The sequence below is a fragment of the Endozoicomonas sp. OPT23 genome, from assembly GCF_009653635.1.
Taxonomy (GTDB): Bacteria; Pseudomonadota; Gammaproteobacteria; order Pseudomonadales; family Endozoicomonadaceae; genus Endozoicomonas_A.
The window spans coordinates 278,022-335,692 of the sequence record NZ_PPFD01000007.1 but is presented as its reverse complement, the minus strand read 5'-3'; the positions used below and the strand labels follow the sequence as shown (position 1 = coordinate 335,692).

The 57,671-nt window shown below is 48.3% G+C and carries 42 protein-coding genes; 33 read left to right on the top strand and 9 right to left on the bottom strand.

Annotated features, from left to right (window positions below; translation table 11 throughout):
* Positions 1–92 precede the first annotated feature (92 nt).
* From EOPP23_RS18355 to rpoS, 28 genes are all read left to right on the top strand, one after another.
* Positions 93–866, top strand: coding sequence for an isoprenyl transferase (locus tag EOPP23_RS18355; protein WP_153767449.1), 774 nt, complete (start codon positions 93–95; stop codon positions 864–866).
* Entirely contained in the window at positions 860–1,660 is an 801-nt protein-coding gene (locus EOPP23_RS18350) for a phosphatidate cytidylyltransferase (RefSeq protein WP_370514818.1), read from the top strand. The genes EOPP23_RS18355 and EOPP23_RS18350 overlap by 7 nt, the downstream gene beginning before the upstream one ends.
* Positions 1,661–1,662: 2 nt before the next feature.
* A complete protein-coding gene (gene ispC, locus EOPP23_RS18345; protein WP_153767448.1) occupies positions 1,663–2,850 on the top strand; it encodes a 1-deoxy-D-xylulose-5-phosphate reductoisomerase in 1,188 nt (395 codons plus the stop codon).
* A gap of 94 nt (positions 2,851–2,944) precedes the next feature.
* On the top strand, positions 2,945–4,321 hold the full coding sequence (gene rseP, locus EOPP23_RS18340) for a sigma E protease regulator RseP (RefSeq protein WP_153767447.1): 1,377 nt from the start codon (positions 2,945–2,947) through the stop codon (positions 4,319–4,321).
* Between the two features lie 47 nt (positions 4,322–4,368).
* A complete protein-coding gene (gene bamA, locus EOPP23_RS18335) occupies positions 4,369–6,681 on the top strand; it encodes an outer membrane protein assembly factor BamA (protein WP_153767446.1) in 2,313 nt (770 codons plus the stop codon).
* 191 nt (positions 6,682–6,872) lie between these two features.
* On the top strand, positions 6,873–7,370 hold the full coding sequence (locus EOPP23_RS18330) for an OmpH family outer membrane protein (protein WP_194842672.1): 498 nt from the start codon (positions 6,873–6,875) through the stop codon (positions 7,368–7,370).
* 3 nt (positions 7,371–7,373) lie between these two features.
* Positions 7,374–8,402 (top strand): UDP-3-O-(3-hydroxymyristoyl)glucosamine N-acyltransferase, encoded by a 1,029-nt coding sequence (gene lpxD / locus EOPP23_RS18325; protein WP_153767444.1) that lies wholly within the window; start codon positions 7,374–7,376, stop codon positions 8,400–8,402.
* Positions 8,403–8,601: 199 nt separating this feature from the next.
* The gene (gene fabZ, locus EOPP23_RS18320) at positions 8,602–9,042 is read left to right on the top strand and encodes a 3-hydroxyacyl-ACP dehydratase FabZ (RefSeq protein ID WP_153767443.1); all 441 of its coding nucleotides are present in this window, start codon (positions 8,602–8,604) and stop codon (positions 9,040–9,042) included.
* Positions 9,043–9,044: 2 nt separating this feature from the next.
* Positions 9,045–9,860, top strand: coding sequence for an acyl-ACP--UDP-N-acetylglucosamine O-acyltransferase (gene lpxA / locus EOPP23_RS18315; RefSeq protein ID WP_153767442.1), 816 nt, complete (start codon positions 9,045–9,047; stop codon positions 9,858–9,860).
* Complete coding sequence (gene lpxB / locus EOPP23_RS18310; protein WP_153767441.1) at positions 9,860–11,020, top strand: lipid-A-disaccharide synthase; 1,161 nt, start codon at positions 9,860–9,862, stop codon at positions 11,018–11,020. The genes lpxA and lpxB overlap by 1 nt, the downstream gene beginning before the upstream one ends.
* Positions 11,007–11,618, top strand: coding sequence for a ribonuclease HII (gene rnhB / locus EOPP23_RS18305; protein WP_153767440.1), 612 nt, complete (start codon positions 11,007–11,009; stop codon positions 11,616–11,618). Before lpxB ends, rnhB begins: the two co-directional genes overlap by 14 nt.
* 90 nt (positions 11,619–11,708) lie before the next feature.
* On the top strand, positions 11,709–15,218 hold the full coding sequence (gene dnaE, locus EOPP23_RS18300) for a DNA polymerase III subunit alpha (RefSeq protein WP_153767439.1): 3,510 nt from the start codon (positions 11,709–11,711) through the stop codon (positions 15,216–15,218).
* Positions 15,219–15,459: 241 nt separating this feature from the next.
* Positions 15,460–16,410 (top strand): acetyl-CoA carboxylase carboxyltransferase subunit alpha, encoded by a 951-nt coding sequence (locus EOPP23_RS18295; protein WP_153767585.1) that lies wholly within the window; start codon positions 15,460–15,462, stop codon positions 16,408–16,410.
* A 39-nt stretch (positions 16,411–16,449) separates the two neighbouring features.
* On the top strand, positions 16,450–17,811 hold the full coding sequence (gene tilS, locus EOPP23_RS18290; RefSeq protein WP_153767438.1) for a tRNA lysidine(34) synthetase TilS: 1,362 nt from the start codon (positions 16,450–16,452) through the stop codon (positions 17,809–17,811).
* 160 nt (positions 17,812–17,971) lie between these two features.
* Positions 17,972–18,985 carry a YjgN family protein gene (locus EOPP23_RS18285; RefSeq protein WP_153767437.1) on the top strand — a complete coding sequence of 338 codons (1,014 nt, stop codon included), beginning with the start codon at positions 17,972–17,974 and terminating at the stop codon, positions 18,983–18,985.
* A complete protein-coding gene (locus EOPP23_RS18280) occupies positions 18,985–20,004 on the top strand; it encodes a M48 family metallopeptidase (protein WP_153767436.1) in 1,020 nt (339 codons plus the stop codon). Before EOPP23_RS18285 ends, EOPP23_RS18280 begins: the two co-directional genes overlap by 1 nt.
* Before the next feature lie 214 nt (positions 20,005–20,218).
* Entirely contained in the window at positions 20,219–21,850 is a 1,632-nt protein-coding gene (locus tag EOPP23_RS18275) for a CTP synthase (protein WP_153767435.1), read from the top strand.
* Between the two features lie 111 nt (positions 21,851–21,961).
* The gene (gene kdsA / locus EOPP23_RS18270; protein WP_153767434.1) at positions 21,962–22,816 is read left to right on the top strand and encodes a 3-deoxy-8-phosphooctulonate synthase; all 855 of its coding nucleotides are present in this window, start codon (positions 21,962–21,964) and stop codon (positions 22,814–22,816) included.
* A 504-nt stretch (positions 22,817–23,320) separates the two neighbouring features.
* The gene (gene eno / locus EOPP23_RS18265) at positions 23,321–24,613 is read left to right on the top strand and encodes a phosphopyruvate hydratase (protein WP_153767433.1); all 1,293 of its coding nucleotides are present in this window, start codon (positions 23,321–23,323) and stop codon (positions 24,611–24,613) included.
* A 207-nt stretch (positions 24,614–24,820) separates the two neighbouring features.
* On the top strand, positions 24,821–25,093 hold the full coding sequence (locus EOPP23_RS18260) for a septum formation initiator family protein (RefSeq protein ID WP_153767432.1): 273 nt from the start codon (positions 24,821–24,823) through the stop codon (positions 25,091–25,093).
* 72 nt (positions 25,094–25,165) lie between these two features.
* On the top strand, positions 25,166–25,900 hold the full coding sequence (gene ispD / locus EOPP23_RS18255; RefSeq protein WP_370514817.1) for a 2-C-methyl-D-erythritol 4-phosphate cytidylyltransferase: 735 nt from the start codon (positions 25,166–25,168) through the stop codon (positions 25,898–25,900).
* Positions 25,900–26,385 (top strand): 2-C-methyl-D-erythritol 2,4-cyclodiphosphate synthase, encoded by a 486-nt coding sequence (ispF, locus tag EOPP23_RS18250; RefSeq protein ID WP_153767430.1) that lies wholly within the window; start codon positions 25,900–25,902, stop codon positions 26,383–26,385. The genes ispD and ispF overlap by 1 nt, the downstream gene beginning before the upstream one ends.
* Before the next feature lie 62 nt (positions 26,386–26,447).
* The gene (gene truD / locus EOPP23_RS18245; protein WP_153767429.1) at positions 26,448–27,575 is read left to right on the top strand and encodes a tRNA pseudouridine(13) synthase TruD; all 1,128 of its coding nucleotides are present in this window, start codon (positions 26,448–26,450) and stop codon (positions 27,573–27,575) included.
* Complete coding sequence (gene surE / locus EOPP23_RS18240; protein ID WP_153767428.1) at positions 27,556–28,293, top strand: 5'/3'-nucleotidase SurE; 738 nt, start codon at positions 27,556–27,558, stop codon at positions 28,291–28,293. Before truD ends, surE begins: the two co-directional genes overlap by 20 nt.
* 9 nt (positions 28,294–28,302) lie before the next feature.
* Positions 28,303–28,962: a protein-L-isoaspartate(D-aspartate) O-methyltransferase gene (locus tag EOPP23_RS18235; protein WP_153767584.1), complete on the top strand. Its 660-nt coding sequence runs from the start codon at positions 28,303–28,305 to the stop codon at positions 28,960–28,962.
* 58 nt (positions 28,963–29,020) lie between these two features.
* Positions 29,021–29,953, top strand: coding sequence for a DUF368 domain-containing protein (locus EOPP23_RS18230; RefSeq protein WP_228550777.1), 933 nt, complete (start codon positions 29,021–29,023; stop codon positions 29,951–29,953).
* A gap of 136 nt (positions 29,954–30,089) precedes the next feature.
* Positions 30,090–30,875 carry a peptidoglycan DD-metalloendopeptidase family protein gene (locus tag EOPP23_RS18225; RefSeq protein WP_228550776.1) on the top strand — a complete coding sequence of 262 codons (786 nt, stop codon included), beginning with the start codon at positions 30,090–30,092 and terminating at the stop codon, positions 30,873–30,875.
* 101 nt (positions 30,876–30,976) lie between these two features.
* The gene (gene rpoS, locus EOPP23_RS18220; protein ID WP_153767427.1) at positions 30,977–31,993 is read left to right on the top strand and encodes an RNA polymerase sigma factor RpoS; all 1,017 of its coding nucleotides are present in this window, start codon (positions 30,977–30,979) and stop codon (positions 31,991–31,993) included.
* 125 nt (positions 31,994–32,118) lie between these two features.
* Here the strand turns inward: rpoS and fdxA are convergent, their stop codons facing one another.
* The 5 genes from fdxA to EOPP23_RS18195 all read right to left on the bottom strand — a co-directional run bounded on the left by fdxA (position 32,119) and on the right by EOPP23_RS18195 (position 38,315).
* Entirely contained in the window at positions 32,119–32,442 is a 324-nt protein-coding gene (gene fdxA, locus EOPP23_RS18215) for a ferredoxin FdxA (protein WP_153767426.1), read from the bottom strand.
* A gap of 182 nt (positions 32,443–32,624) precedes the next feature.
* Positions 32,625–35,240, bottom strand: coding sequence for a DNA mismatch repair protein MutS (mutS, locus tag EOPP23_RS18210; protein WP_153767425.1), 2,616 nt, complete (start codon positions 35,238–35,240; stop codon positions 32,625–32,627).
* A 154-nt stretch (positions 35,241–35,394) separates the two neighbouring features.
* The gene (locus tag EOPP23_RS18205; protein ID WP_153767424.1) at positions 35,395–35,736 is read right to left on the bottom strand and encodes a hypothetical protein; all 342 of its coding nucleotides are present in this window, start codon (positions 35,734–35,736) and stop codon (positions 35,395–35,397) included.
* 37 nt (positions 35,737–35,773) lie between these two features.
* The gene (locus tag EOPP23_RS18200; protein ID WP_153767423.1) at positions 35,774–36,559 is read right to left on the bottom strand and encodes a DUF1223 domain-containing protein; all 786 of its coding nucleotides are present in this window, start codon (positions 36,557–36,559) and stop codon (positions 35,774–35,776) included.
* 103 nt (positions 36,560–36,662) lie between these two features.
* Positions 36,663–38,315 (bottom strand): alpha/beta fold hydrolase, encoded by a 1,653-nt coding sequence (locus EOPP23_RS18195; RefSeq protein ID WP_228550775.1) that lies wholly within the window; start codon positions 38,313–38,315, stop codon positions 36,663–36,665.
* A gap of 269 nt (positions 38,316–38,584) precedes the next feature.
* Here EOPP23_RS18195 and EOPP23_RS18190 point away from each other — a divergent pair, with 269 nt between their 5' ends.
* From EOPP23_RS18190 to EOPP23_RS18180, 3 genes are all read left to right on the top strand, one after another.
* Positions 38,585–39,079 (top strand): CinA family protein, encoded by a 495-nt coding sequence (locus EOPP23_RS18190; protein ID WP_153767422.1) that lies wholly within the window; start codon positions 38,585–38,587, stop codon positions 39,077–39,079.
* 89 nt (positions 39,080–39,168) lie between these two features.
* Positions 39,169–40,206 carry a recombinase RecA gene (gene recA / locus EOPP23_RS18185; protein WP_153767421.1) on the top strand — a complete coding sequence of 346 codons (1,038 nt, stop codon included), beginning with the start codon at positions 39,169–39,171 and terminating at the stop codon, positions 40,204–40,206.
* Positions 40,207–40,279: 73 nt separating this feature from the next.
* Positions 40,280–40,747, top strand: coding sequence for a regulatory protein RecX (locus EOPP23_RS18180; protein ID WP_194842671.1), 468 nt, complete (start codon positions 40,280–40,282; stop codon positions 40,745–40,747).
* A gap of 39 nt (positions 40,748–40,786) precedes the next feature.
* On the opposite strand, the gene EOPP23_RS18175 is transcribed toward EOPP23_RS18180, so the two are convergent.
* The 3 genes from EOPP23_RS18175 to EOPP23_RS18165 form a co-directional block, all read right to left on the bottom strand.
* Entirely contained in the window at positions 40,787–41,686 is a 900-nt protein-coding gene (locus EOPP23_RS18175) for a sterol desaturase family protein (protein WP_153767419.1), read from the bottom strand.
* A 17-nt stretch (positions 41,687–41,703) separates the two neighbouring features.
* Positions 41,704–42,249, bottom strand: a complete 546-nt coding sequence (locus EOPP23_RS18170; protein WP_194842670.1) for a hypothetical protein — start codon at positions 42,247–42,249, stop codon at positions 41,704–41,706.
* A gap of 68 nt (positions 42,250–42,317) precedes the next feature.
* On the bottom strand, positions 42,318–42,917 hold the full coding sequence (locus EOPP23_RS18165; RefSeq protein WP_153767417.1) for a TetR/AcrR family transcriptional regulator: 600 nt from the start codon (positions 42,915–42,917) through the stop codon (positions 42,318–42,320).
* Positions 42,918–43,488: 571 nt separating this feature from the next.
* Between EOPP23_RS18165 and EOPP23_RS18160 the strand changes: the two genes are divergently transcribed.
* Both EOPP23_RS18160 and EOPP23_RS18155 read left to right on the top strand, forming a co-directional pair.
* A complete protein-coding gene (locus EOPP23_RS18160) occupies positions 43,489–50,382 on the top strand; it encodes a hypothetical protein (RefSeq protein ID WP_153767416.1) in 6,894 nt (2,297 codons plus the stop codon).
* Between the two features lie 380 nt (positions 50,383–50,762).
* Complete coding sequence (locus EOPP23_RS18155) at positions 50,763–51,161, top strand: VOC family protein (protein ID WP_153767415.1); 399 nt, start codon at positions 50,763–50,765, stop codon at positions 51,159–51,161.
* 84 nt (positions 51,162–51,245) lie between these two features.
* On the opposite strand, the gene EOPP23_RS18150 is transcribed toward EOPP23_RS18155, so the two are convergent.
* Positions 51,246–57,671, bottom strand: a 6,426-nt coding sequence (locus tag EOPP23_RS18150; RefSeq protein ID WP_194842669.1) for a hypothetical protein, incomplete at its 5' end; no start/stop codon positions are given.

Genomic DNA, 57,671 nt, shown 5'->3' with positions numbered 1-57,671 from the left:
ATCCCTTCTTTGAAACTTGCAATTTAGCGCAAGCTCCTGCACTGTTTATCGGTTATAAAATTTCATACAGATCAACAAGATAGTGAATGGTCATGAGTTCGCAAGTGGATATCGGCAGCCTGAAAGGAATACCGGCAGAGAAGTTGCCCCGCCATGTGGCCATAATTCTCGATGGTAATAATCGTTGGGCAAAAAAACGGTTGTTGCCAGGTTTGGCTGGACACAGGGCAGGTGTTAAAGCCGTACGTGAAGTGATTCAGGCGTGTGGTGATTTTGGTGTTGGAGTGCTGACACTGTTTGCTTTCAGCAGTGAAAACTGGAACCGCCCAAAACTCGAAGTTGATGGTTTGATGGAGTTGTTTCTGCGCACTCTGCGTAAGGAAACCAAAAGCCTGAAAAAGAACGGTATTCGACTTAAGATTATTGGTGATAAAGGTCGTTTTTCGCCAAGCATTCAGCAACATATAGCTGAAGCAGAAGCATTGACTGCCAATGAAGCGAAAGTAACCCTCGTTATTGCTGCCAACTACGGTGGTATGTGGGATATCGCTGAGGCGACGAAAACGCTCGCTAGAAAAGTAGAAAAAGGCGAGTTGCAGGCTGATCAGATTAACGAGCATATGATTGCTGGTCATTTGAGTACTTCTGAACTGCCTGCGCCTGATTTGTTGATTCGCACCAGTGGCGAGCAGCGAATCAGTAATTTCCTGCTGTGGCAATGTGCCTACAGTGAATTTTATTTTACCCAGACTTTGTGGCCGGATTTCGATCGCAAAGAGCTGGAGAGAGCCCTGCTGGCTTATGTCAGTCGACAGAGAAGGTTTGGTAAAACCAGCGAGCAGGTGGAGGCCCAAGGGCAGTGTTAAAAGAACGAATTATTACCGCACTTATTCTCGCCCCTGTTGCGTTGGGCTGTGTCCTTTTTCTTCCTCCGATAGCCTTCTCAGTGGTCATTGCTTTGGTCATTATGTTGGGTGGCTGGGAGTGGGCTAATCTGGCCGGTTTCAAAGAGGGTTGGCAGCGTTACACTTTTGCTGCTGTCATAGGTATAGCCTGTCTTCTGGCCAGTGTCATTCCTGAGGTTTGGGTGTTGGCAGTAGCGGTGATCTGGTGGCTGTTAGCCTTCTTTATGGTCAAGCAGTACCCGGAGTCTGCGCGCTATTGTGAAAGCCGCTGGTTACGCCTGGTTATGGGTGTTTTTACACTCGTTCCAGCCTGGACTGCGCTGGTTGAACTGAAGCAGGTCAGCCCTGATGGTTTAAGTATTATCATGGTGTTACTGCTGATTTGGGCTGCCGATGTAGGGGCTTATTTTGCGGGTAAAAGTCTTGGACGCCATAAGCTGGCAGTAAATGTCAGCCCAAAGAAAACCATCGAAGGTCTGGTCGGTGGTTTACTGGCCTCACTCTGTGTCGCAGCGGTGATTGGTCTTTATTATGATTTTACGTTCGCTCGCGGTTTGGGTTTTCTGCTGCTGACTATTGTGGTGGTTCTGGTTTCTGTGCTCGGTGACCTGTTTGAAAGCCTGTTGAAGCGTGAACGAGGCATTAAGGACAGCAGTAATCTGCTACCCGGCCATGGAGGAATACTGGATCGAATTGACAGTCTGACGGCTGCCATTCCTGTGTTTGCTCTGGCCCTGGTGGTCAGTGGGAGTTAAACATGCAGCAGGTGTGCGTACTGGGATCTACAGGTTCCATCGGTCTGAGTACTCTTGATGTCATAGCTCGAAACAGTGAGCGTTATCGTGTCCGGTCACTGGCAGCGGGGCGTAATCACGAGCGAATGCTTGAGCAGGTTAAACAGTTTAAACCTGATTATGCCGTTATGGCTGATCCGAAAGCGGCTGAGCAGCTCAGGCTGTCAGTTAAGTCTGAGGGTTTGGCTACAGAAGTGCTTTCCGGTAGTCAGGCTGTTGCTCAGGTAGCTGCTGACTCCGACATTGATGTTGTTATGGCTGCTATTGTTGGTGCGGCGGGCCTGTTGCCGACGCTGGCTGCAGTGAAGGCGGGTAAGAAGGTTCTGCTGGCTAATAAAGAAGCGCTGGTTATGACCGGTGCTCTCTTTATGGATTCTGTCAAAGAGTCTGGTGCTCAGTTGTTGCCGATCGATAGTGAACATAATGCTATTTTTCAGTGCATGCCCCATGGTTATCAGAATGGTCTTGCCCAGGTTGGTGTGCGCAGAATCTTATTGACGGCATCCGGTGGCCCTTTTCGTGAGGCTCCGGTAGATACCTTTGCCTCAGTAACGCCTGAGCAGGCTTGTGCTCATCCCAACTGGAGTATGGGGCGCAAAATTTCTGTCGATTCTGCCACCATGATGAACAAGGGGCTGGAATTTATTGAAGCCTGTTGGTTGTTTGGTGCCAAGCCGTCTCAGGTGGAAGTGGTGATTCACCCGCAGAGTATTATCCACTCTCTGGTCGACTACAACGATGGTTCGGTACTGGCGCAGATGGGTAACCCTGATATGCGTACACCTATTGCCCATGCTCTGGCATGGCCCGAGCGTATTCATTCCGGTGTGGCGCCTTTGTCCCTGGCAGATGTGGGGCGACTTGATTTTCAAAAGCCGTGCATGGATCGTTTCCGTTGTCTGAAGCTGGCGCAGGATGCGGCCGAAACAGGGGGTACAGCTGCGGCGATGTTGAATGCGGCGAACGAGCAGGCAGTCGAGGCGTTTTTAAACAAAAGTCTGAGATTTGATCGCATTCCTGACGTGATCGATGCTACTCTGCAAACATTGCAAATCAATGGTGCCGGAGATGTTGAGCAGGTACTGGATGCAGATCGCAGGGCCAGAGTTCAAGCTCAAAACGAGATTGATCGCTGGCAGCGAAGTGCCTGACTGTAATACCAATAACAGATGAGTGTGATCAGGTCTGTAGGCTGGTTTCCAGCAAACCAGCGCCTGATCGCAGCGGAAGGAAATTAATCTCAAGATGATTCTTGGAAGCCTGCAGACCATACTGGCCTTTGTAATTACTCTCGGTATTCTGGTCAGTATTCACGAGTTTGGACATTTCTGGGTTGCACGACGTTGTGGCATAAAAGTACTCAGATTCTCCGTGGGTTTTGGTACCCCGCTCTGGCGAAAAACGGATCGCCATGGTACTGAGTTTGTTGTGGCTGCCATTCCTCTGGGCGGTTATGTCAAAATGCTGGACGAACGTGAAGCGCCGGTATCTGATGATCAAAAACACCTCTCCTTTAACAGCAAACCGGTTTTGTCTCGTATTGCGGTGGTTGCTGCAGGTCCCATTGCTAACTTCCTTCTTGCGATTGCTGCGCTCTGGCTGATGTATGTCATTGGTGTCAAAACGGTATTGCCGCAGGTTGGTGAGGTCGTGCCTGAAAGTCCTGCTGCAATCGCAGGCCTTCAGCCTGGTGATGAAATTCTGGCAATTTCCAGTGAAGAAACACTGAATTGGCAACAGGTTAATATGGAGCTGTTGTCGTATATTGGCGAAAACCGCTCCCTGGATTTCGTCGTCAGAGAGGGTGTGCTGGGGCAGAAGCCTGCAGGTAGCGAATATGTGCGCCCGGTTAGAATTGAGAACTGGTTGGTCGGCCAGGAGTCCATAGATCCTATTAAATCTTTGGGTATTGTTCCTTACTCGCCTTCTATTCCTGCGGTTATTGGTCAGGTTGCACCGTCCGGTGCGGCTGAGAAAGCAGGCTTGCAGGTAGGTGATAAAGTTGTTGCCATGAAAGGTCAGATCGTCGAAGACTGGCTGGCCTGGGTGAAACTGATTCGAGTCAGTGCCGGGCAGCGACTTTCTGTTACGGTAGAGCGAGATGGTAGTCGGATTGATCTGCAACTGACGCCCGGTACAAAAGACGTAGGCGGGCAGACGGTTGGTTATATTGGCGCAGGCGTTCAGTCTATAGGCTGGCCGGAAGACCTAGTCAGAACCATTCAATATAATCCAGCTTCCGCTGTTTACCAGGCCACAAAGACTACAGCAGCTCTTACCGGCATGACGCTGGAGTCGTTATGGAAAATGGTTGCGGGTCTGGTTTCAGTGAAAAACTTGAGCGGACCTATAACCATTGCTAAAGTGGCTGGCGCGTCCTTAGAATCGGGACTTGAGAATTTTCTCTATTTTCTGGCTATGTTGAGTGTCAGTCTCGGGGTTTTGAACCTGTTACCCATACCTGTACTTGATGGTGGGCATCTGTTGTTCTATCTGATCGAGTGGGTAAGAGGCAAACCTGTGTCGGAAAAGGCTCAGATGATTGGGCTGAAAATTGGGGTGACGCTGGTAGTGAGTGTAATGATACTGGCTCTTTATAATGATCTGAGTCGACTGTTTTGATGCAAGCAACCAGAGTTAAAAACAACCACGGACAAAGAACGGATTCCATGAAGCGATCACTGTTGTCTCTGCTGATTGGCTCGATGGCCTATGCATCAGGCGCTAACGCATTTGTTGTGTCTGATATCCGGATTGATGGCCTGCAAAGGGTATCAGCCGGAACGGTATTCAATTCATTACCTATCGAAGTCGGAGATGATGTTGAATCCGTGCAGGTGTCCAACGCCGCCAAAGCCCTGTTCAGAACGGGCTATTTTAAAGATATTCAAATGGGTCAGGACGGTGATGTTCTGATCGTTTCAGTGGTGGAAAGGCCTTCCATCAGTGAGATTGTTATTAAAGGTAATAAGGCCATTAAGTCCGAAGACCTGAAAAAAGGTCTGGGGCAATCCGGTCTGTCTGAAGGTGAGATTTTCCAGCAGGCGACTCTGGAAGCGATTCGACTTGAGCTGGAGCGTCAGTACGTTTCACAGGGTCGTTACGGTGCCAGTATTACCGCTGATGTTGAAGCTCAGCCCCGTAACCGGGTCAAGCTGACCATTAATGTCAAGGAAGGCAAGGTTGCTACCATTCAGCACATCAATGTTGTTGGTAACACCGTCTTTCCTCAGGAAGATGTTATTGATCTGTTTGAGTTGAAGAAGTCTGGCTGGTTCAGTCTCTTTGGTTCCAGCGACAAATATTCCCGTGAAAAACTGTCCGGCGACCTTGAAAGGCTGCGTTCCTACTATCTTGATCGTGGCTATATCAATTTCAATATTCGTTCTACGCAGGTATCTATTAGTCCTGACAAGCAGAGCGTTTATATCACCGTCAACGTTGATGAGGGTGATAAGTACACAATCAACGACGTTAAGTTGTCCGGTAATATTATCATTCCGGAAGAAGAAGCCGAGCTTCTGCTTCTCGCTAAAAAAGATCAGATCTTCTCTCGTCGTGTGATTACGACAACAGAGGAAATTCTGAGTCGTCGTCTGGGTAATGCTGGTTATACCTTTGCCAACGTAACCGGTATTCCTACTCCGGATCATGAAAACAAGACCGTTTCCCTGACCTTCTTTGTTGACCCAGGTAAGCGTGCTTACGTTCGCAGAATTAACTTCTCTGGCAATACCAAGACAGAAGATGAAGTACTGCGTCGTGAAATGCGTCAGATGGAAGGCGCTTCTGCTAATACCCAGAAGATTGAGCAGTCCAAGGTGCGTCTTGAGCGACTGGGCTACTTCAAGGACGTGACCGTTGAAACACCACCGGTCCCAGGTACCAGTGATCAGATTGATGTCAACTACACCGTTGAAGAGCAGCCTTCCGGTAGCATTACTGCCAGTCTTGGTTTCTCTCAGTCCGATGGTTTGCTGTTGGGTGGATCCATCAGTCAGAGTAACTTCCTCGGTACCGGTAACAAAGTAACCGTAGGTCTGAACAAGAGTGATGTGAGTCAGCTCTATAACTTCAGTTTCACTGATCCTTACTTTACGGTTGATGGCGTAAGTCGTGGTTATAGCCTGTTTTATCGTTCTTATGACTACGATGATACAGATATTTCCAACTATGCGACGGATACCGCCGGTGCGGATGTTCGTTTTGGCTATCCGTTGTCTGAAACCGAGTCCATCAGCTTCAGTGTTGGTATCGATAACACCAAGATCACCACAGGTACATCAACACCTGATTACATCACCAGTTATCTGAACCAGGAAGGAAAGACCTTTACTAACGTCAAGACAACCCTTGGTTGGTCTGAATCTGAATTGAATAGAGGTCTGTTGCCGACTCGCGGTTATTCTCAGAGCGCTTCTGCGCAGGTAACCATCCCGGGTTCTGATCTGGCGTTCTATAAGCTGGTTTATCGTGGACAATATTTCCAGCCATTGACAAGTGACTTTACGGCTCGTTTTGCGACGCGTGTCGGTTATTTGGGAACCTATGGAAAAACTGAAGATGTGCCGTTTTTCGAGCATTTCTATTCCGGTGGTTTTGGTTCCGTGCGTGGCTTTAAAGACAACTCTCTAGGCCCTAAAGCTAAAGAGAAAAATGGTACAAACTTTAACTCTATTGGTGGTGACTTTGTCTTTGAGGGAACTGCAGAAATTCTGTTCCCATTGCCTTTTGTTAAAGATCAGCGTTCTCTGAGAACCAGTGCTTTCTTTGACTTTGGTAATGTTTACGATACTCAGTGTGCAGCAGGTGTTATTGACTGTAACAAACCAGATTTTGGTGAACTTCGTTACAGTGCGGGTATTGGCTTGACCTGGATTACGCCGCTGGGACCATTAACGTTCAGTCTTGCGAAAGCGCTGAATGCCAAGTCTCAGGATGAAACACAAGTATTCCAGTTTTCTCTGGGTGCTCCTTTCTAAGTAAGACAGCTCTGAGCTAAAAATACGGCTACCGATGGTCAATCGGTGGCCGTATTTTCAATGTAAAAAGATGCGAATAAGTATCTTTTCATTATAATGACCTTCATTCTTAATCATTTTGTCGCTATAGCTGCCTATTTTCTGCGATAAAAATGGCTAAACTGGATAATTCAAAAATCAGGAGAATTCTTTTGAAATCCTTACGACTGGCGTTTGTTGCCCTGATGTTCCTGGCTCCTTTGGCTCAGGCTCAAAAAGTAGCAGTGATTGATTCTGAAATGGCTGTTCTGCAGTCTGATGCTGCCAAAAAGTATGCTCAGGATGCCGAGAAGCTGTTCGCTCCGCGCATCACACAGCTGCAGTCACTGCAGGCTGACCTGAAAGCAATGGAACAGAAGCTTCAGAAAGATGGTCCAACACTGACTGAGTCTCAGCGTGATTCCCGTCAGCTGGAAATGAAGCGTAAGGTTGAAGACTTGCGATTGCAGGATCGTCAGCTGCGTGAAGATAAAGGTCGTTCCGATCAGGCTGAATTGGGCAAACTGCGTCCTAAGCTGGAAAAAGCGATTGAAGAAGTTTCTAAAGAGCAGAACTATGATCTGGTTCTGGAGCGTGGTGCGGCACGTTTTGTAAAGCCTGAATTTGATATCACCCGTAAGGTTATCGAACGCATCAACAAGATGAAGTAAGTAATGACGCAGTGTTTTTCTTTTACCCTTGCGGATCTGGCTGCACAGCTTGATGCAGAGCTTAAAGGCGATGGTGCTCTGGTGATTGAAGGGTTGAACACTCTTCAGGATGCCAGTGCAGGTGAACTCGCCTTTCTGGCAAATCCTGCTTACGCTCGTTACCTGGACACGACAGGGGCTTCCGCAGTTATCATGTCGGCTTCTCAGGCAGAAAGCTGGCAAGGCAATGCTCTGGTGCTCGATAACCCATATCTGGGCTATGCCAGACTGTCTCATTTGTTTGATACTGATAAGACTCCGGCTGCAGGTGTTCATCCTTCAGCTGTGGTCAGCTCTGACGCAGTCATTCATGATTCTGTTGCTATTGGTGCCAACGTTGTCATTGAAGCAGGCGTTCAGCTTTCTGAACATGTCCGTATTGATGCCGGTGCTGTTATTGGTCATGACACGATTATTGGTAAAGCGACTCGAATTGGTCGCAATGCCACTGTCTGTCATGGTGTCAGTATCGGTGAACGGGTGATTATTCATCCGGGAGCCATTATTGGTGCTGACGGCTTTGGTAATGCTCATGCGGAAGGACGTTGGCATAAGATCGCCCAGATTGGTGGTGTGATCATTGGTAATGATGTGGAAATCGGCTCCTGCACCTGTATTGACCGTGGCGCTCTCGGTGACACGGTTATTCATGACGGTGCCCGCCTCGATAACCTGATTCAGATCGCCCACAATGTTGTGATCGGTCGGAATACCGCTATCGCTGCAAATGTCGGGATTTCCGGCAGTACCCGGATCGGTGCTAACTGCACTATTGCGGGTGCTGCGGGTCTGGCAGGGCATCTGACGATTTGTGATGGTGTTCATCTGGGTGGCATGGCGATGGTCACCAAATCCATTAGCCAGCCCGGTGCTTATGCTTCCGGTACAGGTTTAATGGATGCGGGTGAGTGGCGTAAGAATGCTGTTCGTTTCCGTAAGCTGGATGATATGTCCAGAAAAATCAGACAGTTAGAAAAGAAGCAGGGCAACTAAAGAGATTTTGCTATTGTCGGGCTCGAAATGAGTAAGCGGGGATGTTGAACCTGTCAGCTCTTTTTGAGTCTCAGCCATGAGCTTTTTAATGTTAACGAATAGGGCTGGTTTTCCAGTCCTTTTTTGTCACAGGCTTCGGTCAAGGATGTCATGTTGAAGTCGAAATTGTTCTCAACCCAACTGAGTGAGTACCAAATTCATGGTCACCATTGAAGAAATAAAGGAAATTCTTCCCCACCGCTATCCGTTTTTACTGGTGGATAAGGTGCTATCAGTGGATCTTGAGAATAACACCATTGAGTGTGTAAAGAATATCTCCGTGAATGAGCCCCAGTTTACCGGGCACTTTCCCGATCACCCCATAATGCCGGGTGTTTTACTGGTTGAAGCTATGGCTCAAGCCGCCGGCATTCTTGGTTTTCAAATGAAATCCCGCGAACAGCTAGATAATACCATCTACTATTTTGCGGCAGCAGATAAAGTACGTTTTCGCCGTCCTGTCGTCCCAGGTGATCAGGTGGTGCTTTCAGCGCAGTTTCTCACTATGAAAAGAAATATCTGGCGGTTCTCCTGCGAGGGTCGGGTTGATGGTAAGATGGCTTGCTCTGCTGTAATAACCTGTGCAAGAAAGGAACTTTAGTCTTGATTGATTCCCGTTCCAGCCAAGACTCAACCGCGGTAACTGATGATTTAATCCATCCTACCGCTGTTATTGATCCGCAAGCCCAGCTGGCTGCGGACGTCAAGGTCGGTCCATACACCATTATCGGTGCTGACGTAGTAATTGAATCCGGGACCGAGATAAAAGGTCACGTTGTGATTCAGGGGCCAACCAGGATAGGCCGGAACAATCGTATTTTTCAGTTTGCCAGTGTTGGTGAAGAGTGCCAGGACTTAAAGTTCCATGGCGAGCCGACGGTACTGGAAATTGGTGATAATAATGTGATTCGTGAAGGGTGCACAATTCATCGTGGCACCATTCAGGATAACAGCCTGACGCGCATCGGCAGCAGCAATTTGTTGATGGCTTATGTGCATGTTGCTCATGACTGTATGATTGGCAGCAACAATATTCTTGCTAACAATGCGACGCTAGCTGGCCATGTAAAAGTAGGTGATGGTGTGATTCTGGGTGGTTTTACCACCGTGCACCAGTTCTGTGTGATTGGTTCCTACAGTATGAGTGCGGCTCATACGGCTATTTTCAAGGATGTGCCTGCTTTTGTTATGGTCAGCGGTAACCCGGCAGAACCACATGGTATGAACTTTGAAGGTATGCGCCGTCGTGGTTACAGTAAAGAGCTGATCAGAAATCTGCGTAACTGTTACAAGACTATTTACCGTCAGGGTCTGAAGACCGCTGAAGCCATTGATCGTCTTGAGTCCATGGAGGAAGGTCCAGAGCTGCAACTACTGATCGACTCCCTGAAAGCATCAACTCGTGGAATCGCCCGTTGATGAGCAAGTCTCTGTCTTTTGCCCTGGTTGCCGGAGAAGCCTCCGGTGACCTGCTAGGGGCGGCCCTGATCAAAGAAATCAAACGACACCATCCGGGTGCCCGCTGTTATGGCATCGGTGGTCCAATGATGATCGCTGAAGGTTTTGAGAGCCTGTTTCCTATGGAGCGGCTCTCTGTGATGGGTCTGGTCGAAGTGCTGGGGCGTTTGAAAGAGCTTCTGGGTATTCGTAAACAGCTTCGTGAAACCTTTATCACTGACAAGCCCGATGTGTTTATTGGTATTGATGCACCGGATTTTAATCTTCCGCTTGAACGTATGTTGAAGTCTGCGCAGATTCCAACGGTTCATTATGTCAGTCCTCAAGTCTGGGCATGGCGTGAAGGTCGGTTGAAGAAAATTCGTCGCTCTGTCGACCATATGTTGGCACTGCTGCCTTTTGAGGCGGAGTATTATCAGGGGCATGGCGTTCCGGTGACCTTTGTAGGTCATCCACTGGCTGATCAGGTCACGATGAGTCCCGATGCGTTGGTCGCCAGAAAAGCGCTTGGCATTGCTGTTGATAAGCCTGTTGTTGCTCTGCTGCCTGGTAGTCGAAAGGCAGAAGTGGCCCGGCTCGGTGCTTTGTTTCTGGAAACAGCAAGACGTTTGAAAGAGCAGAAGCCGGATCTTCAGTTTGTTATTCCTTGTGCCAGTGATAAACGTAAGCAACAGTTGTTGCCTATGTTGGAACAATATCCGGATATTGAAGTCACCGTTGCCGTGGGCGAAGCTTCCAATATGATGGCTGCAGCTGACGCGATTCTGATTGCGTCCGGTACGGCAACACTGGAAGCTGCTCTGCATAAACGACCAATGGTGATCAGTTACAAGATGGCATCGCTTAGTTTTGCCATTCTCAGCAGATTGGTCAAAGTTGAGCATGTTGGCTTGCCCAACCTTCTGGCTTCCGATCCCTGTGTGCCCGAGCTGCTGCAGGATGACGCAACACCGGAAACTTTATCGGATGCCATGATGACCGCTTTGTCTGATGATAGTTGGCGTGAGCATTTGATTGAAGAATTTACCGGTATTCATCAGACCCTTAAGCGTGATGCCAGTGCTCTCGCGTATGAGGCGGTGATGTCGGTGGTAGGGAAATACGACAATGCAACAGTCTGAATTTGATCTGTTTGAAGCTCCGGTCGGTGATCTGGTCTGTGGTGTCGATGAAGTAGGGCGTGGCCCTTTATGCGGTGCTGTTGTAACGGCCGCTGTTATTCTCGATCCAAAACAGCCTATTGAGGGTCTCAACGATTCCAAGAAGCTGTCTGAAAAAAAGCGTGATGCCCTGTTCGATGAGATCAAGGCAAAAGCGCTGAGCTGGTCGATTGGTCGTGCAGAAGTGGAGGAAATTGATGAGCTCAATATTCTTCACGCCACTATGTTAGCAATGACCAGAGCGGTAGAAGGTTTATCGGTTAAACCTGATCTTGCTTTGATTGATGGTAACCGTTGCCCAGATCTGAGTTGCCGTGCAGAAGCGATAGTGAAAGGAGATGGTCGTGTTGCGGAAATAAGCGCAGCTTCCATTCTTGCCAAGGTGACCCGTGATCGTGAGATGGAAGAGATGGAAAAACTCTATCCTGGTTACGGAATTGCCGGGCATAAAGGCTATCCAACGAAAGCACATGTGGAAGCACTGAAAAAACTGGGTGTAACCCCAATTCACCGCCGCTCGTTCAAGCCGGTAAGAGACCTGCTTCCCGAACAGGCTTAAAGCTCTACCAGCCTTAATTCAGTGGGGCTGGTATGCTCTCTATCACTGCTGTTAAACTGAATACTTCCTGATACTGGTCATAACTTCCCCATGCCTGCACGTTTCATACATCTGAGACTTCATACCGAATTTTCCCTGAGCGATGGTCTGGTTCGCATCAAGCCGTTGTTAAAAGAAACAGCTGAAAAGAACTTTCCTGCCATTGCTGTTACTGACCAGTCCAACCTCTGTTCACTGGTGAAGTTTTATAACGGAGCACAGGGCGCTGGTATCAAACCGATCAGTGGTGCTGACCTCTGGGTATCGCACCCGGAAGAGGGGCAGGAGCCAGTCAAGATGGTTCTGCTTTCTATGACCGAGAAAGGTTATAGAAACCTGACCGAGCTGATATCCCGGTCATTTCTGGAGAATCAGGTTCATGGTAAAGCCATCGTTAAGCGGGAATGGATTCGTGAAAAATCCGAAGGTCTGATTGCGCTTTCAGGGGCCAAAGACGGCGATGTGGGGCAGGCGATTCTCAGTGGTAACGGCGAGCAAGCTGAACAGCTATTAACAGAGTGGATGGAAGCTTTTTCCGGTCGTTACTATCTGGAGCTGCATCGTACCTCCAGAGCCGGTGATGAAGAGTGTTTACATGGCTCTGTAGAGCTGGCGCAGAAGTTTAACTGCCCGGTTGTTGCCACCAACGATGTTATGTTCCTGCACCGTGAAGACTTTGAAGCCCATGAAGCCAGAGTTTGTATCGGTGAGAGTGTGACGCTTGACGACCCCCGTCGTAATAAACGCTACAGTGAAGAGCAATACCTGAAGACCGAAGAAGAGATGTTTGAGCTCTTCTCGGATATTCCTGAAGCGCTGGAAAACTCTGTCGAGATTTCCCGCCGCTGTTCTGTTTATGTTCATCTGGGTGAATACTTCCTGCCGGAGTTTCCGGTGCCGGACGGTATGACTATGGATGAGTTCTTTCGAAAGTTCTCCCATGATGGTTTGACTGAACGTCTCCAGACGATTCTCAAACCCGATGATCCGAACTATGCCGAAAGAGAGAAGGAGTACCGTGACCGTCTCGATTTCGAACTCAATATCATTTTGCAGATGGGCTTCCCCGGTTACTTCCTGATCGTAATGGACTTTATTCAGTGGTCCAAGAGTAACGGTATTCCGGTAGGACCGGGTCGTGGTTCCGGTGCAGGTTCTCTGGTGGCTTATGCCCAGAAGATTACCGACCTTGACCCCATCGAGTACGACTTGCTGTTCGAGCGATTCCTGAACCCTGAACGTGTTTCCATGCCCGACTTTGACGTCGACTTTTGTATGGAGGGTCGGGATAAAGTAATCGACTATGTTGCTCGGACTTACGGCCGTGATGCGGTCTCCCAGATTATTACCTTCGGTACCATGGCTGCTAAAGCGGTAGTGCGAGATGTTGCTCGGGTGCAGGGTAAATCCTATGGTCTGGCTGATCGTCTTTCCAAAATGATTCCTTTCGAAATCGGCATGACTCTGACCAAGGCTCATGAGCAGGAGTCAATGATTCGGGAGTTTCTGGATAATGATGAAGACGGCCGGGAAATCTGGGAGATGGCGCTCAAGCTTGAGGGCTGTACTCGTAACGTCGGTAAGCACGCTGGTGGTGTAGTTATCTCGCCGACCAAACTGACTGACTTTGCACCGCTCTATTGTGATGAAGCGGGCGAAGGCATTGTTACCCAGTACGACAAGAACGATGTCGAATCAGCGGGTCTGGTTAAATTCGACTTTCTTGGCCTGCGAACCCTGACCATCATCGACTGGGCGTTGAAGATGATCAACCCCCGTCGTCAGCAGCGGGGCGAAAGTGTACTCGATATTATGGACATCGAGCTGGAAGATAAACACTCATTCGATATGCTGAAGCGGGCGGAGACGACAGCCGTCTTCCAGCTTGAATCCCGAGGTATGAAAGACCTGGTGAAGCGTCTTCAGCCTGACTGTTTTGAAGATATTATCGCACTGGTGGCTTTGTTCCGTCCGGGACCCTTGCAGTCCGGCATGGTGGACAACTTTATCAACCGTAAACACGGTCGAGAAGAGTTGTCCTACCCCGATGCCCAGTACCAGCACGAATGGCTGCAGCCGATTCTTCAGCCCACCTACGGCATTATCCTCTATCAGGAGCAGGTAATGCAGATCGCCCAGGAGCTGGCCGGTTATACCCTGGGTGGGGCGGACATGTTGCGACGAGCCATGGGTAAGAAAAAGCCCGAAGAGATGGCCAAGCAGCGTTCTATCTTTGAGGATGGCGCAAAAAGCAAAGGTGTTGATGGCGAGCTGGCCATGAAGATCTTTGACCTGGTGGAAAAATTCGCCGGTTATGGTTTTAACAAATCCCACTCGGCTGCCTATGCACTGGTTTCCTATCAGACCCTGTGGCTGAAAGCTCATTATCCGGCTGAATTTATGGCGGCGGTAATGAGTTCTGATATGCAGAACACTGATAAGGTCGTGACCTTTATCGAAGAGTGTCGCGAGATGGAGCTGACGGTGTTGCCGCCCAATGTTAACAGTGGCGATTACATGTTCGGTGTTAACGACGACGGTCATATTGTTTACGGCCTTGGTGCTATTAAGGGCGTAGGTGAAGGTCCGATCGAAGCCATTGTTCAGGCGCGTCAATCCGGTGGCCCGTTCAAGGATCTGTTTGATTTTTGTGAACGGGTTGACCCCAAAAGTATTAACAAGCGAGTGCTGGAAGCGCTGATTCGTTCCGGTGCTGTTGATTTACTGGGGCCTGTGCCTGGTCCCAGGAAAACCCTTAATTTCAATCGTGCCGTTCTTGAAGCCAGTCAGCCAGAAGCTATTAAAGCGGCAGATCAGGCGGCCAAGAGTCAGGATTCCGGCCACAGTGACCTGTTTGGCGCATTGGTGCCAGCGGGTGAAGAAAAGGTCTATGACAAGTATCAGTCCGTTGTAGAATGGGCTGATAAACAAAGGCTGGTCGGCGAGAAAGATACTTTGGGCTTGTACCTGACAGGTCATCCGATTGATGAGTACGAAAGTGAAATAAAACACTTTATTCGAAACCGGATTCGTGACCTGCAGCCTGCCCGTGGTGAAACTCAGAATATTGCCGGGCTTGTCGTTGCTATGCGCATTATGAAAAATAAGCGTGGCGACAAGATGTGCTTTGTAACAATGGACGATCGTACTGGTCGGATCGAAGTGTCACTGTTTGCGGATACTTATGAGCAGTGTCAGGATCTGATCAAGATGGATACGGTGATCGTGATCGAAGGAGAGGTCAGTCACGATGATTATTCCGGCAGTTTAAAAGTCCGTGCCAAGCGAGCCATGAGTCTGATTGATGCCCGTAGCTTTTACGCTCGAAAAGTACTGGTGGAATTGTCATCCGAGCAGGTACAGCGTGATTTTACCAACCAGCTAACTGGGTTGCTACAGCAGCATCCGGGCAAGTTGCCAGTACAGATTAACTATACCCGTGATGATGCGGCTGCCAGTATTCAGCTGGGTGAGCAGTGGAGCGTTAGTCCTAGTGATGAATTGGTAACAACGCTTCGTAAGTGGCTGGGTAAGCAATCAGCCCGTGTCGAATATCAATAAATTGTCAGGTTAGTAGGCGTTCGATGGTTTTGGTAACGGACGCTTACGCTTTTTAACTCGACATGTCCTGCGCTTTTACGTATTTTTCTTGTCTATTGTCTTAATCGAATGAGTATGAGTGACTGGCCGGCCAGTAATCAGGCCAGCCCATGCTCTTTCAGGCAGAGCCTTTTATAAAAAAGAGCTTTGCCCAGCACGAATACATCGCATTGCTGATGCAGAATTTTATGAAGTGGACTCTATGAACCCGAACTATCTGGATTTTGAACAGCCGATTGCAGAGCTGGAAGCCAAGATTGAAGAGCTGCGCCTGGTCAGCAGCGATGCAGAACTGAATATTACTGACGAGATTGCCCGTCTTCAGGCCAAGTGTCAGAGCAAAACAGAAGAGATCTTTTCTGATCTTTCTTCCTGGCAGGTAGCGCAGTTGTCTCGTCACCCGCGTCGTCCTTATACGCTGGACTACGTTAAGCATCTGTTTACCGATTTCGATGAGATGCACGGTGACCGTCACTTTGCTGATGATCCTTCCCTTGTCGGTGGTATGGCGCGTTTCAATGGCCGTCCGGTAATGGTCATTGGTCATCAGAAGGGCCGTGAAATCAAGGAAAAGGTTCGCCGTAATTTTGGTATGCCCAAGCCTGAGGGCTATCGTAAGGCCTGTCGTTTAATGGAAACGGCTGAGCGATTCAATATGCCGATCATGACCTTCATTGATACACCGGGCGCTTATCCGGGTATCGGTGCGGAAGAGCGCGGTCAGAGTGAAGCCATCGCCTACAACTTGGCGGTTATGTCCCGTCTGAAGGTGCCGGTAATTTCTACCGTTATCGGTGAAGGTGGTTCCGGTGGTGCGCTGGCGATTGGTGTTTGTGATCAGTTGCTGATGATGAAAAACTCTATCTACTCGGTTATTTCTCCGGAAGGCTGTGCATCCATTCTCTGGAAGAAATCTGAATACGCTTCTACTGCTGCTGAGGCAATGGGTGTAACTGCTTCCCGTCTGAAAGAGTTAGGTCTAGTCGATCGTTTGATTGATGAGCCGCTGGGTGGTGCGCACAGCAACCACGAAGAAGTAGCGAAGAACCTGGGTGTTGCTCTGGAAGAAGAGATGCAGAAGCTGGAAGGTATCGATGCCGATACTCTGGTGGCTAATCGCTACAAGCGTATTCGTGATTACGGTTCCTTCTGATCATTTGCGACAATGTATAACTGATAAAAGAGCTTATTGATGGCAGACGCTTTTTCTACAAGCAGCTTGTCTCCCGACAGCATTCTGCCTTCTCTCGCTCCCCATGCTGACAAGCCACTGCTGGTGGCTTTCAGTGGCGGAGTCGATTCTACTGTTCTCCTTCATCTGCTTGTTTCCCTTCGAGATAGAAACCTTCTAAAAGACTTGTTGGCCGTGCATATTGATCACGGTCTCAGTCAACACGCTGAAGACTGGTCTGATCATTGCAAATCCGTATGTAAACAACTCTCTGTGCCTTTTATTGTCAGGAAAATCTTGATTGAAGGCTCATCAGACATTGAATTACAGGCGCGCAATCAGCGTTATCAGGTCTTTGAAGAGTTGCTGCCGGAAGGTGGCTGCCTGCTGATGGGGCATCATCAAGACGATCAGGCAGAAACCCTGCTGTTTCGGCTGTTCCGTGGCAGTGGTGTTGATGGCCTTGCCGGTATTCCTGTTTCAAGATCACTGGGGCAGGGCGCTTTGCTGAGACCACTGTTGTCTTGCTCCCGGCAGCAGATTGAGGCTTATGCTCAGGAAAACAGTCTTTCGAATATTGAAGATGATTCCAATACGGATCAAACGTTTAGACGTAACTATCTCCGGCATGGTTTGATTCCGGAAATTGAACGGCAGTGGCCGGGTGTTAGCGGTCGTTTGTCTGCGCTCTCGGAAGAACTCTTCGAGGTCAGTGGTTTACTGGCTGACCTGGCAGAAACGGAATATCAGAATGTTTCCGTTGCTCCTCCTGGTGTTGTCTGGGGGCCAAGAGAGCTACTTGTTGTCGATAAACTGCTGAGCTTGTCTCGGCCTGTTGTTAACAGAGTACTCAGATTCTGGTTGGGCAAATACGAGTGCCCGATGCCTGACCGCCAGCATCTGGAGATAATTGTTTCTGAAATAGCCGAAGCCAAACAAGATGCAGAACCTTGCATCAAGCTATCAAGCGTTGAAGTTCGCCGAAGTGGCAACTATCTGGTATTGCTGAAAGCATCTTCTGTTAGCTCACTCTGCCATGAGTTGATCTGGAATCCTCTGACTGACTCCGAGCTGAAGCTTGCTGATGGTAGCTTTCTGGTCATGAATAGCAGTGAGCTGGCTGAAATTTCTGACCTTCAGGTTACAGTCAAGTATCGAGAGCATCTTCCTGATGGTTTGAAGGTGAGAGTTGCTGGAAGAAAAGGCAGTAAGACTGTTAAACGCTGGTTGCAGGACTACAAAGTACCACCCTGGATGCGAAACAGGATTCCCTTTCTTTTTGTTGATGGCAGGATGGTTGCTGCTGCCGGCCTATGGCATTGTGATGAGCTGAGTGAACCAGAGCAAATCGCTGCTCATGTGACCTGGTCGCACGTAGAGTAGTTCTTTCTAACTTCTTGTATACCCTCTAAGAAAATCACTTCACACTTTTAATATTAAAAGCTTATTTCCCTGAACTGTCTGAGATATCTCTTACATACTTCTGTTATGGATGACAATATAGTAGCCCATCGTAGTACATAATTCGGATTAATAATAAAAGATGAATACAGGGCTTATGTCAGGGACTGATCAGCCGGTCTCCCATGATTTTGAATTCTCCGGAAAAGCAGGCGAGTTCTTCCGTATCTGGATCGTTAATGTTCTCCTGACCATAGTGACGCTGGGGATTTATTCGGCCTGGGCCAAGGTCAGAACCCGTCAGTATTTTTATGGTTCAACCCGGGTAGCGGGATCCAGCTTTAGTTACCTTGCCAGCCCTCTGGCTATTTTGCAGGGTCGTTTGATTGGTATTGCATTGCTGGCCGCTTACACCTTGATCAGTCAGTACAACCCGATAGCAGGTGCTGCTCTCAGTTTGCTGGCTATTCCGGTTGTGCCCTGGATTGTTGCCCGTGGACTGGCGTTTAATGCCCGGATGTCGGCCTGGAGAAATGTCCGTTTTCAGTTTGATGGCAGTTACGGGGGCGTTTTCGTTCACTTTATTCTGTTACCCATGTTGATTATGTTGTCACTCGGTTTTGCATTGCCCTGGGTTGTAAAGAAGCAGAAAGAATTTTTGGTCAGTCATTACAGCTTTGGTGGTAAACGCTTTGAACCTGAATTTACAACGGGTGACTTTTATAAAATCTATTTGAAAGCCCTGGGTTTGATGATCATTGCTGGCATTGTTGCCGGCGCTGTTTCCGGCTTTCTGCCTAATCCATTATTCAGCGCTCCCCTGATGATTATTGCTTATCTTCTGGCAGGAACTTATGTAATGACCTGCACCAGTAACCTGATCTATAACCAGAGCCTGCTGGCTTCTTACGGGTTTGAAAGCAATCTGAAAACCGGACGTATGCTGTTTCTCTACATCACTAACCTGATGGCAGTTCTTTGTTCTCTTGGCCTGGCTACACCATGGGTAATGATTAGAATGGCCCGTTACAAGGCAGAGTGCCTGACCATGCATGCCGATGAATCCTTGAGTCAGTTTACTGATCAGGCTCAGCGAGAACAGTCATCCATTGCCGAAGAAGTGGGTGATGTGTTTGATGTGGCAGTGGGTATCTGATGGCTGTCAGGGGGCTCTATTACGCTCAGGGCTCCAGTGAGGCTCAAGCCATGATCATGGACAGTGATGATCATGGCACTATTACTTTGCAGTCAGAGCAGGGTGTCAGTCGATACCCGGCCGGACACTTTGATCAGCTGCAGATATCACCGAGAATAGGCAGTTCGGCCAGAGCGATTCGATTTGCGGATGGTGGTCTGCTGGAAACAAACGACAATGATGGTGTTGATCTATTATTGAGGCAGCATCAGAAGAGTCGCAATAACGGGTTTGTTCACCGGTTGGAATCCAGTTATCGAACGGTCTTTCTGGCTGCTGCTGGTTGCCTGGGTGTGCTCTGGTTACTACTGACCGTAGTCTTGCCTTATTCTGCGCAGAAATTGGCATTGAACCTTCCTGATTCAGTGGCCACTTCGGTAGGGCAGGGAACGATGGAGGTGATGGATGAGCTTTATTTCCAGCATTCTGAACTCTCCGAGTCCGATCAGCAAAGGTTAACCAAGCTGTTTGATGCCATGGCTGTAAATGCTGATGCCGATTACCCGTTTCGATTGCTGTTTCGTAGCAGTGAGCAAATTGGTGCCAATGCCTTTGCCTTGCCTGACGGCACGGTTGTGGTGACGGATGATTTTATTGCGCTGGCAGAAAATGATCAGCAGGTGCAGTCGGTGCTGGCTCATGAAATAGGTCATGTTATTCATCGCCATAGTTTGCGGAGAGTGCTGCAGACTACGGGTCTCTCAATCATTATGATTCTGGTGACGGGGGACGTTGTTTCTACTGCAAATCTGGTTGCCCTGTTACCCGGCATTCTGCTGGAGAGCAGTTACTCCCGAAGCATGGAAACAGAAGCGGATCAATACGCTTTGACTTACATGAAAAGCAATGGTCTGCCGCCTAAACATTTTGCCGATATTATGACCCTGATGATGACGAGTCATGAAGGTAAAGCTGGCGGGCCAGAGTTTTTGTCCAGCCATCCCGACACTCAGGAGCGAATCAAGCCTTTTATTGAGTAGCTTATGTCTTTGCAAACCGCGGTTTTGATGTCCTGATCGCGTGTCTTTAGAGGTTTTTATATCGAGGATTTCTGAAGATTTTTGCCTGATTTAACCCTTAAAAAAGCCTTGTCAGGCAAACTTCTGTTTTACGTTTGCTAACTGTTTTGGTATCCTGATCTCCCATCTTGTGTATTCAATTTTTCATCCCCCACTAAAGAGTCAGCAGATACTAATGACGCGCTATATATTTGTCACGGGCGGTGTTGTTTCCTCGTTGGGCAAAGGCATTGCATCCGCTTCCCTGGCAGCTATTCTTGAGGCCCGCGGTCTCAAGGTCACCATGCTCAAGCTGGATCCATACATCAACGTTGATCCGGGCACCATGAGTCCGTTTCAGCACGGTGAAGTCTTTGTAACCGAAGATGGTGCCGAAACCGATCTGGATCTTGGCCACTACGAACGTTTCGTTCGTACCACCATGAAACAGGGCAACAACTTTACTTCCGGTCGTGTTTATCAGGACGTTCTTCGTAAGGAGCGTCGTGGTGACTATCTGGGCGGTACCGTTCAGGTTATTCCTCATATTACTGACGAGATCAAGCGCCGTGTCATTCAGGGTGCTGGTGATGCTGACATCGCCATGGTTGAAGTCGGTGGTACGGTCGGTGATATCGAATCCCAGCCATTCCTTGAAGCGATTCGTCAGCTAAAAATGGAACTGGGTTCTCATCGAGCGTTGCTGATGCACCTGACACTGGTGCCTTACATCAAGACCGCTGGTGAGACCAAAACCAAGCCGACACAGCACTCTGTTAAAGAGCTGCGCTCCATCGGCCTTCAGCCAGACATTCTGATTTGTCGCAGTGAGCAGTTTATTGATGCGACTGCCCGTCGCAAGATTTCCCTGTTCACGAACGTGGAAGAGCGTGCGGTTATCTCTCTGGAAGATGCGGACACTATTTACCGTATCCCTCAGATGCTGCACGACCAGTGCCTGGATCAGATCGTTGTTGAGAAATTCAATCTGGACTCTCCGGCTGCAGATCTGTCCGAATGGGCTGACGTGGTTGAGCGTGACACCAAGCCTGAGCAGGAAATCACCATTGCCATGGTCGGCAAATACATGGAACTGCTGGACGCCTACAAGTCCCTGATTGAAGCAGTTCGCCATGCCGGCCTGAAGACCCGTACCAAGGTCAAGATTCGTTACGTTGATTCCGAACTGCTGGAGCAAGAAGGTCTGAGCCGTCTCGAAGGTGTCAGCGCTATTCTGGTACCGGGTGGCTTTGGCCATCGTGGTGTGGAAGGCAAGATTGAAGCGGTTCGTTACGCCCGTGAAAACAAGATTCCTTATCTGGGTATCTGTCTCGGTATGCAGGTCGCTGTTATCGAGTACGCTCGTAACGTTACAGGTCTTTCCGGTGCCAACAGCTCTGAATTTGATCAGGGTTCCGAGCATCCGGTTATCGGTCTGATTACCGAATGGCTATCTGCTGACGGTGCGGTTGAAAAGCGTACAGAAAGTTCCGACCTGGGTGGCACCATGCGTCTGGGTGCGCAGCCATGTAACCTGACGGCTGGCACAAAATCTCATGCAGCTTATGGTTCAGATGTTGTTGTTGAGCGTCATCGTCATCGCTATGAAGTGAACAATAACTATCTGGGGCAGCTGGAAAAGAGTGGTCTAACTATTTCCGGTCGTTCCGGTGATAACAGCCTGGTTGAGATGGTAGAGTTTCCTAATCATCCGTGGTTCGTGGCTTGCCAGTTCCATCCGGAATTCACCTCTACCCCTCGTGATGGTCATCCGCTGTTTACCTCATACATTGAGGCAGCTCTGGCCTATAACGACCAGCAGGGTTAAGTTTTAGCCCTACCCGTTGCAGGCTGCTCCTCTAACAGTTCTGCAACACGCTTTCTTTAATACCCCGGCTCTTTGGCCGGGGTAGTTTTTGATACAGCTATTGGAACAAATATGTCTGTGCAGAAAGTTGTAAAAGTTGGTGCTCTCGACGTTGCCAACGATAAACCCTTTGTACTCTTTGGTGGAATGAATGTGCTGGAGTCTCGCGACCTGGCCATGACCATTGCCGAGAAATACGTTCAGGTCACTGAAAAACTGGGTATCCCTTACGTATTCAAAGCGTCTTTTGATAAAGCCAACCGCTCTTCCGTGCACTCCTACCGAGGTCCGGGTATGGAAGAAGGCCTGAAGATCTTCCAGGAATTGAAAGACACTTTCGGTATGCCGATCATTACCGACGTTCATACTGAAGAGCAGTGCCAGCCGGTTGCTGAAGTGGTTGATGTTATTCAGCTGCCTGCGTTCCTGGCTCGCCAGACCAATCTGGTGGTAGCTATGGCTGAAACCGGTGCTGTGATCAACGTTAAGAAGCCTCAGTTTCTGAGCCCGGGTCAGATGGGTAACATCGTTGACAAGTTTGCTGAAGCGGGCAACGAGAAAATTATTCTCTGCGAACGTGGCGCCAACTTTGGTTACGATAACCTGGTCGTTGATATGCTCGGTTTCCGTACCATGAAAGAAGTCAGTGGTAATGCGCCGGTAATCTTTGATGCCACTCACGCACTGCAGTGTCGTGATCCAATGGGGGCAGCCTCCGGTGGTCGTCGTCATCAGGTGACCGAACTGTCTCTGGCGGGTATGTCTACGCGTCTGGCTGGTCTGTTTATCGAAGCGCATCCTGATCCGGATACTGCCCGTTGCGACGGACCTTCTGCGCTGCGTCTGTCTCAGCTGGAAGGATTCTTGACTCAGGTCAAGGCTCTGGATGATCTGGTGAAGTCCATGCCGGAGCTGGATACGCACTGATCGTCAGTCGTTGTATAAAAAACCGCCTCTCAGGCGGTTTTTTTGTTCCCTGTTGATAGAAAACCGGTGTCTGGTGTTACTTTTGTGAAAATCTTGTTAACCCTGTGCTATCTAGGCCTGTAGGCGACTTAAGATGTTAATTTTTGATGCTTCGCTGTTGTCCTTTGGGATAGTTGAAACCCCCGTGGGAGTTGGTATAGTTGCCGCAACGGAAAACGGGTTGCCCGCTTTTTGAGCAGGATTGGGTAATGGTTCTCTACGAAATCTTCAGGAAGTACTATCCTTCCATGGGGGATTTTGAAGCCTTCTTTTAATCGAAGGTTTAAGAGATTTCAGAGAATTATTTCCCAATCAGGCTTAATAAATGAAACTAACGTACAGCACTGAGAGCGTCGGTTTTATTTGCAGGATTACCCCTTGCCCATATTCACGCCATCGTTTGGTTTTAGATGAATATGAGCATGTTTTCACTTCATAGATCCTCTGTGCAGAGAGAAAGCTATCATGGCAAAAATTGTTGAGATCAAAGGTCGCGAAATCATGGACTCCCGCGGTAACCCTACCGTGGAAGCTGACGTGATTCTGGAATCCGGTGCTATGGGTCGTGCAGCTGCACCATCCGGCGCGTCCACAGGTTCCCGTGAAGCTCTGGAACTGCGTGACGGCGACAAGAGCCGTTACCTGGGCAAGGGCGTTCTGAAGGCCGTTGCCAACATCAATGGTCCAATTCGTGAAACCCTGATGGGTCGTGACGCTCTGGACCAGAAAGGTCTGGATCTGGCTATGATTGAGCTGGACGGCACCGACAACAAAGGCAAGCTGGGCGCTAACGCTATTCTGGCTGTTTCCCTGGCTGCTGCTAAAGCGGCTGCTGATGAGAAGCGCATTCCTTTGTTTCAGCACATTGCTGACCTGAACGGTACATCCGGCCAGTACAGTATGCCTGTGCCAATGATGAACATCATCAACGGTGGCGAGCACGCTGACAACAACGTTGATATTCAGGAATTCATGGTTCAGCCTGTTTCTGCCAAGACTTTCTCTGAAGGTCTGCGCATGGGTGCTGAAGTATTCCATGCACTGAAGAAGGTTCTGTCTGCCAAAGGTCTGAACACTGCAGTGGGCGATGAAGGTGGTTTTGCACCTGACCTGGCTTCCAACGCTGATGCTCTGGCTGTTATCAAGGAAGCGGTTGAAGCGGCTGGCTACAAGCTGGGCACCGACATCACTCTGGCGATGGACTGTGCAGCTTCCGAATTCTACGTTGACGGTCAGTACAACATGAAAGGCGAAGGTAAAATCTTCACCTCTAATGAATTCTCTGACTACCTGGCCAAGCTGACCGAAGAATACCCAATCATCTCTATCGAAGATGGTCTGGACGAATCTGACTGGGACGGTTTCAAGTACCAGACAGAAATTCTGGGTGACAAGATTCAGATCGTTGGTGATGACCTGTTCGTAACCAACACCAAGATCCTGAAAGAAGGCATCGAGAAGGGTGTTGCTAACTCAATCCTGATCAAGTTCAACCAGATCGGTTCCCTGACCGAAACTCTGGAAGCGATCAAGATGGCTAAGGACGCTGGTTACACTGCGGTTATCTCTCACCGTTCCGGTGAAACTGAAGATGCAACCATCGCGGACCTGGCTGTAGGTACTGCAGCTGGACAGATCAAGACCGGCTCTCTGTGCCGTTCTGACCGTGTTTCCAAGTACAACCAGCTGCTGCGTATTGAAGAAGCGCTGGGTGCTAAAGCTCCATACCGCGGTCTGGCTGAATTCAAGCACGCTTAATTGCTGCTGATTCAGACTGAATCGTAGAGAAAGGAGAGCTTCGGCTCTCCTTTTTTTATGTGAGAAAAACGCTGCTCACTTAGAGCTGATTTATGCCTGCACTGTTGTTCTACCTTCTTTATATCAATCTCACCTACTTTCCTTTATCAGGCTTTGATAGAATTTCAGGTTTAAACGTAACCTAAATCAAGGGACAGGAATCAGACCATGCGTAAGCTGATGCACCTGTTTTTACTCTTCCTATTTCTTGTTCTTCAGGTCCAGCTCTGGACAGGTAAAGGCAGTATCGCCGAAGCGGTGGCTAGCCAACGACAGATTGAAGAGCAGCAGCGGGAAAATGAACGACTCTACCGTCGAAACCGATTGCTGTCAGTAGAGGTGGTTGAGTTGCAAAACGGACTTATCACTCTTGAAGAGCACGCTCGTCTCGATCTTGGCATGGTCGGTCGTGATGAAACCTTCTATCTGATATACGATTAACCCCGATCCCATACTCTCTGTCTTTCAGACGATTAGAGCCTGACGACTGGATTGAATCAATACGGTGGTAATGTGAGTACAACCGATACCCTTCAAAAAAACAGATTTTGGGCTGTGATACCGGCAGCCGGGGTAGGGAGTCGCATGAATGCCGACATGCCCAAGCAGTATCTGGAAATACACGGCCGAAGTCTGCTCGAACATACGGTTGAACGGTTGCTGGACTTTCCTTTGCTGGAAAAACTGGTGGTGGTGCTCAGTGCTGAAGATGAGTACTACAAGGATATTGAACTGCTTAGAAACGAGCGTGTCATGCTGGTGGAAGGTGGCAAAGAACGTTACGACTCGGTGTTGAACGGTCTGGAACATTTGGTAGCTCTGGCCCATGAAGATGACTGGGTGATGGTGCATGATGTTGCTCGCCCCTGCATTCGACGTTCCGATCTCGACTGGCTGGTAAACCAGCTTCAGGAACATGAAGTGGGTGGTCTGCTGGGAATGCCGGTTCGGGACACCATGAAGCGTACTTCTGCGAAAGGTGAAGTCACGGAAACGGTTGACCGGGATACCTTGTGGCATGCCCTGACTCCGCAAATGTTTCGCCTGAAGCTGCTCCATGATGCACTGACTAAAGCTCTGATCGATGAAATGCCAGTCACGGATGAAGCCAGTGCTATGGAATATGCAGGTCATAAACCGGTGATGGTGGAAGGGCATGGAGACAATATTAAAGTGACCAGAGCCACTGATCTGGCGCTGGCCTCTCTCTATATTCAGCAGCAATTAAAAATTATCGAGACAGCTTAATGAGAATTGGTCATGGTTTTGATGTTCACCGCTTCAGTGATGAAGCCGCTAGTGGCAACCATATAGTATTGGGTGGCGTTAAAATTGCTAACAGCCATTCATTGCTGGCTCACTCTGACGGTGATGTCTTGCTGCATGCCGTGTGTGATGCTCTGCTGGGTGCTGCTGCTCTGGGTGATATCGGTAAACATTTCCCGGATACCGATCCGGCTTATAAAGGCATCGACAGTCGTGAATTGCTGCGCCATGTGGTTGCTCTGTTGCAATCCAAAGGCTACAAGCTGGTGAATCTCGATTCGACCATTGTTGCTCAGGCGCCGAAGATGGCTCCGCATATTGATCAGATGCGTGCGAACCTGGCCAGTGATCTGGGCGTTGACCTCGACGATGTCAACGTGAAGGCCACAACGACTGAGAAGCTAGGGTATGCCGGACGCAAAGAAGGTATAGCGGTGCATGCGGTTGTTCTGATCAGTCGTCTATAAACAGCGGGGCAGCCTGTCATCGCTGTCCTGAATCTTTATATATTCATCGAAGTACTCATTTCATGACTCAAAGTTCTTTCTCCTTTGACTGGGCATATGCCTGGGGTGGTCCGGTTGGAGAATGCCGGTTTAAATCTCAATCTGCGGATTTTATTGTTGAGGAAATTCTACCGTTTGAACCTTCCGGTGAGGGTGAACACGCCTGTCTGCTGATTGAAAAAGAAGGTGAAAACACCGACTGGATTGCTGGCCAGCTGGCACGTTTTGCAGGTGTGAAACGTTCTGCAGTCAGTTATGCCGGTCGTAAAGATCGTCATGGTATTACCAGGCAGTGGTTTACTGCCTGGATGCCAGGAAAAGAGCATCCGGACTGGTCCGCTTTTGGTGGTGAAACCTTTAAGGTTTTACAGGCGACTAAACACGGTAAAAAACTCCGCACTGGAGCTCTTAAAGGCAATCAGTTCATTGTCACACTGAGAGATTTAACGGGTGAGCGGGCTGAAGTTGATGCCAGACTGAAAGAGATTGCCGAAAAAGGTGTGCCCAACTATTACGGTGAACAGCGCTTTGGTCATCAGGGCGTCAATGTTGATCGTGCCATAGGTATGTTTACCGGTGAGCTTCGTGCTCGCAAAAATAAACGCTCTATCTATCTTTCTGCTGCACGTTCCTGGTTGTATAACAGAATATTGTCCGAGCGGGTTCAGGACGGTAGCTGGCTGACTTATCAGCAGGGTGATGTCCCCGGCTTTCAGGACAGTGGTAGTCTGATTCTCAGGGATCACGATGAAGAACTGAGGGCACGAATCGAGTCCGGCGCTGTTTCTCTGACGGTACCTTTATGGGGGAAGGGTGAGCTGCTTTCCGGTGAGGTTGTGCAAGAGCGCGAATCTGCCATTGCTGCAGAGTATCCGGAACTGTGTCAGGGGCTGGAAGCTGAAGGCCTGAAGCAGGAACGCAAAGCGGTGCGATTGATTCCTGCTGACTTCAACAGCCAATGGTTGGATGATTCAACCCTGCAACTGACTTTTACTCTCCCAAAGGGCTGTTTTGCGACGGCTGTCCTGCGTGAGTTGATGCTATGTCGGGAAGAGAGTCGTCAAGAAGAAGGGCGTCAGGAAGAGAGTCTCGATAAGACCGATAACGAAATGGGTGTAGAGGGCATGGCTGTTGAAAATTCTGCTCAGTAATGATGATGGCGTAGCGGCTGAGGGTCTGTCTATTCTGCACAGCCACCTGAAAACAGTCGGTGATTGTGAGGTCTATGCGCCGGATAGAAACAGTTCAGGTCTGAGCTCCTCCATTACTCTTGGCAGACCATTGAGAGTCACCCGCCACAGTAATGGTTTTAACAGCATTGACGGTACCCCGGCTGACTGTGTGCATCTGGCTGTAAATATATTGATGGAGCAAGAGCCTGATATTGTTATAACCGGTATTAATCATGGTGCGAATCTGGGCGATGATGTTCTTTATTCGGGCACGGTGGGTGCGGCTATGGAGGGGCGTTTTATGAACTGCCCGGCTATTGCTGTATCGCTGTGTGGTAACAGTGATGAAGGATTTCATACTGCGGGCAGAGTGGTTCAGGAACTGGTGGAAAAACTGCCTGAAATCAACTTACCCCTCGGAACCGTATTGAATGTAAATGTACCTGACTGTCTCTACATTGATCTGAAAGGCATGGAAGTCACCCGTCTGGGGCATCGAGAACGTGCTGAGAAGCCGGTTCGTCAGACTGATCCGCGAGGCAAGGATGTGTACTGGATTGCCCCGGTTGGTAAGGAGCGGGATGCGGGTGAAGGAACAGACTTTCATGCTATTGCCCGTAATGTGGTGTCTATTACACCGCTCCAGTACGATCAAACCAACCACAGTACACTGGATGAACTCAGAGGGTGGCTTTGAGTGAGAGATATGGATCTTGATGGTATAGGGATGACCTCAAGGCGGACGCGAGACCGACTGGTTAACCGTCTCAGGGATCAGGGCATTCGCTCTGATCCGGTTCTTGGTGCCATTCAGAATGTGCCAAGGCATTTGTTTCTTGAAGAGGCTCTTTCTCATCGAGCCTATGAAGATACGGCTCTGCCGATTGGTTTTAACCAGACGTTGTCGCAGCCTTATATAGTCGCGCGAATGACCGAAGCGTTGCTGGCTGCAGGTCATCTAAAAAAAGTACTGGAGATAGGAACAGGGTCGGGTTATCAGACTCTGATATTGTCTGAGCTGGTGGATCGTGTTTATTCTGTGGAACGGATTGCTGCGCTGCAGGATAGAGCGAGAAAGCTGCTGAGAAAGCTGTCAGTGCGAAATGTTCAGTACCATCTCAGTGATGGTGGCTATGGCTGGTCAATGATGGGGCCATTTGATGGCATTATTGTGACTGCAGCGCCAGAAAAGGTGCCTGAGGATCTATTGTCCCAGCTGTCGCCAAGAGGTGGCAGGTTAGTTATCCCCGTTGGTGACAGTAAGCATCAAGAGCTATTGTTGATCGTTCGGGAAGGGGGTTCCTATCGCAGGGAAAGGCTTGAGCCTGTTCGGTTTGTTCCCCTGCTGAATGGTACTGTCAGGTAGTCGATAGCTGATCAGTTATTTAGGCCTGCTAATAAAGAAGAGAGCTAACAAGAGAGCTATGTCTTTGATAAAAGAAAATATCGGCATACTGCTGCGCGGTATGGCTATGGGGGCAGCGGATGTGGTGCCAGGTGTATCCGGTGGCACTATTGCTTTTATTTCCGGTATCTATGACCGTTTACTGAATGCCCTGAAAAGCATCAATCCATCGCTGTTGCTTCGTTTGAAAGATGAAGGTATTGCCGCCTGCTGGAAACATATCGACGGCACATTTCTGGTGTTCCTGTTTGGTGGCATTCTGTTCAGTATCCTGAGTTTTGCTCATTTGATCAGTTTTCTGCTGACGGAGTACCCTGAGCTGCTCTGGTCATTTTTCTTCGGCCTGATTTTAATTTCTGCAGTGCACATGCTGAAGCAGGTCAAAGGGTGGGGTGCAGGCTCTATCGCTTTACTGGTCCTGGGTGCCTGTGTGTCGTATATGATTGGTGTACTGACGCCGTCTTCTCTGCCTGTAACCTATCCCATGCTGTTTATCGCCGGTTGCATCGCTATTTCAGCCATGATTCTGCCAGGTATCTCCGGCAGCTTCATTTTGCTGCTGATGGGGTTGTACCCAGCGGTTCTGGGTGCGGTAAAAAGTCTTGATCTTCCTGTGTTGGGAGTATTCGGTCTGGGTTGTATAACAGGCCTGCTGACTTTCTCACATCTATTGTCATGGTTGCTGCGAAGCCATCGTGATCTGGCACTGTCTCTGCTGACCGGTTTAATGATTGGTGCGCTTGGCAAAGTCTGGCCATGGAAAGAAACCATTGAAACTCGCATTAACTCTTCTGGTAATGAAGTGCCATTTCTTCAGGAGAATATCTCACCCTTTGTTTACGAGAGTGTAACCGGGCAACCTTCCTTTCTGGTTGGTGCTGTTATTCTGATGTTGTCTGCTATTGGCTTGGTACTGTTGATTGAGAAAATAGCAGAACGGAATGAAGCGTAATTAAAAGTATACAGGCCTTATTTGCTGACATTGGTAAAGAAAGTCCTGAAGAGTATTATATTTTTTTAACGTAAGAATTTTATAATTCAAAAAGAAATATTCTAAATTTGTTGTTCTGTGTTGAGAGTGTTGATGCATGCCTGAAAGGAAATACAGGGAAACCTATTCAAGAAGTCATTGCCGTTTTCTTTTCAGATACGTCTCTTTTATGGGTCTGGTTTTTATTCTTGCCGGTTGCAGTCATGACCCGTCATCAGTACAGGTCAGGGAATTAAGGACGCCAGCGCAGGTAACTTCCGGCAGTCATATTGTGCGACAGGGTGAAACTCTTTTTGCCATTGCCTGGGTGTATAGCCGTGACTACAAGGAGCTGGCTGCCAGAAATCGAATACGATCGCCTTATACTATTTATCCAGGGCAGCACATTAATTTATCAACACGCCGGTTATCTGCCAGCAGTCAAAGGCGGTTGAAGTCTGCTTCCAGTAAAGGTAATGTGATTAAAAAAACAACAACAATTCAATCCAGACCTTCTTCAGTAACCCATCGTTCGATTCGTTGGCGCTGGCCAGCAAATGGAAAGATCGTACAAGGTTTTTCCGGTACGAGAGGTTTGAATAAAGGGATTGATATTCGAGGTAAAACAGGAGAGCCTGTAAAAGCAGCTGCCGCCGGAGAAATAGTTTACGCAGGAAGCGAACTGGCCGGATACGGAAAGCTGATAATAATGAAACATAATAATAGCTATCTGAGCGCTTATGCTCACAATAAGGAGTTGCTTGTGCGCGAGGGAGACTCAGTTAAAGCGGGCCAGAAGATAGCCGAAATAGGTTCTACAGGAACGACAGAGCCTAAGCTGCATTTTGAAATTCGGCGTAATGGCAAACCGGTCGACCCTAAACGATTCCTGCCAAAACGCTGAGCCAGATTTGCAGTTTAAGGTAGAGGGATCTCACAGGTGTCGATCCAACGATTGGTTGGACGTTCGACAGACAGTGGGGCTTTCGAATAGGACTGACTCTTATGGCAGCGAAAAGGGATGACTCAGAACAAAGCAGTTATGCTGAGGACCTTGCCCAGGGAACGGGTGATACAGAACCGACGACTGATGCACCGGAAGAAACGGTGGATGAGAAGCCGGCGGCTGCGAAAGCAGCCAGCGCGTCCGACTACAGTCGTGCACGCCGTGATGACGATGGTTTTTATAAAACCATTGATGCCACCCAGCTATACCTTAACGAAATTGGCTTTTCACCACTTCTGACACCGGAAGAGGAAGTGCATTTTGCACGCCTTGCCCGTAAAGGAGTAGAGGCTGGCCGACGTCGTATGATCGAGAGTAACCTGCGGCTGGTGGTGAAAATCTCCCGCCGTTACGTTAATCGCGGCCTGACCCTTCTGGATCTTATAGAAGAGGGGAACCTTGGTCTGATTCGTGCCGTTGAGAAATTTGACCCTGAACGGGGTTTTCGTTTTTCAACCTACGCCACCTGGTGGATTCGTCAGACCATTGAACGAGCCATCATGAACCAGACCCGGACCATTCGACTGCCCATTCACGTGGTGAAAGAGTTGAATGTCTACCTGAGGGCGGCTCGTGAGCTGACACAAAAACTCGATCATGATCCAACCCCGGAAGAAATAGCAACTCTGCTCGACAAGCCGGTGGCTGATGTTAAGCGGATGCTGGGCCTTAATGAACGGGTTACATCGGTGGATACGCCGTTGGGACCCGACTCGGACAAGTCCATTCTGGATACTATCTCTGATGAGAAGGAATCCGATCCGGCAGAGCTGTTACAGGATCTCGATCTTAATGACAGTCTTGATAAGTGGTTGGGTGAACTTTCCGAGAAACAGCGAGAAGTGGTTGCACGTCGCTTTGGTCTGCGCGGATACGAAACCAGCACTCTGGAAGAAGTTGGTAAGGAAATTGGCCTGACCCGTGAACGTGTTCGGCAGATTCAGGTAGAGGCACTGAAACGATTGCGTTCTATTCTGGAGAAACAGGGTCTTTCCGGTGAGTCGCTGTTCAGCTGATTCGACGAGTGAGTGTTAGAAATAAAAAAGCCATGGTTTGACATAACTGTCACCATGGCTTTTTTGTGCCGACTGAATAAATTCTCTGGTTGTCCCCGGCCAGAAAAACAAATCAGTATTGCAAGTCAGCGTTCCAGGTGTTCCAGCTTACCTTTCACGCCATCCCACTCTTCTGCATCAGTGAGTGAGTCTTTCTTCTCGGTGATATTTTCCCAAACATCAGCCAGTACAGCGTTCAGTTCGATGAACTCCTGCTGATCTTCCGGCACTTCGTCTTCGGAGAAGATAGCGTTGGCTGGACATTCTGGCTCACACAGCGCACAGTCGATGCACTCATCAGGGTGAATAACCAGAAAGTTCGGACCTTCGTAGAAGCAGTCAACAGGGCATACTTCTACGCAATCGGTGTATTTGCACTTGATGCAGTTTTCACCCACTATGAAAGCCATGGTGGTAACACTCCATTAATTCGGCTGATATTAAGTCAGTCAAAGAAGGCGCTCCTCTCACGCCTCCCTTCCGTACCTGATCGTCAGGACAGTTCACTGCCTATGAAAAACGAGGCACAAAGTCTACCAGCATTGATACTGCGGTAATAGCTTGAAACCAGATCAGACAGTTATGAGCATAGTCAGCTTTTATTGGTTAGCTGTTTGAGGCTGTAAACCAGATCAAGCGCCTGCCGCGGGGTCAGGTTATCCGGATTGAGCTCTACCAGCTTATCTACAGCCGGATGCGGCTTGGCTGCTGCAAACATATCTGCCTGAAGTGGGCTCGTGCCTGCAGTTTCCCTGACTTGCGTTGCTACTGTCTTAGTCTGATCAGACGAGGATTCCTGCTCCAGTTGCTGCAGCCTGACGCGAGCCTGATTCACTACGGTTCTTGGAACGCCAGCCAGCTGTGCCACCTGCAAACCATAACTCTGACTGGCAGGACCTTCCTGAACGGCGTGTAAGAATACAATGCGATCGTCGTGTTCGGTGGCATTCAGATGAACGTTAACAACAGTGTCACACTCTTCTGGCAGCTGAGTCAGCTCAAAGTAGTGAGTAGCAAACAGGGTGAATGCTTGTACCGAGTCAGCCAGGTGGTGTGCGCAGGCCCAGGCCAGTGATAAACCATCAAAGGTGCTGGTGCCACGGCCAACCTCATCCATTAATACCAGGCTGCTGGCGGTCGCATTATGCAGAATGTTAGCGGTTTCGGTCATCTCCACCATAAAGGTCGAGCGGCCGCCGGCGAGATCGTCAGAAGAGCCGATACGCGTGAAAATACGGTCAACCATGCCAATTTCTGCTGCAGAAGCAGGCACGAAACTGCCGATATGCGCCATCAGTACAATAAGCGCAGTTTGTCGCATGTAGGTCGACTTACCGCCCATGTTTGGACCGGTAATGACCAGCATACGACGCTGCTGACTGAATTCTACGTTGTTGGCAACAAAAGGATCATTCAGTACTTGTTCAACAACCGGGTGACGACCTTCAGTAATATGAATGCCGGGCGCTTCGGAAAGCTGTGGTTGACAGAAGTTCAGTGCGTCAGCACGCTCGGCCATATTGCAGAGCACGTCCAACTCGGCCAGAGACATAGCCGTTTCCTGCAAAGGTCCCAGCTGTGCCAGCAGGTTTTCCAGCAACTCATCATAGAGTGCCTTTTCCCGGGTCAGGGCTCGGCTCTTGCTTGACAGTGCTTTGTCTTCGAACTCTTTTAGCTCCGGCGTGATAAAACGCTCGGTGTTCTTCAGGGTTTGACGACGGATGTAGTCGACGGGTGCGTCGTCAGATTCACGACGGCTGAGTTCAATGTAGTAACCGTGGACACGGTTAAAACCAACCTTCAGGGAAGGCAGACCGCTGCGTTCACGCTCACGCTTCTCAAGGTCAACCAGGTAGTCACCTGCGTTCTGGCTCAGGGAGCGGAACTCGTCCAGTTCAGTATCAAAGCCTTCAGCAATAACACCGCCATCGCGAATGACGACTGGCGGATTTTCAATAACAGCTCTGCTTAGCAGGTCAGCCGTATCCGGATGTTCGCTGACACCCTGAGACAGGGTATGAATTTTCTGGCTATCAATGGTGTCAAGAATACTTTGCAGTTCTGGCAGTTGGTTCAGTGCATCCCTAAGTCGGGCAAGATCTCTCGGGCGAGCAGATTTAAGCGCAACACGGGCCAGAATACGTTCAATATCACCAATACCTTTCAGTACCGGCTGCAACTGCTCGAAGAAATAGCCGTCTTTTAATACGGCAATGGCATTCTGTCGATCATTCAATTTTTTCAGGTTACGCAGTGGACGATTGATCCAACGAGCCAGTAAGCGACTGCCCATCGCAGTGGATGTTCTGTCCAGAACCGATAGAAGTGTATGGTCGCGGCCACCGGTTAGATTCTGGGTCAGTTCCAGATTCTTCCGACTGGCGGCATCCAGTACCACGCTTTCTTCACGGCTTTCCTGCTGAATGCTGCGAATATGGGGCAGAGCAGTACGCTGGGTTTCCCTGGCGTATTGCAGAAGGCAGCCAGCAGCTTCAAGACCTGTAGTCAGCTGTTCACAGCCAAAGCCCTGCAGGTTTTTGGTCTGAAACTGGCGAGTCAGTGCTTCATAAGCACTGTCACGATCGTAATCCCATGGTGGACGACGGGTTGAGCCTGCACGCTTGGCGACAGATTCAGGCCATTCAATGCTGTCGTTTAATAGAATTTCTGCCGGACTCAGTCGCTCTATTTCTGCCAACAAAGCCTCTTCATCTTTTACTTCAATGGTGCTGAATTGACCACTGCTGATATCGAGATTGGCAATGCCGTAGTTAGGGTTACCGGAGCTGTCACTGCCTTTGCTGATGGCGGCCAGCAGATTGTCTTGCCGCTCATCCAGCAGCGCTTCATCACTGACCGTACCTGGTGTCAGTATGCGAACCACTTTTCGTTCAACTGGCCCTTTGCTGGTGGCCGGATCGCCCACCTGCTCACAGATAGCAACCGATACACGTAGGCGAACCAGTCTGGCCAGATACCCTTCCGCAGCATGATACGGAATGCCTGCCATGGGAATAGGTTCACCGGCTGACTGTCCACGACTGGTCAGAGTAATATCCAGAAGCTCCGATGCCTTACGGGCGTCGTCGTAGAAAAGCTCGTAAAAGTCGCCCATACGGTAAAACACCAGATGCTCACGGTGCTCCTGCTTGATACGCAGGTACTGGGTCATCATCGGGGTATGAGCGGTCGGGTCTTTTTTAGCCATGCAGATCAGTCAATCAGAAGAATTTAATCGACCAATATTAACACGTAGCTTGGATTAAGTGCGCTTAAGTGAGTAGACACGCATAATCGAATGTCTGCTGGTTATCTGCCCATTGCTGGTGGGCAGGTAACCCGTATTTTCAAAGGTTCGGGATCTATAAACGATAGATAGTAATTCCATAAAGCAGAGCGCAAGCCAGCAGGGCAAACAGAACGACTGGTTTCAATTTAATCAGCCAGCCAGGCATACGTTTACAGTTAACAATATAAGCGGCAGTGATCAGCATCATGCTACCGGATACCAACGCTGCCAGTCCCCAGAATTCTGTGGGGTGTTGAAGCCAGTACCAGAACACGTTCCAGACGCCTGCCAGAAAAACCAGGCTGGCAACACCTTTGTTAATCGCTTTAGGAAGGCTTTTTAAAAAGGCCGGGCGGATAGCCAAGATCAGTCCGGCGATCATGCAGCCAGTCATGATGGTTCCCATGGGTAGCATTGTTATCTCCTTAAATGGTGTGTTTCAAATGACCGGTTTATTGCTGAAGCAGGCTGCCTGTGGCCTGAAGTACTTCGAACGGGTTTTCAGCAGGCGTAACCCAGAGGCTTAAAGCCAGGTTGCCAGAGACTGGATGACTGTTCAGTGGAACATTCAGCTGCCACTCTTTTTTATCCGGATGAGCAAAGCCTGATTCCAGCACCACAAAATCATGGTGAAGTTTCTTTTGGGCATTCTCGCCTTTGTTTACTTCGGTTTCTCTGTCCAGACCGGTTAAGGCCCAGTTCAGAATATAACCTTTGGGTTGTTTGTCTGTACTGGCATAGCTCGCTGAAATATTGAGCATTGCATTGGCTTGCTTAACATCAGCCGTTAACCGACCTGCGGATGTTGGTTTGATTTCCGGAAGAGTGCGCCCACGCCGAAAGAACCCACGCCATTCCTGACCATCAATAAAAAATCCTGGAGTGTAAACACCATTGGCTCGCCCAGACCGTCGGTAGGCGTATTGTTTTTGCTGATGTTCAGGCTTGGCAAAAGGGTCGGGCCAACCCAGGTAATCCCAGTAGCCGACTTGATAAACAACAGGTACCCATTTGTTCCAGAGTTCAGGGCTGGTTTGCAGTTCAGACACAAAACGGTCCGCTGGTGGACAGCTGGAGCAGCCTTCGGAGCTGAACAGTTCCAGAAGGTGATTCTTTTCCAAGCCAGAGTCCAGCTTGATGTTTCTGATGGTGCTGTTATTTGCACTATAAGCGTTGGTCGCAGAAAGTGCTGATAGCAGCAGGTAGATAGGTAATAGTGGCTTTATCCATTTCATCATGAAACCTGTTTGAAATCCTGAGTTACAGATATATACGAGATGAATGGCGATTTGGAGTCAGGTCAAATAAAAGCTCCCGTCTCTGTAAGACGGGAGCAGCAAGTTAGAGTGTCGGGGCAGTCAGTTTTAACGGGCTTTCACGGTCGAACACAAAGTCTACATAGTAATTGTCACTGGTCGGCTTTTTATACTGCGGATCTCTGGTATCGATCGCCAGAGCCAGTCTGTGTCCGGCTGGAATGTCGTAAGCGGTAGTCACCAGATCAAAGTTGAAAGACACTGTCTCACCCTCAGTTACGTCAGGCAGAGTTTTTACTCCATGGGTGATTAACCGTGCATTACCCAGTCTGTCCATGTCGTATAGATAACCGACCAGTTGTACCTTGTTACTGCGAGGCTTTATCTGCAGCTGTGTTGATACTGTGCCTCGTATCCTCATGCCGCTATCAAGCCGGTCGGTATTAAAGTAGATACCTCTGAAATCGGAAGCCGCATAGATATTGGTCATGATGGGGATTTCCAGCTGTTCCAGCAGTTGTGAAAGTACCGGTATCTGGGTGCTGAACAGGGTGCCAGCCCAGGCATTGATGCTATTCTCCTTTGTTCTGCCGTCATAGGGTTCAATTTCCAGGTCGCCATTATCAAACCAGCCTCTCGGGTGGAGATAAAAGGTTTCCTGAGAGGCAACCGCTGGCGGAAACTGATCAAAGCCGTCTGTTTGGTTTTTGAATTTAACTTTCATCTGAACAGGCTTCTGCGCAGCCATGCTATTTGCTTCGCCTTTCAGATGAAGGTCAAACCATTTATAGACATTGTTCCAGATACGGTCTTCGCCAATGCCGGTCAGCCCTGGAATAAGCTCGGCGGTGGCGTGTGTACCGGAGACCAGATCAATGTATTTAGGAGTATTCAGCTGACTGAACATCGCCAGCAGAGAGTTGGGCTGAAACAGGTTGTCGCCATAGGCTTTGGCAAAATAGATGGCAGTGCCATTATTGTTGAGTTGATCAACATAGTTGATGGGTGAGCGAGGTTCTGCCCAGCTGATGACATCGGGGATTTGATGCAACTGCTGGTTTTTAATGATCTGCCAGTTGTCGTTGATGTCTGATTCCGGTTTGCCGGTGAGTTCGCCAATAATATTCAGCAACTCTGCCCACACCAGTCTTGGTGTTTGATTACCATAAAGGGCTTCGGTCAAACTGCCCCAGCTGCTCATGGCGGTTACCGCTTTTACACGACTGTCCTGAGCTGCTCCCATCAGGCTGATACCCGAACCGTAAGAAATACCGGCAGTGCCAATAGCGTCAGGATCAACCGGGTAGTTGTTAATCAGATAATCAATGACCTGGCTGTAATCACTGGTGTCCTTTGGACCTGCGGTATTAATCGAGCCGCCGGACTCGCCAAAACCACGGGTGGCATAGCTCATGACGATATAGCCTTGTTCAGCCAGTTTTGCCGCCTGATTCAGGTATTGGTATTCATTCAGTCCCCAACTGTTGATAAAGATAACGGCCGGAGCGGCTCCTGAAAGGTTGGTGGGGACAAAAACATTGGCAGTCAGATCAACGCCATCTCTGGTCTGAATAATAATATCGTCGTCTGTGGTGTAGAGCTCTGATTCGGGGAATATGCCCTGATTCAGCAGACCGGCAGCAAAGCGAATTATGGGCAGGCCATCAGCAGAGACTGGTGTCATGGCTGCGATAGCGAGGCATCCGGCAAGAACCGGAGCACAGAGTTTTTTGATCATTTTCTATTCCGTTATTTTTTATTATTTTGCTGGAAGCTGTCTTTTTAAAAGACGATTCCAGTGGACTGCTTTGGTGGGTACCAAAGGTATGTTCAATCACCTGCATTATTATTTTGCTGGTTGTTAAATGAACAGTTAATTAAAATAAACGACTGTTTGAATTTTTCATAGTGTTTTTCACGTTCGTGAGAATGGATTCCGGTCAGCCGCGTAAAGCAGTACACTGTATCCTTTTGGTTTTTGTATAAAGTACCTGTCGAACAGCGAACATGAATTCGAACCTTGAGCAAAAAGCCCGGACACTGGCTGATCTGCTGTTAAAGGCTAATCTTCGTCTGGCCACCGGCGAGTCCTGTACCGGTGGCTGGATCAGTCAATTACTGACTTCCATTCCTGGCAGCTCCGAATGGTTTGAAGGTGCTGTGGTCAGTTATTCCAATGCCATGAAGCATAAATTTCTTGGTGTACCGGAAGAGGTGATCAGGCATTCAGGTGCTGTCAGTCAGTCAGTAGTGGAAAGCATGGCCCTTGGAGTGGTAAAAAATCTTAATGTACCTCTCAGTGTTACGGTCAGTGGTGTTGCCGGGCCGGGTGGTGGCAGCCCCGAAAAACCGGTCGGCACAGTATGGATTGGCTGGTGTTTTGATAATCAGGTGAGATCAAAATTGTTCCTGTTTTCCGGCGATAGAGAGCAGGTTCGTGAGCAGACAGTGGCTGCGGCGCTGGATGGTCTGATTAAAGTTGTGCAGACAATTGCCAGATAACTACTGGACAAATATACAGATAGTGGTTAAATATACAGTATCTGCAGTTTTTTAACTTACCCATTACGCTTCAAAGGTGGATCTGAACAATGGATGACAACAGAAAAAAAGCGCTAGAAGCAGCTCTGAGCCAAATTGACCGTCAATTTGGTAAGGGTACCGTGATGAAGATGGGTGACAATCGCACCCTCGAAATAGATACGGTTTCTACTGGTTCCCTGTCCCTCGACATCGCTTTGGGCGTCGGTGGCCTGCCTTGCGGTCGTGTTGTTGAAATTTTCGGACCAGAATCTTCCGGTAAAACCACTCTGACACTGGAAGTTATTGCTGAAGCTCAAAAAGCAGGTAAAACCTGTGCTTTCATCGACGCCGAGCACGCGCTGGATCCTATTTATGCCGCCAAGCTGGGTGTTGATATTGATCAGCTTTATCTGTCTCAACCAGACACGGGTGAACAGGCTCTGGAAATCTGCGACATGCTGACTCGTTCCGGTGCTATTGATGTTATCATCGTTGACTCTGTTGCGGCTCTGGTGCCTAAAGCGGAAATCGAAGGCGACATGGGTGACAGTCACGTTGGTCTTGCCGCACGTCTTATGTCGCAAGGCCTTCGTAAGCTGACAGGTAACGTTAAAAACTCCAATACACTGCTTATCTTTATCAACCAGATTCGTATGAAAATCGGTGTTATGTTCGGTAACCCGGAAACCACCACTGGTGGTAACGCACTGAAATTCTATTCCTCTGTTCGTCTTGATATCCGCCGTACCGGTGCGATCAAGGAAGGCGACGAGGTTGTTGGTAATGAAACCCGTATCAAGGTTATTAAGAACAAGGTTGCGCCTCCGTTCAAACAGGCTGAAACCCAAATCCTGTACGGTCAGGGCTTTAACCGTCTGGGCGAAGTGATTGACCTGGGTGTTAAGCACAAGCTGGTTGAAAAGTCCGGTGCCTGGTACAGCTACAAGGGTTCCAAGATCGGTCAGGGTAAAGCCAATTCCTGCAAGTTCCTGATTGAACATCCGGAAATCGCTGAAGAGATTGAAGGCCTGATTCGTGATATAGCTCTGCCAAAAGACGTTGAACAGAAGGAAGGGGCTAAGACGGAACAGAAAGAGCTGGTTTAAAGTCTCTCTCTAATGGTTTGAATTCAATAAAATGCCAGCTATCAGCTGGCATTTTTTATGGAGATCTAAAACAGTGAGCGAACACACCCACGCAGAGATACGACTGAGTGCCATGAATATTCTGGCCATGCGAGAGCAGAGTCGTTCAGAGCTGTTTCGTAAGTTATGTCAGAAGTTTCCTGATGCGAAGGAACAGGTTGAAACGGTTATTGAAGAGCTGGCCGTTGACAACATGCAAAATGATTTACGTTTTGCCGAGTCCTTTGTCCATTCTCGCATCAATAAGGGTCACGGTCCGGTACGAATCAGTGCCGAGCTGAGACAGAAAGGAATCGGGCAAGAGGTAGTGAGTGAGGTTGTACCAGACAGCGGTGATGACTTCTGGTTTGAAATGGCTATAGAAGCAAAAGAGAGAAAGTTTGCTGGAAAAGCAGCGAAGGATCATAAAGAAAAAGCAAAGCAGATGCGTTATCTGGTTTATCGTGGCTATACCAGTCAGCAGGCGATAAAAGCACTGGCAGTAAAGACCAGCAGCTATTAAAAAACACCAACCATAGTCAATGGTTGGTGTTTCATTGTTTTACTGAGCTTCCCGCTTTCGCTTTTGCTCCTGTTGCCATGCCCATATTGGCGGGCGGATTAACAGTTGCAGTCGGTAGCTCCAGCTGGGGGCATTCCAGAATTGTTCTGCCAGTTTTGTATAGCCAGAGAAGAAGACCTTGATGGGATTAAAGCTGTTTACAGCTGGGAAAATACCATAGCGAACCTTTTCCTCTTCTCTCGCAAAAGTCCCAAACATCCTGTCCCAGATAATCAATATGCCTGCGTAGTTGGTATCCAGATATTGTCTGTTTTTGCCATGGTGGACTCTGTGGTGCGAAGGCGTATTGAATACAGCTTCAATGGGTCTTGGCAATTTTTTAACCACTTCAGTATGCAGTAATGTCTGATAGACCTGCACCACCACTTCACAGAGAAATACCACCAGAGGGTGAAAGCCCAGCAGTACCAATGGCAGATGGAAAAACAGTGGGAACAGCCAATCCAGAGGGCCAAAGCGATAGGCGACAGAGATGTTGAAATGCGGCGAGCTGTGATGAACGGTATGTGTTCCCCAGGCTAAACCGTTGGAGTGGAGGAATCTATGCTCCCAGTAGTAAGCCAGATCGGCCAGAATCAGACAGCCGAGCAGTGTCCAGCCGGTGATAGGAAAATCGGTTAGTCTGAAGTTATCGTAGACATAAAAAAATACTCCCGTATAAGCGGTAGCAACCAGTACAGATAACGAGACGAACATGCTCAGAGTGACAAAGTTTGTGATCGTATCGCCAAGCAGGTTTCGGGTGAATTGTTTCTTAATCCCATAGCGAATCAGTTCAACGACTAAGAGTGCGGCAGCGATGAGAAAAAAATAATCATCAATCAGGTATTCTAAATAAGAAACAGTATCTTCAGGCAGTATGGTCGACATTAATTCCATGATTGGATTCACCCTATTTATTGATAATTAACCAGAACCTGAACATCGAGTGGCTGGCTCTCTTTATCCAAAGTGTGGATCTCCAGAACCGATTGAATGTCCTTTTGATAATTAAGTTTGTTCCAGGCGTCTGTAATGCTGTTTGAGCTGTGTTTGCCTGTTGGTAGTAGCACTTCATAATCAGAAGGAGATGCTAATGAAACAGGTCGCATTTGGTCAGTCAGGTCCCGACTATCAAAACCGATGGTGATATCAGCGGATTGAAAATTTTTGCTGATGTTTCGATACAGCACAAAAATTGTCACCGGTTGTTTTTTTAGTTTTCCTTGCAGCTTTGAGTCCCTGCTGAACTTATCCCAAATCAAATTCACAGAGTTAAGAGCTGTTTTTTGAGTGACTCCGGTGATTGAATGGGCAGTAAAGAGCTTAAATGCTGGAGGTGCTGCTGCTTCGGAAGCTTCAGTCAGGTCCATCGCGTTAGAGGGAATTGGTTGAAACATTACCAAAGACCAGGCTGAGAGAACGATAGCGGCTGAGGTGATAATGGAGTTTGTTAGGTTCATACAACATAAATACCGAGACTGAAGGTTAAAGTGTATTCAGTCTCGGTATAAATTGTCAAATAGAAAATTTATCGATAAAGAGTGCTGTCGCTATCAAGAGTGGACATCAGCAACAGACTGCTGTTCTTCAGTTGAAAGATCTCGTCCATCATGCCAAGTGGCAGCAAACTTTCAGACAGAATATAGTTGGCATGAATGCCGCTGGCGACCAATGAAAGAGCATTCAGGTCTGCCTCCGGGTACTGCTGGTTAAGTATCTGACTGATATAGCCAAGGGACTCACTGATGATGTTTTTCTGGTCTTCCTTGATTGCGGGCAATCGCCTGGCTTCGGAAAATAGAGCCTCTGAAATCAAAATACGCTTGATGTAGTCGGGGGATCTGGATGAAAACAAAGTGTCGACAAGGGCTAGAGCCTGATTGTTACTTGGCATCCAGGCCAGAATCTGTTGCCAGTCCTCAGTGAATTTCTTTCTCCAGCGATGGCTGAGAGCAGAGATAATATCGTCACGATTGCCTATGTAATGCCTCAGAATAGTACGTTTCATCTGAGCAGTTTCAGCAATATATTCCAATGAGCAGGCCTGTATGCCTTTCTCGAGAATGCACAGTTCCAGAGCATCCAGTATCTCTTCAGTTCGTTGCCTGGTAAGGCTGGGTCTGGCCATTACTGGGTTACCTTGAGTCGGAAATAGTCACGATACTAATGATTAATTATCGATGTGACAATTTATTGTAATTCATGATTGATAGATTATCATTCTGAAAATCTATTTCTTCGAAAGCATCGTGATAGTTTGGCTCAGAGAAAAGTGGAGTAAAACATGAGTACTAAAAAAAGAATTTAATGGTGCTCTATCAAAAAAAGTTATTTATCTAAATTACTGAACAGTATTTGTATTTTGAATAAAACTGAAAAAGTAATTTGCTTTTATTTTATTGAATCAATTGGGTTTTATTTGTTTTTTTTTAATTGAGTGATGAGTAATGAGGTTTAATGGTGTGTTAAATAAAAAAGACATAAATGTGAACAAATAATAATTTTAATGTTATTGAATTGTATAAGCTCATTTGAATGCTAAAAAGGAATGTGACTAATTAAAATTTGAGGTGGCTGATTTTATAGCCTTCACCCTGATGACAAGACTGAATAAATACAAAAACAAAATAATTGCCTTTATCTCTATTCTTTCTCTTTGCGTTTCGATTGACGTATACGCAGGTGGAAAATTCAATGGAATGGAGTTAGTTGGTGTTCTTGAAGAAAACGGGATGAAAGTTGCTGCCTATGTTAAATCGGATGCGGGGTTACCTGATGAACAAGCTGGCAATGAAATAGCTGTTGAAGTTTCATATAACAGTAGGCCTTTATTCGGTCTTTACAGAGATATTGAATCCGGTGCAACGCGACTTCTCTATCATCCTGATTTAAGCCTCCCTGATGGTGAGGGTCTTAACGCCCTGAAGAATAAAGATTTTATCATTTTAGTAGAGCACCTTAAGGGATTGGATACGTCCCAATTAACAGATAAACCCTATGAAGGGCTGCAAGAGTTGGCGCTTGGTCATGAGGTTATGGTGGATACGCCTGCACATTTACATGCTAAAAAGCTGATTATTGTTGATGAACGAATAGGGGCCAGTGATCAGCTAACAGCTGGCTCTGTGCTTGTCAGACCTGACCTGGATAAAGCCGCAGAGATTCTTTATAAGCTAACAGTGGGTCTGGATCTGGCCTCTTCAAAATCTATTCTCCCTGTTCAGTTGGCCATCGTCGAGTCAACGGTGTCCGACAATGCTGTTATCGAACCCCTGACCCGTAATGGTTCACCTCTTGAAGTCGTTCGTGTGGATGAAGCTGGCGACATTCTGTTTACAGAATCGCTGGTGAATCATGAGTCTATTGTCTGGATTCAAGTATTGCATGCAGTGATACCAATAACGGGCTTAAAGCTGGATCGTCAGTCAGTGAATGAGGCGCTGCAGCGAACCCTTGATCAATACAGTGGTTCATTTAGGAGAAGCCTGGTAAATAATTGGCGTATTGTTGGTTCTCTCACTCAGTGGCTTGAATCGAGTGCGGATGCAGTTATAAAAGTGAAGGGTATAGGTGAGAGGCTAGAGTCTGATTCTATCGTTTCAGGAAGTCTTCGGCATCATCAAACTTTAACCCGAGTTAAGGAAGGGCATGTAAAACGCACCAAAAAGAAATTTATGGATCAGCCGGAAGGCGAGGTGCCTGGTTCGGATTCGAGCGCTCAGGTTACTGATACTGTACCTGAGGGAATAGTTAATGAGCGTCGTACGGTTTTTGAGCCCGCTGTAGCGGGTGCTGAAGAAGACTCAGAGATAGTTACAGCTGACGATAGATCAGTGAGAGAAATGCTGATATCCGCTATGAACGAGCTGGTTCAGAAAGACCCTGTCAGTAGAGATGCAGCGATGTCAATGAGCTTGTATCTTGCACTTGATAGCCTCGAGAAGGCCGTTAAAGATACGAACGATTATTTGATGGGAAAAATGATTGCCCCAGCCCTTGAATCCTATGAACTTGATGGTGCCAGTGGTGCACTAGATTCAATGTCAACCTGGATGACTGAGGTTGTTCCGGTTCATCAGTTGATCCTTGAGCTTAAAGGTTTATCAGAAGAAACGTCGCTAACAGAAGTTCAAGAACGGACAATGCACGACCATGCTGAACAAATTAGTGGCAAGCTTCAGACAAAATCCAGGGATATTTACCTCTACTTAGGTTTGGATAATGAAGGACCTGTTACAACAGAAGCAGGACAACTGCTGAGGACAATGAAACAAGTTGGAAGGGGTGATCTTGATGTTGCACATCGGGCTTTGAAATCCCTGTGGGAAGGTCGACTCAATCAGCACTTTGAGTTCAATCAACAAGTATTTGAACTGAATGAATTATCTAAAAACTATCATCGAATATTGGCTGCAGGTTCGGTAGTTGACCAGCTTGGCGCACCAGATGAATCCATCCGCGATTTAATGATTAAGTTGAGGCGTGCGATAGATAAAACGAGTGAGTACATAAGTACAGAGGCAATCGAACCTACAGATTTCGATGGACTGTATGATGATATCGCTTTGGGTGCTGAATTTGGGGCATTTCGAGTACAGCTGGCGATGAGCCTTCTTTATAACGAGGAGAGCCAGTTTTATGCGCCAGGTTCTCAGGCTTCTATTGCCGCAGAAATTTTTCAACCCGTTAAGGTTGAAGTAAAGGAGTCTGCCAGTGATTCCGTGTCGGTTACATCATCAGACACAGTTAATTCAGGCTCGTCGGTAACAGGGTCTAACTCCGGCAGTGTTAACTCCAGAGAAATTAGAACCTATGGGTTAATAGGGTCCGTAGGAACATCTCATGATAAGACACTGCAGCTTGATGAGAGAGGTGATGATGTACAGTTGGTAGCAAAGTACAGCGGGAAATCGATTTCTGATGGGTTGCCATCAGAGCGCAGTCAATTTGTAAAAACCGTTGCGGCTTTTTCTTCGTCAGAGTCAGACACTTCTTTCGAGGAAGCAATAGACCCAGGAACTGAACCTTTGTCGAAGGATGACAGGGTTGTTCGAGCGAGTACGGGCGATTTAGGAGATGTAATTAAAACGACGCTTGATAGGAAAGCCAGAAGAAAGGCACGGGAAAGCGCAGCTGCTGCTGAAAAGACACCAGAGCATCAGAAAGCGGATGAAGTGGACTCTGACTCTGAAGAGAAGGATATCCCTGGCTGGATGTTTAGCGATGAGAGTACAGAACAGAAAATATCACCACCAGTGCCTACCAGTGAACCCGTTAAACAAGCTGTTACCCTTACAGAGAGACTTCCTGAAAATACTGCAATAGCTGTCGTAAGGCCTGAGCGCAGTGCTGAGTCGCAATTTCCCACAAAAATTAGGACTGTTTTGCTACCTGTACCTGAAACGGTGGTAATCCCCGGTTCGTTAGCACCGTCCTCTGAAATTATGCCATGGTCAAATCAGAATTATGTAACCAAACCTGTTCAGGAGATGGTGGCAATTCAGCTGGAAACGGAAGCTGCGATATTTTTGGATTCGTATCTCAGGGAGGCTGGAAATAGCGGGCTTGAAATCGACCGCCAGCAGCCGGTTCAAACGATCTACCTGCCGCAGAGTTTGGTGAGGGCAATAACAGAAAGATTAATGAGTGTATTTCAAGAGCACCAACCTTCTCAGATAAAAGATGCGCAAACCTTAAAGTTGTTATCCCGGCATTTAGTTTCCGAATCAGCTCGTAAGCAAATACCTTGGGCTAGTCAGGAGATATTAGATAAGCTTTCACACCTGTTAACACAATTGCAATCCGAGCCTTCGGTATTGGCTATTGGGTCTGCTGAAAGCAGTGAGACGTTAGCCGCTGCACCAGATCATCTGACTCAGGAAGACGCAGCTGGAGTGGACCCGGAAGAAGAAAGTCTTTCAATAACATCAGCTCCCGAGTCAGGTTTTTACTCACTGCCTTCAGAGGCAGAAAGTAACCCTGCGGACAGCAATGGAAAGCCCTTATCTCAGCCCGTTAAAAGTATTGATTTCCAGGGACAAGAAGTTCCGGCTCCTTTTTCATCTGAGCTACAAGCTTCCCCAAACACTGTTTCTGTATGGGGAGCAGAGAGTGATACTCCGTCATCCTCGCCTCAAAATTTTCTTCAGGAAGGGGAGCACACTTTCAGTCTGAATGAAGAAAGCAGGGTTGATAGTCTATTGCCTGACTCAGGCCCGGATTCCGGTTTTTCTTCTCTGGGAGCAAAAGGGGAAAGCTCTTTAGGTTCACTGGAAAGCTCTCTAGGGTCACTGGAAAGCCAGTCAGATGAAATTTTCTCTGCGTCGCCTGAATCAGCTCCGTTAGAACAGAAACCAGAAGTTGTTAATGTGGTATCTGGGTCATCGACTACTGATATTCCAAAAGCACCACCGACAGTATTGGCTGGGCCATATCACGCCCCTGTCATTGATATGAGCCGCTCAATGGTAGAGCCTGAATCAGCCAACCCTTCCACAAGCCTTGCCCTTCCGGAAAGTCTTGAAGTGCAAGGTATGCCTATGCCTGTACAGGGATTTGCAGCTGTGACAATGGATAATGAATCGGCCGTCAGATTAAACGTACTTCTTAAGGAATTTGGTCTTAGTCCAATTCAGATCAGCCCTGACCAGCAGGAGCAGACACTCTTTCTTAATGAAGACTGGATTGAGGTTCTCCGGCAGGCTGAAGCTGCGTTAAAAACAGACACGGATGCTCAAACAACAGGTCCCCTTTCATTAGTGCCTTACCAGCCAGAAAGTGGTGGAGAAAAAATGGTGCTGACAGAGGGCATGGTTAAGCTACTTTTGGGGCTAATGCAGCAAAGCAGCTCTCCGCTTTTGGCAATTGAAGCGGGTGAAATTTCTACTGCACCAGATCTCGCGCTTGAGCCATCGGTTTTTCGGGCGTTGGGTGGCGTTGCGGGGGAGGCTTTATTAGATCAGCTGAGAATGATGTGGAGGCCACATTTATCTATTGGTGGCTCATTGTCGTCTAAAGGTAGTGCATGGAGATCTCGTGCTGGGTCATATATCACTCAAGCCTCGGATGATAATCCACACAGTGAACTGTCCGCTAGAAAGCCTCGATCGAAACTTTCTTTAGATCTCATAAAGCCGATTCAATCAACATCAGATGTTGCTGGACACAAGGACGAGCTGGTTTCACCACCTGCATTGACTCGAAGCCTCAGTCAGGCAGAGTCCGAGGGTAGTCCTCAAGGAAGCAGCCCTCAGCCCCTTACAGAGTTAGTGGCATCAACCGGTGGATTCCCACCTTCAGAGTCAGATGAACCGCCTGCCATTGAAACAGGGAATTCAGCGGTTTCAGCTGCTGATTCAGAATCCCTGGATCTTCAGGCTGTAACACCTGTGACACCTGTGCTGCAAGGTGTTGAAAATGCTGCATCAGCTCATCCGGTTATGCAGGTAGATCAGGAGTCGGAAGAGTCAGGACTTCTGTTGGGCCCACCATTAGAAACAGGTAGTCCGCCAGTTGAAACGTTTGAAGGAGCCGGTGGTCAGCGGTTGGGTAACACTCTGGGTGTGACTCAAGCTCCAAGTACTGATCTGCCAGAGTCTGCCAGTCATTCAGTTTCGCCATCGACAGGCTCTTTAGGTACAGGGTCTTCCATAGCGAGCTCTCCCGAGATGGAGGAGAAGCCTACTGGGATTAGCACGTGTTGTGGTGAATCTCTCACTGGAGAGCAGTTTACTGCGGATTTTGCCAAGCTTGATTCTGAAAGTCAGACAGTAGGTATAACTTTTCAAAGCCAGCGAGTCCAAACGTTTACCGACCCGGAAGGTGAAGGTAACAGCAAGAGTACCCAAGCTAGGGTAAATACGCATAATCAACAGAATCAGGCTGGAAAGAGGGGAAGAAATAGCGAAGTTCAGGCTGTCGTGAAAATGAAACATAAGGGTGACCAGACCAACCCTAAAACCAGTAGCTTTGCAGCCCAGACTGATGAGAGTTATTTAAGGTCTGTAAAGAATGAACGCTTGCTCCCAGATCAAGGACATAGAGAACTTCCTGTTCAAGAAGCTATCGATAACCAGCCTTTTGCTGATCAGTGCAATGCTGAGGGTTTTTTCCCTGAAATGGTCGGTGCTGTCGGTGATGTGGCACTGAATGTGTGTAGCTTGTTCAAGAACTATGCCTACCTCTATCTGCTCAGGGATATTGTGTACAGTGGTGGTATGAAAACAACCCTGTTTGCGACAGAGACTTTGCGGACTGTCTTAAAGCAGTTTCCTGACGGCTGGATATCATCTGAGTCTGCGCTGGATAAGAACATAGACAGTATTCAGGATCAGTTACTGGGTCCTGGTGTGCAATGGTACGCCGCAAAGGCAAGCCCTATGCTCTTTTCCTTTATCAGCTGGCCTTATATCAACTTTTATAAAAGCTTGATGGTGCAACAGCGCTATCCTGAGATGGCGATAAAACTTATGTCGCTGGCGGTCTTCCATTTCTGGCATGACTTTGCCAATGGCGGCCATTACACAAAGCAATTGCCGACTGCGTTTAGAGGGTTTGATGCGGTCGTTGATATCAAGTGGCAACTGCAAAATTTGATGGCTCAGCGTGAAAAAGACTTTGAACAAGGCGTCATAGGAAAAGTTGAATTTGAACGTGAGCGTGAAGGTGATGAACAGCTGTTGCTGGCATTGGACAGCTGGGAAGAAGTGGATGAAAACAATGAGCCTGTTGCCAGACCTGACGAGTTTGAATCCGATATCGACCGGATCAGGGCTATGGGAAGTAAAAATGGCACCACTGTCTTCAGGTGGGAAAACGCGGTTAAACAGCTGACGCAAGAGCGCTTAAGGTATGCTTCAGGTGCCAGAATTTCGTATTTGGACTCACTGGAGTCAAAGGCTCTTTGGGATTATGGCTATAGAAAGTTTATGTACAGGCACAATGAGCGAGTCAATGACATCAGTGATTTGGCGACTCACTACACACAGAAAGCTGCTAACACAGCTTATTCCATTGTCAATTTTGCTTACTTCAGTAATATGGTCAGACCTATATCTGAAACCTTAATGAAGCACGAACCCTGGTACCTACCTATGGGGCGTTTGATGGATGGAAGGCTATTTACCGGATCCAAGTTCGGAAAAAAAGCCAGCAATCCTATGTGGGCGGTCTCACTTCTGACTGTGACGGGAGGCTATGCTGTTGGAGCCTTGGCGCTTAATGCTGCCAGTTATGGATTGAATTATGCGGCGAATGGTGTGTATAACTGGTTACCACCGCTAGCTCCGGTTGCAGCACCGGATATGCTGTACGACACAAAGCATCACTCGACCATCAATGCTAATCCGGTCAACGATTCATATCCGGCTGACAGCATCTATCGGGAGAGAGTGATAGTAGATCCACATTACACCAAATCATTGACTGAGCGGGCAGCGTTTCTCCATGAGATGGAGCGTAACCCCAGACTGCAGGAACTTATGAAAGAAGGTGCGACAACCGGTGAGATTTTTTCAGAGGCTAAAGGCAAGGTGAACGGCCTTCTCCATAGAGAAAGCGAACAAGGCAGTATACCTGTCAGGCCTGGAATTTAAGGGGTTTCCCCGGGAGCCTTCTCTAACCAGAAGGCTCCCGGGGCGACGTTCATGAGAAGATATCACTACCATTGTAAGTGTGTTTAAACCCTGCCTCTCTTTTCAAGCAGCCTCTCTTTTATTCAAACAACTTTTTAATCAAATAGCTATTTGGCGGGGCACTTGCAGCCATTGATAATGCAAGCAACAAGCGATTCAAAAGTGCATCAGGCTAAAAAATGAGTCTATGTCACTGCCGAGTTGATTCGCAGGCTCCCAGATATTGCTTTGATTTGAAATAGTCGGTAAAAATCAAAGACAGTGTTGTGTACAGCATTGATGTTAGCTGGTTGCTACTGTTTATTATCCAGTCATGACCGAATCATTTTCGAAGGAATGTAATGAAAGAAATTAGCCGAATCAATCATGTAGGGCTGAGAGTTAGAAGCCTGGAAGTCTCTCGCGAATTCTATGGTAAATTAGGTTTCGTATTTCTTGCTGGTCCGGTAGGCCCTGAACCTGTGGCCATTGTTGAACACCCGTCTGGCATTAATATCAACCTTATTTTAAATGCCTCTGAAGATGCCCCCAAGAAAAATGTACTCATGGAAGGTGATGTGAAATACCCGGGTTATACACACATTGCCCTTGAAATCACTGATTACAATGCAGCCAAACACGATGTCCAGACACTGGGTTTTACAGTCACAGGTGAGGTTGAATTTAATGGCGCCCGGTTTTTCTTTATCAGGGATCCGGATGGTAATGTCATCGAGTTTCATCAGCCTGCAAGCCATTGACCGACGTCTGGCAAACCTATCCTAAACACTGTCACACAAAAGCGCGCTCAATATCAGTCACGGATATTGAGCGCGTTTTGTCGTTCAGCTGTTTTGACACATGACCGGGTCGAACTCGATGGTATCGTGGTGCATGCTGATTAAAATGGGCTGGTGGCTGGTCAGAGTTTCAATTGACAGTGTTTCAGAAGACTGTATTTCAGAAGATCGTGCTTCAGTCTGGTCATTCTCGTTGAGTTCCAAACTGTTGAATTCAAACGTGAGCAACTTGTCGTCCGTTGGGCTGATTGACAATGATTGACACAGTACCTCATGAAGACAGAGGTCGGAACTGCCTTGCAGAGATTTAGCCAGTGCTGACAAATTATCCAGAACAGTGATGTCATCAATACCGGTATTAATCTGGTGGCTTCCTGACTCGGCAATAAAGAAATCTGTAGTTGGCGTGGTATCACTGATGTCGTCTATACCCTGCTGCTCTGAACCGGTATGAAACGGTATTTGAGTGGTTGTGATAGGTGCAGTTTTGGTTAAGTGAAGAAGGGCCGCTGGGTTTCCTTCTGAGTTAAGGTTTTCGAGATGTTTATCAATTCGGATAACGGCTTGCTGAATATCGCTATCGGCAGAGCTGCAGACCATTGTTTCAAAGGAGTCGATATCAAGGAAATTCAGTTCTTTGGCTTCACCGTGCGAGAAATCAACGGTATAGGTCTCGCCTTCTGAACGGTATTCACACTCAAAATTGGCAATCGGACCTTCAAAACGGCGCAGACCTTTGAATGATAGATATAAATCATCCAGTTGGTTGGGCAGCTCAGTATGCAGATGTGAGAATGCCGTTCCCAAAGGTATGGGGGTGTCATGGTCCAGTAACAGGTGCCCGCTCTGGGTATATTCCTCGGCAATACTGGCGCTGTTTCTTCTTATTGGTGAAATATTGAAGTTATCTATGTGACCAGTAAATAGATTCTCTGACTGACCATCAATCACCGACCCCAAAGTATTGGTACGAGTGCGGAACAGGTCCAGCGGGTCAATGTCTGACGTGAGGTCAGTCATGTCTTCATCATATCGAGTGACATCGACAGGATTGCTCTTCTGAAGTTGGCCATCAACGTACATCTGGGTTTTAGACCAGGTTCGATTGATTGAATGTTCGCCGTATGAGGTCATACAAATATGATGGAGACTGCCATCATTGACTGGTGCATTGCTTTTCATACCGTAGATATTGTTAATAGCAATGCCCACTCGGCCGGTACTGTCTATTGAGAACAGATGCAGTGCAGGGAAATGACTGTCACCCAACAGCGCAGGGTTGACCTTAGGGTCGTCAATACTGCTGCCTGCAACGGTGGTTGATAACCAGCTGCAGACGGTAAAATCGGTGGTTTTACTCAACACCTCACTGATGGCGTCATTACTGATGCCGCCACCATCAAGCGATAGAGACAGGCCGTTGATGGCATGATGGCTGTCAAGAGAAATACCCGTCACTGGTCTCTCTGCCGTCAGTGTATTGTCAATGGTATACCTGAAGGTCATTGAGTCAATGCTGCCACTATTGATGCTACTCCAGCGATCGAACCGGTAGAAATGGCTGGGTAGATTATGCCCTAATTCATACTGCTGTGAGTATTTGACATGATCATGTGAGGCCTCCAGCGATAGCCAGTTACTGGCGACAGTTAATGGTTTGATGCCGGAAAATGAGAGCTGGGCTTCAATTGAGCCTTCTTTTTGAGTAACTTTGCCCAGAGTACTGGCCAGTGGCTCAGGGTTGTCATTAAAGCCATCGTGTGTGCTCAGCTTGACCGTATCGTCAGGGCTCGACAGACTGATGTCCCACTCCTGACCAATAGGCATGCTGTAGAAAAGAACCGCGTGGTCTTGTAAATGATACTTCTCAACACTTATAACGGTGGGCCAGTCAGAGTTGTTGAGCAGCACCTGACAGTTTCCGGATATAACGGGCACTATAGAATCAGTGCCTTCACCTGACATCGAGTGTTCGTGCAGATCAATATGACTCAGGCATAACCTTGAGAGACCTGTGTTTGCAGTACTTACCTGAGTGCTGAATGCAAGCTGGTGATCGGTCATTGATGACAGCGGGGCTCTGTATGTCGTGTCATCCATAGTGAACAGAAGCTCGGGTGATGTGTTTCCTGAGTCGACTGTTGACCAGCTAAGAGGTTCGGAGTAGTTGAATTCGAATACAGCGTTGCCGGTTTTATCATCAATGTGATGAGAGATAGACTCTGGTTGAACTTTACGAATCTGAGGCTCATTAGCAATGTCAGTGATGACAGGCACTTCTAGTGTGCTTTGTTCCAGTGTGGTTTCCGAGGTCGCTTCTATCTGACAGGTTTTGCTGGCATCTTCAGAACCACTGCTGATCAGAGGTTTCGTTGGCCACAGTGGTACATAGTGAGGAAGGGCCAGTGCATCAATGGATGCGTTGGCTCTTAATGGTTCACAGAGCAACTCATTCAGTGCTGTCGTTGTTCTGCAGATTGAGTCATCCAGTTTAAATATAGGGCTGATATTGTCTGTTATCAGGCTTCGAAGATCAGCAGGATGGTTGAAAGCATTCTGATCATAAACCAGACACAGCTCTTTTGGCTCAGTGTCATCATAAATCGTCAGGCTTTCGGTAGCCGTGTCTGCTCCCTTCTCCTGGCTGAAGAAGCACAGCTCAAAGCCAGTTTCAGTCTCTCGGAGGCTGTATGCCTGAGGCTTAGTGACAGCTAAGTAAGGAGGCGAGAGCGTACCTGTTTGAAGGGGGCCAGTGCTTAATGGTTGGCAGCTAACCTCATCAGGATCGGTGATTGCAATTTCATCGGCGCCATCAACTTTTGGTGGAATGGATTTGTCGCTGTCTTCTGTTCGCTGTTCTGCTTCAAAAATACCATCAGCAGCTGTTTTTGGGTCGTCTTCTGTCGAACAAGCCCCGTCAATACCTTCTTCTGACAGTGCTTGAATCGGTGATTCAGTTATCTGCAATGGCAGATAGTGAGGGGAGCTTGTTGCATCGATAGAAGCGTTACTTCCCAACGGCCGGCAAAGCAGTTCGTTCAGAGTAACTGCGGTTCTGCAGACCGAATCATCACGATTTAATACACGGCTTGTATCGTCTGATAACAGGCTTCTCAGGTTATCAGGGAAGTCGCTGGTTTGTTCGACAATCAGGCATATTTCTTCTGACTGGTTTTCGTCGTACCGGGCGAGGCTCCCGGGCGTTACGGATGTTCCTTGTTCCTGAGGAGTAAAGCACAGTTCAAAGCCTGCCTCAGTCTTTCGGAGGTTGTAGGTCTGCGGCTCACTGACGGGCAGATAAGAAGGCTGAGACAATACTCCCGCAGAGCTTGAAGGAAGGTAGTTTATTGCATCAGGTTCAGCGGCTGCAGCAGGTGTACCCTCAACCGAAAGGTCAGTACCTTCTGGTGGATTTTCAGAGCAAGTGTCATCAGATTCTTCTGCTTGTTCTACAAGGGGCAGATCTGTCGTTTTAAGTGACACATAATCAATGGATGTTGTTGCATTCACCGCAAGAATTTCGGACGGAGGAGCATCCTGTGGCTGCGGTTCTTTCTCTGGATCTATTAGCTCTGACGGTTCCGGTGGAGTTTCGCCGTCAGGACCTTTAGATTCTTTCCCAAGATCGGATGCAGCAGTTTGTTCTTTGCCAGTGTCGTCCAGCTGTTGTTGAGCGTCGGGTTTATCGCTTTTTTCGGTCGGAGGAGCATCCTGTAGCTGTAGTTCTTTCTCTTGAACGGTGGGCTCTAACGGTTCAGCGGGTGTTTCGCTGGCATCTTCAGAACCACCACTGATCAGAGGTTTCGTTGGCCACAGTGGTACATAGTGTGGAGAAGCCAGTGCATCAATAGAAGCATTGCTTCCCAACGGTCGGCAAAGCAGTTCGTTAAGAGTAACTGCGGTTCTGCAGACCGAATCATCACGATTTAATACACGGCTTGTATCGTCTGATAACAGGCTTCTCAGGTTATCAGGGAAGTCGCTAGTTTGTTCGACAATCAGGCATATTTCTTCTGACTGGTTTTCATCGTACCGGGCGAGGCTCCCGGGCGTTACGGGTGTTCCTTGTTCCTGAGGAGTAAAGCACAGCTCAAAGCCTGCCTCAGTCTTTCGGAGGTTGTAGGTCTTCGGCTCACTGACGGGCAGATAAGAAGGCTGAGACAGTATTCCCGCAGCGCTTGAAGGAAGGTAGTTTACTGCATCAGATTCAGTGGCTGCAGCAGGTGTATCCTCAACCGAAAGATCAGTATCTTCTGGTGGATTTTCAGAGCAAGAGTCATCAGATTCTTCTGCCTGTTCTACAGGGGGCAGCTCTGTCGTTTTAAGTGACACATAATCAATGGATGTTGTTGCATTTGCCGCAGGAATTTCGGATTGATCAACAGACTGTGGTTGGAGCACTCCAGGTTGAGAGTCAATAACTGGTTGAGAATCAAGAACAGTGTACAGCTCAATTGTATCTCCCAACTCTGGTTGAATGTCAGCGGGTTTGGTTTGTGCAGCAAGCGCATAGCCATCAAGATCCAGAGTCAGTTCCTGATCGCTAGCTCTGCAAACCTGCTCTTCAGGTAGCGACCTGATTTCAATAGCTGTTGTACCCAAAGGTGAATAGCAGTACTGGGATGAGCTATCAGTCAGGAGTAATGGGGTACTTACGTGATTAACAGGTGCTGAGTCGACGATAAACGTTGAGTCAGCTAAGGCTCTGCAAACGACTGAATCAAGAATAACTCCGTTCACAGATGCAGAAAATTTTGCAATCTTAACAGGAGCTTTATGAACCAGGCCGGTTGACGGAGCTACTTCTATAGAAACCTGAAAGGTTTTCTCGTTATCCCCTGATAGAGCCTGAAAAAATGAATCAGACATTAATGCCTGAACCGTTTGAGATAAGGTAATGCCTTTGGTTAACGCTTCAGCTGACCTTAAGGGTGGATGAACAGACGCATTGAAATCGCAGTCTTTCATCGAAATCATAACTCTTGAAACAAACTCAGGTGCTTGCGTATCAAGAGATGGAGCAAGTTCAACCGAGTAGGTGATCTGGCAGTTATCGAAACTCAGCGGTTTTGAGATCCCGGAGGCCAGTTCAACCTCTGAGGTTGGGGGTGTTTGAGGTGGCAGTGAGGGTTCAACCGGCGGTACAGTTTCGCCTTTTTGTTGTTCTGGTGGTTCTGTTCGAATTTTGTCGTCAGTGTCCGCTAGCTCTTTCTCAAGCCCGAATTCCGCGGATCTTTCACCTTCGGTGCCGCCCGGATGTTGTTGTTGAGTGTCGCTATCCTCTGTCTCTTCGGTCGGAGGAATGTCCTGCTTTTTGGGGGCTGTCTCGGTGTTTACCTTTGACTGTTCCGGCGGAGTTTCGCCGTCAGGGCCTTTAGCCTCTTTCTCAAGCCCGGATTCAGCGGATCTTTCACCGTCGGTGTCGCCCAGATGTTGTTGTTGATTGTCGCTGTCCTCTGCCTCTTCGGTCGGAGGAATATCCTGCTTTTTTGGGGGGGTCTCGGTATTTACCTTTGACTGTGCCGGCGGTATTTCGCCGTCAGAGCCTTTAGTCTCTTTCTCAAGCCCGGATTCAGCGGATCTTTCACCGTCGGTGCCGCCCGGATGTTGTTGATTGTCGCTGTCCTCTGCCTCTACGGTCGGAGGAGTATCCTGCTTTTTGGGGGGTGTCTCGGTGTTTACCTTTGACTGTTCCGGCGGAGTTTCGCCGTCAGGGCCTTTAGCCTCTTTCTCAAGCCCGGATTCAGCGGATTTTTCACCTTCGGTGCCGCCCAGATGTTGTTGATTGTCGCTGTCCTCTGCCTCTTCGGTTGGAGGAATGTCCTGCTTTTTGGGGGGTGTCTCGGTGTTTACCTTTGACTGTTCCGGCGGAGTTTCGCCGTCAGGGCCTTTAGCCTCTTTCTCAAGCCCGGATTCCGCGGATCTTTCACCGTCGGTGTCGCCCAGATGTTGTTGTTGATTGTCGCTGTCCTCTGCCTCTTCGGTCGGAGGAATGTCCTGCTTTTTGGGGGGTGTCTCTGTGTTTATTGATTTTGACTGTTCAGGCGGAGTTTTGCCGTCAGGGCCTTTAGCCTCTTTCTCAAACCCGAATTCAGCGGACCTTTCACCTTCGGTGCCGCCCAGATGTTGTTGATTGTCGCTGTCCTCTGCCTCTTCGGTCGGAGGAATATCCTGCTTTTTGGGGGGTGTCTCGGTGTTTACCTTTGACTGTGCCGGCGGTATTTCGCCGTCAGGACCTTTAGCCTCTTTCTCAAGCCTGGATTCAGTGGACCTTTCGCCTTCGGTGCCGCCCAAATGTTGTTGTTGATTGTCGCTGTCCTCTGCCTCTTCGGTCGGAGGAATGTCCTGTTCTTGGTGGGCTGTCTCTGTGTTTATTGATTTTGACTGTTCCGGCGGTGTTTCGCCGTCAGGGCCTTTAGCCTCTTTCTCAAGCCCGGATTCCGCGGATCTTTCACCTTCGGTGCCGCCCGG

Bases quoted from the DNA above. Each gene is read 5' to 3' on its own strand.
- ispC (WP_153767448.1), top strand. From the start codon at position 1,663: ATGCAGCAGGTGTGCGTACTGGGATCTACAGGTTCCATCGGTCTGAGT.
- rseP (WP_153767447.1), top strand. From the start codon at position 2,945: ATGATTCTTGGAAGCCTGCAGACCATACTGGCCTTTGTAATTACTCTC.
- kdsA (WP_153767434.1), top strand. From the start codon at position 21,962: ATGTCTGTGCAGAAAGTTGTAAAAGTTGGTGCTCTCGACGTTGCCAAC.
- eno (WP_153767433.1), top strand. From the start codon at position 23,321: ATGGCAAAAATTGTTGAGATCAAAGGTCGCGAAATCATGGACTCCCGC.
- EOPP23_RS18155 (WP_153767415.1), top strand. From the start codon at position 50,763: ATGAAAGAAATTAGCCGAATCAATCATGTAGGGCTGAGAGTTAGAAGC.
- EOPP23_RS18285 (WP_153767437.1), top strand. From the start codon at position 17,972: ATGAATACAGGGCTTATGTCAGGGACTGATCAGCCGGTCTCCCATGAT.
- rnhB (WP_153767440.1), top strand. From the start codon at position 11,007: ATGCAACAGTCTGAATTTGATCTGTTTGAAGCTCCGGTCGGTGATCTG.
- EOPP23_RS18190 (WP_153767422.1), top strand. From the start codon at position 38,585: ATGAATTCGAACCTTGAGCAAAAAGCCCGGACACTGGCTGATCTGCTG.
- EOPP23_RS18295 (WP_153767585.1), top strand. From the start codon at position 15,460: ATGAACCCGAACTATCTGGATTTTGAACAGCCGATTGCAGAGCTGGAA.
- EOPP23_RS18225 (WP_228550776.1), top strand. From the start codon at position 30,090: ATGCCTGAAAGGAAATACAGGGAAACCTATTCAAGAAGTCATTGCCGT.
- EOPP23_RS18165 (WP_153767417.1), bottom strand. From the start codon at position 42,917: ATGGCCAGACCCAGCCTTACCAGGCAACGAACTGAAGAGATACTGGAT.
- fdxA (WP_153767426.1), bottom strand. From the start codon at position 32,442: ATGGCTTTCATAGTGGGTGAAAACTGCATCAAGTGCAAATACACCGAT.
- EOPP23_RS18355 (WP_153767449.1), top strand. From the start codon at position 93: ATGAGTTCGCAAGTGGATATCGGCAGCCTGAAAGGAATACCGGCAGAG.
- EOPP23_RS18170 (WP_194842670.1), bottom strand. From the start codon at position 42,249: ATGAACCTAACAAACTCCATTATCACCTCAGCCGCTATCGTTCTCTCA.
- dnaE (WP_153767439.1), top strand. From the start codon at position 11,709: ATGCCTGCACGTTTCATACATCTGAGACTTCATACCGAATTTTCCCTG.
- EOPP23_RS18235 (WP_153767584.1), top strand. From the start codon at position 28,303: ATGGATCTTGATGGTATAGGGATGACCTCAAGGCGGACGCGAGACCGA.
- EOPP23_RS18275 (WP_153767435.1), top strand. From the start codon at position 20,219: ATGACGCGCTATATATTTGTCACGGGCGGTGTTGTTTCCTCGTTGGGC.
- truD (WP_153767429.1), top strand. From the start codon at position 26,448: ATGACTCAAAGTTCTTTCTCCTTTGACTGGGCATATGCCTGGGGTGGT.
- fabZ (WP_153767443.1), top strand. From the start codon at position 8,602: ATGGTCACCATTGAAGAAATAAAGGAAATTCTTCCCCACCGCTATCCG.
- EOPP23_RS18175 (WP_153767419.1), bottom strand. From the start codon at position 41,686: ATGGAATTAATGTCGACCATACTGCCTGAAGATACTGTTTCTTATTTA.
- EOPP23_RS18200 (WP_153767423.1), bottom strand. From the start codon at position 36,559: ATGATGAAATGGATAAAGCCACTATTACCTATCTACCTGCTGCTATCA.
- EOPP23_RS18160 (WP_153767416.1), top strand. From the start codon at position 43,489: ATGGAGTTAGTTGGTGTTCTTGAAGAAAACGGGATGAAAGTTGCTGCC.
- recA (WP_153767421.1), top strand. From the start codon at position 39,169: ATGGATGACAACAGAAAAAAAGCGCTAGAAGCAGCTCTGAGCCAAATT.
- rpoS (WP_153767427.1), top strand. From the start codon at position 30,977: ATGGCAGCGAAAAGGGATGACTCAGAACAAAGCAGTTATGCTGAGGAC.
- EOPP23_RS18280 (WP_153767436.1), top strand. From the start codon at position 18,985: ATGGCTGTCAGGGGGCTCTATTACGCTCAGGGCTCCAGTGAGGCTCAA.
- bamA (WP_153767446.1), top strand. From the start codon at position 4,369: ATGAAGCGATCACTGTTGTCTCTGCTGATTGGCTCGATGGCCTATGCA.
- EOPP23_RS18260 (WP_153767432.1), top strand. From the start codon at position 24,821: ATGCGTAAGCTGATGCACCTGTTTTTACTCTTCCTATTTCTTGTTCTT.
- EOPP23_RS18205 (WP_153767424.1), bottom strand. From the start codon at position 35,736: ATGCTACCCATGGGAACCATCATGACTGGCTGCATGATCGCCGGACTG.
- ispF (WP_153767430.1), top strand. From the start codon at position 25,900: ATGAGAATTGGTCATGGTTTTGATGTTCACCGCTTCAGTGATGAAGCC.
- EOPP23_RS18195 (WP_228550775.1), bottom strand. From the start codon at position 38,315: ATGATCAAAAAACTCTGTGCTCCGGTTCTTGCCGGATGCCTCGCTATC.
- lpxD (WP_153767444.1), top strand. From the start codon at position 7,374: ATGACGCAGTGTTTTTCTTTTACCCTTGCGGATCTGGCTGCACAGCTT.
- tilS (WP_153767438.1), top strand. From the start codon at position 16,450: ATGGCAGACGCTTTTTCTACAAGCAGCTTGTCTCCCGACAGCATTCTG.
- EOPP23_RS18230 (WP_228550777.1), top strand. From the start codon at position 29,021: ATGTCTTTGATAAAAGAAAATATCGGCATACTGCTGCGCGGTATGGCT.
- mutS (WP_153767425.1), bottom strand. From the start codon at position 35,240: ATGGCTAAAAAAGACCCGACCGCTCATACCCCGATGATGACCCAGTAC.
- lpxB (WP_153767441.1), top strand. From the start codon at position 9,860: ATGAGCAAGTCTCTGTCTTTTGCCCTGGTTGCCGGAGAAGCCTCCGGT.